This is a genomic window from Paenibacillus cymbidii, from assembly GCF_004764705.1.
Lineage (GTDB): Bacteria > Bacillota > Bacilli > Paenibacillales > NBRC-103111 > Paenibacillus_AN > Paenibacillus_AN cymbidii.
The window spans coordinates 1-57,671 of sequence record NZ_SHLX01000017.1; the positions used below are offsets into that span (position 1 = coordinate 1).

At 58.5% G+C, this 57,671-nt stretch carries 53 protein-coding genes (1 of these 53 running past the window's edge); 37 read left to right on the forward strand and 16 right to left on the reverse strand.

Annotated features, from left to right (window positions below; all coding sequences use genetic code 11):
• The first annotated feature begins 134 nt into the window (after nt 1-134).
• From EXY20_RS22130 to EXY20_RS22195, 14 genes are all read left to right on the forward strand, one after another.
• The gene (locus EXY20_RS22130) at nt 135-1,238 is read left to right on the forward strand and encodes an isocitrate/isopropylmalate dehydrogenase family protein (RefSeq protein ID WP_135554297.1); all 1,104 of its coding nucleotides are present in this window, start codon (nt 135-137) and stop codon (nt 1,236-1,238) included.
• 18 nt (nt 1,239-1,256) lie between these two features.
• Complete coding sequence (locus EXY20_RS22135) at nt 1,257-1,904, forward strand: GntR family transcriptional regulator (protein ID WP_135554298.1); 648 nt, start codon at nt 1,257-1,259, stop codon at nt 1,902-1,904.
• A gap of 54 nt (nt 1,905-1,958) precedes the next feature.
• Nucleotides 1,959-3,014 carry a Gfo/Idh/MocA family protein gene (locus EXY20_RS22140; protein ID WP_135554299.1) on the forward strand — a complete coding sequence of 352 codons (1,056 nt, stop codon included), beginning with the start codon at nt 1,959-1,961 and terminating at the stop codon, nt 3,012-3,014.
• Nucleotides 2,996-4,021: a hypothetical protein gene (locus tag EXY20_RS22145; protein ID WP_135554300.1), complete on the forward strand. Its 1,026-nt coding sequence runs from the start codon at nt 2,996-2,998 to the stop codon at nt 4,019-4,021. Before EXY20_RS22140 ends, EXY20_RS22145 begins: the two co-directional genes overlap by 19 nt.
• Nucleotides 4,022-4,142: 121 nt before the next feature.
• On the forward strand, nt 4,143-5,057 hold the full coding sequence (locus tag EXY20_RS22150) for an ABC transporter permease (RefSeq protein WP_235886143.1): 915 nt from the start codon (nt 4,143-4,145) through the stop codon (nt 5,055-5,057).
• 78 nt (nt 5,058-5,135) lie between these two features.
• Complete coding sequence (locus tag EXY20_RS22155) at nt 5,136-6,014, forward strand: carbohydrate ABC transporter permease (RefSeq protein WP_135554301.1); 879 nt, start codon at nt 5,136-5,138, stop codon at nt 6,012-6,014.
• 55 nt (nt 6,015-6,069) lie between these two features.
• Entirely contained in the window at nt 6,070-7,635 is a 1,566-nt protein-coding gene (locus EXY20_RS22160) for an extracellular solute-binding protein (RefSeq protein WP_167859427.1), read from the forward strand.
• A gap of 112 nt (nt 7,636-7,747) precedes the next feature.
• A complete protein-coding gene (locus EXY20_RS22165) occupies nt 7,748-9,976 on the forward strand; it encodes a right-handed parallel beta-helix repeat-containing protein (RefSeq protein WP_135554303.1) in 2,229 nt (742 codons plus the stop codon).
• 34 nt (nt 9,977-10,010) lie between these two features.
• Nucleotides 10,011-10,640: a histidine phosphatase family protein gene (locus tag EXY20_RS22170; protein ID WP_135554304.1), complete on the forward strand. Its 630-nt coding sequence runs from the start codon at nt 10,011-10,013 to the stop codon at nt 10,638-10,640.
• 264 nt (nt 10,641-10,904) lie between these two features.
• On the forward strand, nt 10,905-13,598 hold the full coding sequence (locus EXY20_RS22175; protein ID WP_135554305.1) for a fibronectin type III domain-containing protein: 2,694 nt from the start codon (nt 10,905-10,907) through the stop codon (nt 13,596-13,598).
• 288 nt (nt 13,599-13,886) lie between these two features.
• The gene (locus tag EXY20_RS22180) at nt 13,887-14,303 is read left to right on the forward strand and encodes a transposase (protein ID WP_135554306.1); all 417 of its coding nucleotides are present in this window, start codon (nt 13,887-13,889) and stop codon (nt 14,301-14,303) included.
• Between the two features lie 229 nt (nt 14,304-14,532).
• Complete coding sequence (locus EXY20_RS22185) at nt 14,533-15,324, forward strand: Cof-type HAD-IIB family hydrolase (RefSeq protein ID WP_135554307.1); 792 nt, start codon at nt 14,533-14,535, stop codon at nt 15,322-15,324.
• A 36-nt stretch (nt 15,325-15,360) separates the two neighbouring features.
• The gene (locus EXY20_RS22190; RefSeq protein WP_135554308.1) at nt 15,361-15,723 is read left to right on the forward strand and encodes an EamA family transporter; all 363 of its coding nucleotides are present in this window, start codon (nt 15,361-15,363) and stop codon (nt 15,721-15,723) included.
• A 4-nt stretch (nt 15,724-15,727) separates the two neighbouring features.
• On the forward strand, nt 15,728-17,014 hold the full coding sequence (locus tag EXY20_RS22195) for an ArnT family glycosyltransferase (RefSeq protein WP_135554309.1): 1,287 nt from the start codon (nt 15,728-15,730) through the stop codon (nt 17,012-17,014).
• Between the two features lie 390 nt (nt 17,015-17,404).
• On the opposite strand, the gene EXY20_RS22200 is transcribed toward EXY20_RS22195, so the two are convergent.
• Entirely contained in the window at nt 17,405-18,364 is a 960-nt protein-coding gene (locus EXY20_RS22200; protein WP_135554310.1) for an alpha/beta fold hydrolase, read from the reverse strand.
• A gap of 208 nt (nt 18,365-18,572) precedes the next feature.
• On the opposite strand from EXY20_RS22200, the gene EXY20_RS22205 reads away from it, so the two are divergent.
• Nucleotides 18,573-19,523, forward strand: a complete 951-nt coding sequence (locus tag EXY20_RS22205; protein WP_135554311.1) for a phosphatase PAP2 family protein — start codon at nt 18,573-18,575, stop codon at nt 19,521-19,523.
• Nucleotides 19,524-19,541: 18 nt separating this feature from the next.
• On the opposite strand, the gene EXY20_RS22210 is transcribed toward EXY20_RS22205, so the two are convergent.
• On the reverse strand, nt 19,542-20,663 hold the full coding sequence (locus tag EXY20_RS22210; protein WP_235886144.1) for a metallophosphoesterase family protein: 1,122 nt from the start codon (nt 20,661-20,663) through the stop codon (nt 19,542-19,544).
• A 176-nt stretch (nt 20,664-20,839) separates the two neighbouring features.
• On the reverse strand, nt 20,840-23,872 hold the full coding sequence (locus EXY20_RS22215) for an efflux RND transporter permease subunit (RefSeq protein WP_135554312.1): 3,033 nt from the start codon (nt 23,870-23,872) through the stop codon (nt 20,840-20,842).
• A gap of 283 nt (nt 23,873-24,155) precedes the next feature.
• On the opposite strand from EXY20_RS22215, the gene EXY20_RS22220 reads away from it, so the two are divergent.
• Nucleotides 24,156-25,346, forward strand: coding sequence for an EAL domain-containing protein (locus tag EXY20_RS22220; RefSeq protein WP_167859428.1), 1,191 nt, complete (start codon nt 24,156-24,158; stop codon nt 25,344-25,346).
• A 105-nt stretch (nt 25,347-25,451) separates the two neighbouring features.
• Here the strand turns inward: EXY20_RS22220 and EXY20_RS22225 are convergent, their stop codons facing one another.
• Nucleotides 25,452-25,919, reverse strand: a complete 468-nt coding sequence (locus EXY20_RS22225) for a double zinc ribbon domain-containing protein (protein ID WP_135554314.1) — start codon at nt 25,917-25,919, stop codon at nt 25,452-25,454.
• A 194-nt stretch (nt 25,920-26,113) separates the two neighbouring features.
• Here EXY20_RS22225 and EXY20_RS22230 point away from each other — a divergent pair, with 194 nt between their 5' ends.
• Nucleotides 26,114-26,314 carry a cold-shock protein gene (locus tag EXY20_RS22230; RefSeq protein ID WP_135554315.1) on the forward strand — a complete coding sequence of 67 codons (201 nt, stop codon included), beginning with the start codon at nt 26,114-26,116 and terminating at the stop codon, nt 26,312-26,314.
• Between the two features lie 41 nt (nt 26,315-26,355).
• Nucleotides 26,356-26,571: a cold-shock protein gene (locus EXY20_RS22235; RefSeq protein ID WP_135554316.1), complete on the forward strand. Its 216-nt coding sequence runs from the start codon at nt 26,356-26,358 to the stop codon at nt 26,569-26,571.
• A 48-nt stretch (nt 26,572-26,619) separates the two neighbouring features.
• Here EXY20_RS22235 and EXY20_RS22240 read toward each other — a convergent pair whose 3' ends face one another.
• From EXY20_RS22240 to EXY20_RS22250, 3 genes are all read right to left on the reverse strand, one after another.
• On the reverse strand, nt 26,620-26,835 hold the full coding sequence (locus tag EXY20_RS22240) for a PspC domain-containing protein (RefSeq protein ID WP_135554317.1): 216 nt from the start codon (nt 26,833-26,835) through the stop codon (nt 26,620-26,622).
• A gap of 145 nt (nt 26,836-26,980) precedes the next feature.
• Complete coding sequence (locus EXY20_RS22245; RefSeq protein ID WP_235886145.1) at nt 26,981-30,112, reverse strand: DEAD/DEAH box helicase; 3,132 nt, start codon at nt 30,110-30,112, stop codon at nt 26,981-26,983.
• Entirely contained in the window at nt 30,109-31,692 is a 1,584-nt protein-coding gene (locus tag EXY20_RS22250; RefSeq protein WP_135554318.1) for an SWIM zinc finger family protein, read from the reverse strand. The genes EXY20_RS22245 and EXY20_RS22250 overlap by 4 nt, the downstream gene beginning before the upstream one ends.
• A 257-nt stretch (nt 31,693-31,949) precedes the next feature.
• On the opposite strand from EXY20_RS22250, the gene EXY20_RS22255 reads away from it, so the two are divergent.
• Together EXY20_RS22255 and EXY20_RS22260 are read left to right on the forward strand one after the other, a co-directional pair.
• On the forward strand, nt 31,950-33,383 hold the full coding sequence (locus tag EXY20_RS22255; RefSeq protein WP_135554319.1) for a hypothetical protein: 1,434 nt from the start codon (nt 31,950-31,952) through the stop codon (nt 33,381-33,383).
• A gap of 4 nt (nt 33,384-33,387) precedes the next feature.
• A complete protein-coding gene (locus tag EXY20_RS22260; protein WP_135554320.1) occupies nt 33,388-34,839 on the forward strand; it encodes a glycosyltransferase family 2 protein in 1,452 nt (483 codons plus the stop codon).
• Nucleotides 34,840-35,250: 411 nt separating this feature from the next.
• Here EXY20_RS22260 and EXY20_RS22265 read toward each other — a convergent pair whose 3' ends face one another.
• From EXY20_RS22265 to hflK, 4 genes are all read right to left on the reverse strand, one after another.
• Nucleotides 35,251-35,757: a GNAT family N-acetyltransferase gene (locus EXY20_RS22265; RefSeq protein ID WP_135554321.1), complete on the reverse strand. Its 507-nt coding sequence runs from the start codon at nt 35,755-35,757 to the stop codon at nt 35,251-35,253.
• Between the two features lie 4 nt (nt 35,758-35,761).
• Entirely contained in the window at nt 35,762-36,355 is a 594-nt protein-coding gene (locus tag EXY20_RS22270) for a Uma2 family endonuclease (RefSeq protein WP_135554322.1), read from the reverse strand.
• Between the two features lie 98 nt (nt 36,356-36,453).
• A complete protein-coding gene (hflC, locus tag EXY20_RS22275) occupies nt 36,454-37,320 on the reverse strand; it encodes a protease modulator HflC (protein WP_135554323.1) in 867 nt (288 codons plus the stop codon).
• Nucleotides 37,317-38,333: an FtsH protease activity modulator HflK gene (gene hflK / locus EXY20_RS22280; RefSeq protein WP_235886146.1), complete on the reverse strand. Its 1,017-nt coding sequence runs from the start codon at nt 38,331-38,333 to the stop codon at nt 37,317-37,319. The genes hflC and hflK overlap by 4 nt, the downstream gene beginning before the upstream one ends.
• 182 nt (nt 38,334-38,515) lie before the next feature.
• On the opposite strand from hflK, the gene EXY20_RS22285 reads away from it, so the two are divergent.
• The 10 genes from EXY20_RS22285 (at nt 38,516) to EXY20_RS22330 (ending at nt 45,642) form a co-directional block, all read left to right on the forward strand.
• On the forward strand, nt 38,516-38,971 hold the full coding sequence (locus EXY20_RS22285) for a hypothetical protein (protein WP_135554324.1): 456 nt from the start codon (nt 38,516-38,518) through the stop codon (nt 38,969-38,971).
• Nucleotides 38,964-39,449: a hypothetical protein gene (locus EXY20_RS22290; RefSeq protein ID WP_135554325.1), complete on the forward strand. Its 486-nt coding sequence runs from the start codon at nt 38,964-38,966 to the stop codon at nt 39,447-39,449. The genes EXY20_RS22285 and EXY20_RS22290 overlap by 8 nt, the downstream gene beginning before the upstream one ends.
• Nucleotides 39,449-40,741: a glutathionylspermidine synthase family protein gene (locus tag EXY20_RS22295; protein WP_135554326.1), complete on the forward strand. Its 1,293-nt coding sequence runs from the start codon at nt 39,449-39,451 to the stop codon at nt 40,739-40,741. The genes EXY20_RS22290 and EXY20_RS22295 overlap by 1 nt, the downstream gene beginning before the upstream one ends.
• A 49-nt stretch (nt 40,742-40,790) precedes the next feature.
• The gene (locus EXY20_RS22300; RefSeq protein WP_135554327.1) at nt 40,791-41,228 is read left to right on the forward strand and encodes a DUF350 domain-containing protein; all 438 of its coding nucleotides are present in this window, start codon (nt 40,791-40,793) and stop codon (nt 41,226-41,228) included.
• A gap of 66 nt (nt 41,229-41,294) precedes the next feature.
• A complete protein-coding gene (locus tag EXY20_RS22305) occupies nt 41,295-42,134 on the forward strand; it encodes a sulfurtransferase (protein ID WP_135554328.1) in 840 nt (279 codons plus the stop codon).
• 244 nt (nt 42,135-42,378) lie between these two features.
• Nucleotides 42,379-42,861, forward strand: coding sequence for a MarR family winged helix-turn-helix transcriptional regulator (locus EXY20_RS22310; protein WP_135554329.1), 483 nt, complete (start codon nt 42,379-42,381; stop codon nt 42,859-42,861).
• Nucleotides 42,862-42,915: 54 nt separating this feature from the next.
• On the forward strand, nt 42,916-43,677 hold the full coding sequence (locus EXY20_RS22315) for an SDR family NAD(P)-dependent oxidoreductase (protein WP_135554330.1): 762 nt from the start codon (nt 42,916-42,918) through the stop codon (nt 43,675-43,677).
• Between the two features lie 158 nt (nt 43,678-43,835).
• Complete coding sequence (locus EXY20_RS22320; RefSeq protein WP_135554331.1) at nt 43,836-44,279, forward strand: RNA polymerase sigma factor; 444 nt, start codon at nt 43,836-43,838, stop codon at nt 44,277-44,279.
• A gap of 441 nt (nt 44,280-44,720) precedes the next feature.
• On the forward strand, nt 44,721-44,882 hold the full coding sequence (locus EXY20_RS22325; protein WP_135554332.1) for a VOC family protein: 162 nt from the start codon (nt 44,721-44,723) through the stop codon (nt 44,880-44,882).
• 307 nt (nt 44,883-45,189) lie between these two features.
• The gene (locus EXY20_RS22330; RefSeq protein WP_135554333.1) at nt 45,190-45,642 is read left to right on the forward strand and encodes a helix-turn-helix domain-containing protein; all 453 of its coding nucleotides are present in this window, start codon (nt 45,190-45,192) and stop codon (nt 45,640-45,642) included.
• A 219-nt stretch (nt 45,643-45,861) separates the two neighbouring features.
• Here the strand turns inward: EXY20_RS22330 and EXY20_RS22335 are convergent, their stop codons facing one another.
• Together EXY20_RS22335 and ant(6) are read right to left on the reverse strand one after the other, a co-directional pair.
• The gene (locus tag EXY20_RS22335; protein ID WP_135554334.1) at nt 45,862-46,581 is read right to left on the reverse strand and encodes a YebC/PmpR family DNA-binding transcriptional regulator; all 720 of its coding nucleotides are present in this window, start codon (nt 46,579-46,581) and stop codon (nt 45,862-45,864) included.
• A 164-nt stretch (nt 46,582-46,745) separates the two neighbouring features.
• Entirely contained in the window at nt 46,746-47,612 is an 867-nt protein-coding gene (gene ant(6) / locus EXY20_RS22340) for an aminoglycoside 6-adenylyltransferase (RefSeq protein WP_135554335.1), read from the reverse strand.
• Between the two features lie 168 nt (nt 47,613-47,780).
• Here ant(6) and EXY20_RS22345 point away from each other — a divergent pair, with 168 nt between their 5' ends.
• The 3 genes from EXY20_RS22345 (at nt 47,781) to EXY20_RS22355 (ending at nt 50,979) form a co-directional block, all read left to right on the forward strand.
• Nucleotides 47,781-48,518 carry a GntR family transcriptional regulator gene (locus EXY20_RS22345; protein WP_167859429.1) on the forward strand — a complete coding sequence of 246 codons (738 nt, stop codon included), beginning with the start codon at nt 47,781-47,783 and terminating at the stop codon, nt 48,516-48,518.
• A gap of 200 nt (nt 48,519-48,718) precedes the next feature.
• The gene (locus tag EXY20_RS22350) at nt 48,719-49,684 is read left to right on the forward strand and encodes a ribokinase (RefSeq protein ID WP_167859430.1); all 966 of its coding nucleotides are present in this window, start codon (nt 48,719-48,721) and stop codon (nt 49,682-49,684) included.
• Nucleotides 49,684-50,979 carry a DUF455 family protein gene (locus EXY20_RS22355; RefSeq protein ID WP_135554338.1) on the forward strand — a complete coding sequence of 432 codons (1,296 nt, stop codon included), beginning with the start codon at nt 49,684-49,686 and terminating at the stop codon, nt 50,977-50,979. Before EXY20_RS22350 ends, EXY20_RS22355 begins: the two co-directional genes overlap by 1 nt.
• Nucleotides 50,980-51,004: 25 nt before the next feature.
• On the opposite strand, the gene EXY20_RS22360 is transcribed toward EXY20_RS22355, so the two are convergent.
• The gene (locus tag EXY20_RS22360; RefSeq protein ID WP_135554339.1) at nt 51,005-51,946 is read right to left on the reverse strand and encodes an NAD(P)-dependent alcohol dehydrogenase; all 942 of its coding nucleotides are present in this window, start codon (nt 51,944-51,946) and stop codon (nt 51,005-51,007) included.
• Entirely contained in the window at nt 51,943-52,590 is a 648-nt protein-coding gene (locus EXY20_RS22365; RefSeq protein WP_167859431.1) for a DUF4386 domain-containing protein, read from the reverse strand. Before EXY20_RS22365 ends, EXY20_RS22360 begins: the two co-directional genes overlap by 4 nt.
• Before the next feature lie 187 nt (nt 52,591-52,777).
• Here EXY20_RS22365 and EXY20_RS39115 point away from each other — a divergent pair, with 187 nt between their 5' ends.
• Nucleotides 52,778-53,392 (forward strand): TetR/AcrR family transcriptional regulator, encoded by a 615-nt coding sequence (locus tag EXY20_RS39115; RefSeq protein WP_167859432.1) that lies wholly within the window; start codon nt 52,778-52,780, stop codon nt 53,390-53,392.
• Nucleotides 53,393-53,411: 19 nt separating this feature from the next.
• On the opposite strand, the gene EXY20_RS22375 is transcribed toward EXY20_RS39115, so the two are convergent.
• Nucleotides 53,412-53,957, reverse strand: coding sequence for a helix-turn-helix domain-containing protein (locus tag EXY20_RS22375; protein ID WP_135554341.1), 546 nt, complete (start codon nt 53,955-53,957; stop codon nt 53,412-53,414).
• A gap of 228 nt (nt 53,958-54,185) precedes the next feature.
• On the opposite strand from EXY20_RS22375, the gene EXY20_RS22380 reads away from it, so the two are divergent.
• The 3 genes in view from EXY20_RS22380 to EXY20_RS22390 are tightly spaced (at most 5 nt apart) and all read left to right on the forward strand, a layout consistent with a single transcriptional unit that may run on beyond the window.
• Nucleotides 54,186-54,965 (forward strand): enoyl-CoA hydratase/isomerase family protein, encoded by a 780-nt coding sequence (locus EXY20_RS22380; RefSeq protein WP_135554342.1) that lies wholly within the window; start codon nt 54,186-54,188, stop codon nt 54,963-54,965.
• A gap of 5 nt (nt 54,966-54,970) precedes the next feature.
• On the forward strand, nt 54,971-56,551 hold the full coding sequence (locus EXY20_RS22385; RefSeq protein WP_135554343.1) for an acyl CoA:acetate/3-ketoacid CoA transferase: 1,581 nt from the start codon (nt 54,971-54,973) through the stop codon (nt 56,549-56,551).
• On the forward strand, nt 56,548-57,671 hold the 5' portion of the coding sequence (locus tag EXY20_RS22390; RefSeq protein WP_135554344.1) for an FAD-dependent oxidoreductase. 181 nt of this gene lie beyond the right edge of the window; the window shows 1,124 of its 1,305 coding nt (coding positions 1-1,124); its start codon is at nt 56,548-56,550; the stop codon falls past the right edge of the window. The genes EXY20_RS22385 and EXY20_RS22390 overlap by 4 nt, the downstream gene beginning before the upstream one ends.

Genomic DNA, 57,671 nt, shown 5'->3' on the forward strand with positions numbered 1-57,671 from the left:
GCTTGGGCTACGTCCGCAAGCCGGGAAACACTTTCGATTCATTTTTCAAAGATCACTGTCTTAAAGAGTCTAAAAAAATATTCAAGAGCAACCACCAATCGGTAGCTGCTCTTAGCATACAAGGAGATTCAACCATGAAAGCTTACCACATCGCCGTGCTGCCGGGAGACGGCATCGGCATTGAAGTGACGGAAACCGCGCTGCGCGTGCTGCAGGAGGCGGGCGAGTTGTACGGTGCCGCGTTCGAACTGGAATCGTTCGACGCGGGTGCGGGACGCTACTTGCGGACCGGCACCGCAATGCCGGAAGACGCGTTCGCCCACTGCAAGGCCGCCGATGCCATTCTGATGGGGGCGATCGGCTTGCCCGAAGTCAGGCACCCGGACGGGCGCGAGGTGAACGGAGACGTCATTTTCCGGCTGCGCTTCGAGCTCGATCTTTACGCGGGCGTCAGGCCGATCAAGCTTTATGAAGGCGTAACCAGCTCGCTGCGGAATACGGAGGCCGGCATCGACTACGTGGTCGTCCGCGAGAACACGGAAGGGCTGTACGCTTCCCGCACCGGCTCGATCAACATCCGCGGCGAAGTCGCGATCGACACGCTTGTGCTTACGCGCACAGGCACGGAGAAAATTACCGACTACGCTTACCGGCTGGCGGCAAAACGAAACGGCCGGCCGGCCGACGGCCGCCGGATCGTCACCTGCGTCGACAAGTCCAACGTGCTTAGCTCTTATGCTTATTTTCGCCACATTTTCGACGAGGTCGGCAGCCGCTATCCGGACATTGCAAAAGATTATGCCTACGTGGATGCCATGACGTTGTATCAGGTGATGAATCCGCAGTATTATGATGTTGTAGTCGCCGAGAACATGTTCGGCGACATATTGTCGGATCTTGCCGCTGCAACGGTCGGCGGACTCGGGCTTGCGCCTTCCGGGGACATCGGGGCGCATCACGCGATGTTCCAGCCTTCTCACGGCACGGCCCCTACGATTGCCGGACGCAATATCGCCAATCCGCTGGCGACGGTGCTTTCCGTCGCGATGATGCTGGAGTGGCTCGCGGACCGGCACCCGCACGACAGCGCGCTGGCCGCGGCCGGCCGCGCGATCGAAAGCGCTGTCGCCGACGTGCTGCGCCAAGGCGACGTGCGCACGCGCGACATCGGCGGGCAATCGGGTACGTCTCAGGTAGGGGACGCTATCGTGGCAGCGATAAGGCAAGCAAGCCGCTAGAGGGGATGGGCGAACGCCGTGCTGCTGCAATCGAAATCTACGCTGGATTACACCGTATACAGCAAGATCAAGGAAATGATTATCGCCAAGCAGTTGAAGCCTGGGGAAGCGATCGTGCAGAACCAGCTGTCGCAGACGCTTGGCGTCAGCCGGACGCCGCTGCGCAAGGCGCTGGGCGAACTGGAGAAGGAAGGCCTGCTGGAAAGCTCGCCGGTCGGCTGGTTCGTCAAGGAATTCACGATGAAAGACATGGTGTCGGTATTCGAGATTCGCGCCGTGCTCGAAGGGCTCGCCTGCCGGCTCGCCGCAGGCAAGCTGGAAGCGCCCGACCTGGCTTACCTGCGCGCCATGTTCCAGCAAGCGTACAAGAGCTTCCAGAACAAGATGGCCGACGCGTACTACAAGGCGGACGTCAAGTTTCACAACACGATCGTCGAAGCCGCCGGCGACCCGGTGCTCGCCCGCACGCTGAACGGCGCGCGAATCATCGCCACCAGCCAGGTGCAAGGGCTGTACCGCGATCCGGAGGAAACGTTCGGCGAGCATATGGCGATCATCGATGCGCTCGAAGCGCAAAACGGCGATTTGGCGGAGACGCTGATGCGCAGCCATATCCAGCAGGCCATTCCGCTGCTGCAGTCGGGCACGTATACCATTTACAAGTAGAAGATTGCCGATCATTCCCTTGAAAATGACCAGTAACCGCTTCGAGGAGGCCCCATGACAACAGCAACGTTAACCGGTCTCCTGATCGGAGCGGGGCACTTCGCCCACATCCAGATGGAGGCCTGGCAAGCGGTCCGCGGCGGCGCGATCGGCGGCATCCTCAGCCGCACGAAGGAAGAAGCCGCGCTGCTCGCGGACCGGTACGGCATCCCGGCTTTCGGCGACTGGGACGACGCCGTCCGGACGCTGCGCCCGGACTTTCTCGACATTTGCACGCCGCCGGATTCGCATCTGTCGTACGCGAAGCGGGGCGCCGACCGCGGCTTGCCGGTGCTGTGCCAGAAGCCGGTCGCCCCGACGCTGGCGGAGAGCCAGGCGCTCGTCGCGTACTGCGCGGCCAAGGGCGTACCGCTGATGATCAACGAGAACTGGCGCTGGCAAGGCTGGTACCGGGAGATTCGCCGGATGATCGATCTTGGCATGCTCGGTATTGTATACCACGTATACTTCGCCATGCGGCCCGGCGACGGCTGGGGAGAGGAGCCTTACCCGGTGCAGCCGTATTTTAAAACGATGCCGCGCTTCCTGATGTTCGAAACCGGCGTGCACTGGCTCGACACGTTTCGTTTCCTGTTCGGCGAGCTGGACAGCGTATATTGCCAGACGCGCAAAATCAATCCCGTCATTGCCGGGGAAGATTTGGCTGTGGTGCATGTCAATTTCGCCAGCGGCGCGGTCGGCATTTACGATGCGAACCGCACGACCTACATGGAGCAGGTTCGTTCCGCCACTTACGGCTGCATGACGGTGGAAGGCACGGAAGGCAAGCTGCGGCTGGATGAAAACGGTGCCATCTTTTACACGCCGCGCGGCGGCACGGAAGCGGCGCACGAGTACCGCATTCCGGACGGCTGGAAGGGCGGCGGCGCCACCTTCGCGCAGCAGCACTTTATCGACGGCTTGCGGGACGGCGTGCCGTTCGAGTCGTCGGGGGAACAATATTTGCAGACGGTTCGCGCCGTATACGCCTGCTACGAATCTGCCGAACGGCAGCAGGTCGTCCGGCTCGGACAAACGACGGAGGGGAAAGCATGCGCAACACCGCAGTAAGCATTCAAGGCGACCGGTTTCTGGTCAACGGCGAACTGACCTACAAGGGGCGCTACTGGAACGGCATCCGCATCGAGGGGCTGCTCATGAACAGCCGGATGGTGCAAGGGGCGTTCGACGATCTGAACCAAGACACCGCCGTTCGCTGGGCGTACCCCGATACGGGCGTCTGGGACGCGGAGCGCAACACGCGGGAATTCATCGAACAGATGCCGATATGGAAGGCGCACGGTTTGGCGGCGTTCACGATCAACCTGCAAGGAGGCAGCCCGGAAGGCTATTCGCTTATGCAGCCGTGGCACAATTCCGCCTTCCGCACGGACGGCAGCCTGCGGGAAGATTATATGAGCCGGTTCGCACGCATCGTCGACCGCGCCGACGAACTGGGTCTGGTCGTCATTCTCGGCTTTCTCTACTTCGGTCAGGACGACCGGCTGAGCGGCGAATACGCCGTGAAGCAAGCGGTGGCGAACGCCACGGCCTGGATCGTGAAGAGCGGTTATACGAACGTGCTCGTGGAAATCGCCAATGAATGCGATTACCCGATGTACACGCACGACATTATCCGCGCGAGCCGCATTCACGAGCTGATCGAGCTGTCGCGCATTGTGGCGCATGCGATCGATCCGCAGTTTCCGCTGCTGATCGGCACCAGCTTCCGCGGCGCCACAGTGCCCACCGACAACGTGATGGCGGTATCGGACTTCCTGCTCATTCACGGCAACTCGGCGCCGGCGGCCTGGATTCCGCAGCAGATCGACATGATCCGCTCCCGGGCGGCTTACCGCGGCCAGCCGATCGTCAATAACGAAGACGATCACTTCGACTTCGACAAGGAAACGTATCACATGCTGCTGGCCGTCCAGCGCGGTGCTTCATGGGGCTATTTCGACCCCGGCGCCAGCGATTACGAGGACGGTTTCCAGAACCCTCCGGTCAACTGGGGACTAAGCACGGAACGGAAACGGCAGTTTTTTGCCAAGCTGAAAGAAATGACGGGCGTGTAACCGCCAGGGCGTGTCTGAAAACCTGCGGCACGCCCTCGCGTTGCGGGACCGAGAGTGCCGGAAGGCACATCTTTCGCACCTTCGTAAGCCAAATTCTATCTAAAAAGCGAGATGATTGCCAATGGGCTCGAACGAATCGGCACTGCGTTATTGGAGCCGTCATCGAGCGTTCTACATCATGCTGATCCCGGGCGTCCTGTATTTTCTGCTGTTCAAGTTCGTCCCGCTGATCGGCAGCGTGATCGCGTTCCAGGACTACGACATTTTCCAAGGGTTTCTGCACAGCCGGTGGGTCGGCCTTCAGTGGTTTCATGAATTTCTGACCTTCCCCCAATTCCGGCGGTTGCTCGTGAATACGGTGCTGATCAGCTTCTATCAGCTGCTGTTCGCTTTTCCGGCTCCCATCATCATTGCGCTTCTGCTCAACGAGCTGCGCCACGCCGTCTTCAAGCGTACCATCCAAACGATCGTTTATGTGCCGCATTTCCTGTCCTGGGTTATTGTCGGCGGGCTTGCCTACATGCTGCTGTCTCCGCGAATCGGGTTAATCAACCAGCTAATCTCCGGACTCGGTTACGATCCGATCATCTTCCTTCAGAACCCCGACTACACAAGATCCATCATCACGATATCCGGCATCTGGAAAGAAATGGGTTGGAACGCAATCGTATTTCTGGCAGCCCTGGCCAGCATCAGTCCATCGCTGTACGAAGCGGCCAAAATGGACGGCGCAGGAAGATGGAGGCAATTTCTGCATATCACACTGCCGGGTTTGCTGCCGGTCATCATGCTGCTGCTGCTGCTCAAGATCGGCCATCTGCTCGACCTTGGCTTTGAGCAAATTTACGTCTTCCTGAATCCGATGACGTATTCGGTTGGCGACGTGATCGATACTTATACCGTACGCCAAGGCATCACGCGGGGCGAATTCAGCTTCACGACCGCGATCGGGCTGTTCAAATCGGTGATCGGCTTTCTGCTGCTGCTTGTGGCCAACCGCACCAGCCGGGCAACTACCGGCGAAGGGCTTTTCTGAGGGGTCCCGCAAAGTATTGGAATCAACATCGAAGCAAAAGCTCCACTGTGTGGGGTCAGAAGAGTGGGGGAAAGAACTATGCCTATCAAACGATCGGCGGGGGAACGAACGTTCGACACGTTCAATATCCTGCTGCTGCTCGTCATCAGCCTGACGGTGATCATACCCTTTTTGTATATTCTAGCCTGCTCGTTCAGTTCGACGAATGCGTTGATCCAGGGGCGCGTCAAGCTGTGGCCGGTCGAATTCAATGTCGACAATTATGTGCTGGTGCTGCAGAACGACGTGTTCTGGCGATCGCTCGGCGTTACCGTCATCGTTGTCGTTTCGGGAACGCTGCTCAATATGGTGCTTACCGTATTGACGGCGTATCCGCTGTCGAGGCCGAAGCTCAAGGGCAAGCGGCTCATTCTGCTCGGGATCGTGTTCACGATGATTTTCCAGGCGCCGATCATTCCGACCTATCTGCTGGTCAAACAGCTCGGCATGCTGAACACGTTGTGGGCGCTGGTGGTTCCGCTCGCTTTAAGCGCTTTCAATTTGCTGATCTGCCTGACCTCCTTCCGGTCATTGCCGGAAGAACTGCTGGAGGCGGCGCGCGTCGACGGCATGAGCGAGTACCGCATTTTGGGCCGGATCGTGATTCCGCTGTCCGTGCCGATCGTGGTGACGCTGATGCTGTTCTACGCCGTCAGCCACTGGAACAATTACTTTTCGTCGCTGCTCTATATCACGAACCGCAGCGCCCGGCCGCTGCAGCTTTACTTGTACAATATCATCGCGCAGTTCAACATGAGCGAAAGCTTCCCGGAAGCGCTCGACGCCACGATGAAGGTATCGCCGCAAGGGCTGCAGATGACGGTCATCATCGTATCGACGCTGCCGATCCTGCTCATTTATCCGTTCATCCAGAGACATTTCATCAAGGGAGCGCTGCTCGGCTCGATCAAAGAATGAGAGGCGATGCCGCAAGGCATTTAATCTATATATGGCAAAGGGAGGTTTCACACGCATGAATCGTCAGCAAGTGAAAAAGTGGGTGGGCGCCGCAGCGGTCGTATCCTTGATCGCCACAACGGCTTGTTCATCCGGCAAAGAGAATCAATCGGCGTCAAGTTCGCCGTCGGCATCGCCGACGCAAGCAGCAGCTTCGGCTTCGGCATCGCCGCAACCGACGACGAGCGCGCCGGCTGAAATCAAGATGTACGTATCCGATTTCGGCAAAGAGACGCCGGCCAAGGACAATCCGTTCGTCAAGTACATGGAAGGCAAAACGAACACGAAGCTGAATCTTACGTTTTTGCCGCACGGCACCGGCTCGCAGTACCTGGACAATCTCAAGCTGAAATTCGCCGCCGGCGATTTTCCGGACGTATACATGAACTTCTCCGGCCCGGAAGCCGATCTGATCAAGAACGACAAGGTACTGCCGCTTAACGATCTCATCGACAAGTATGGCCCGAACCTGAAGAAATATATCCCGAAACAGGCTTGGGACGCCGTAAGCCAGAACGGCAAAATTCTCGCCATCCCGCAGCCGAACACCACTTCGGGCAATGTGCTGTTCATCCGCAAGGATTGGCTCGACAAGCTGAACCTGCAGGTGCCGAAGACGTCGGACGAACTGCTGAACGTCCTGCGCGCTTTCCGCGACGGCGACCCGAACGGCAACGGCAAGAAGGACGAAATCCCGTTCTCGATGCGCGAGAAAATATCGTGGGGCGAAAATATTTTCGGCATGTGGGGAGTAAGCACGCAGTGGCATGAAATGTATCTCAACAACGAAGTCATATTCGCCAACCTGACGCCCAATATGTTGAAAGGCGTTGAATATTTGCGCACGATGTATACCGAGAAGCTGCTCGATACCGAATTCCTGACGAACACCAAAGCGATCTGGGAACAGAAGGTCAAATCCGGACTCGTCGGCGTATTCGATCATGTACCGGATCAAGCCTGGCAGTGGCAGCTTGACGTCACCGCCGGCGCAACCGGCCAGAAGCCGGATATCATTGCGATCCCGACACCGCGCGGCACCGGCTATGACGGCCCGCTCGGCACGAAATGGAACCCGGTCTCCAAGACGTATATCATCTTCAAATCGGCGAAAAATCCGGAAGCGATTGTCAAGTACTTCGACTGGCTCCTGAGCGATGAAGGCCAAATCTTTGCATCGCTTGGCATCGAAGGCACGACGTACAAAAAAGAAGGCGACAAGCTCGTGTTCGACACGACGAAGCTGAAGGATGTTACCTTCCTGACGGATATGTTTGCCATGAACGGCTACAACGACAAGATTGTGCAAGCCAAAAACCCCGATCCTGTTGCCTATGGCAAAATCAAGACAGCGCTTGACATCGTCAGCAAGGAAGGGTTCGTCAACGAAGCGGTCGGGATGCCGCCGATCGCCAACGATTTCAACATGCACACGATGTTTCAGGAAGAAGCGGCGAAGATCATCACCGGCGCCGATCCGGTCGATAAATTCAACGATTTCGTCGCGACGTGGCGCAAGCAGAACGGCGACAAGCTGATCAAGGAAAGAACCGACTGGTATAACCAATATCGGAAGAAGTAAGCGAACGGAGCGGGGCAGGCGCCGCAAGAGCGGGCAACGGTTGTTGCGGCGCCCCGCCATCCCGCCGGACCAATCATGAATCCAATCATCATTCAATGGGAGGGAATTGAGGATGGGTTTCGGGATCAAACGCGTTTCTCTGATCGGCTCGGTACTGCTGGCGGCGGCTGTTATCGTCGCCGGGATCGTGAAGGAGCGGCCGGCGCATGCGGCGGCTTACGCTTTCACCGCAGTGGAAGATGCTTATACGAAAAATGGCAAAGGCGAAGACAAAAAAGAACTGAAGGTGCAGGAAACGCAGCAGGAGCAAATCGGCTACCTGAAATTTACCGTGAGCGGCGTAAACGAAGCGGTCGCTTCCGCGAAGCTGCAGCTCACCGCCACCGGCAAAGGTACGCCGAGGCTGCGCGTTTACGCCGGGCAGTCGAACGCGTGGTCGGAGTCTTCACTCTCCGGAACGAACGCGCCTGCGGCCGGCACGCTGCTCGGTTCCTATGACGCGCCGATCGCCAAAAACGAGACGATTGCCATCGATTTGAACGGTTATGTGACCGGCAACGGCACGTATACGCTCATCGTCAAGGGGGCGAACGGCAAGGAGGACGGCAGCTTCGACTCGTCGGAGAGCAGCTCCGGCAAGCCGCAGCTGGTGCTCGCGTCCGCCGCTACGGACGTTACGCCGCCGGCGGCTGTTGCGGACCTCGCCGCAAGCGGCGCTGCCGCGGGCTCGCTGCAGCTGACCTGGACCGCGCCGGGCGACGACGGCACGATCGGCACGGCCGCCTCTTACGATGTGCGGTACAGCCAATCGCCGATTACTGCAGCGAACTGGGCTTCGGCCACGCCGGCGAGCGGCGAACCGGCACCGGCTGCTGCCGGGACGGTGCAGACGATGACGCTGAGCGGTCTGGATGTCACGCGTACGTACTATGTGGCGCTGAAAACGATTGACGACAGCGGCAATGTGTCGGCTCTCTCCAATGTGGCCGGCGGGTCGACAACCGGAGCCGTCGTTTGCGACCATACGATTCCGATGACCGGCAACATCATCTATTACGGCGTTCCGGGCGTGAATGTAACCGGCATTGTGTATATGGATGTGCAACCCGGCCAAATCGTTTGTCTGCAGTCGGGCACACAGACGAATTTGAGCTTGCGCGATTTCCACGGCACGCCGGAAGCGCCGATTACCGTCATCAACTACGATGGCGTCGTCAATTTGACAAGCACGGATAAAGATTACGGGCTGAAGCTGTCCACTTCGAACAACGTGCGCATAACCGGGTCGGGCGATCCGGACGAAATGTACGGCATCCGCATCAGCGCGAAGAAATCGGGCGCGACTGGCGTTAATGCCAAGGATTACAGCACGGAATATGAGCTCGACCATATCGAAGTGTACGACAACGCTTCGGTAGGTTTTTTGCTCAAAACCGATACGACCTGCGATTTGACGGCGAACCGGGGCCATTTTACCCAGTACAATACAAGCGTTCACGACAATTACGTGCATAACGTCGGCAACGAAGGCTTCTACATCGGCAGTTCGTTCTACAACAACGGCGAGACGAAAACATGCAACAACGTTTCGACCGTGCTGTGGCCGCATCCTATCGAAGGGCTGCAGGTGTACAACAACATCGTCGATAAAACGACATGGGACGGCATTCAAGTAGGCGCCGCCACCAAGGACGTGTCGATTCACGACAATATCGTCACCAATTTCTCGACCCTGAACGTACAGTTCCAAAGCTCGGGCATTTCACTGAACCCGGGCACGACCGGGTTGTTGTACAACAACTACGTCAAGGACGGCTTTGGCCACGGCATCATGAATTTGGGTAGGGGCGACAACGATATTTTCAACAACGTCGTCGTGAATGCCTCCGGCAGCGGCATCTTCAGTGACGACCGCCGCAACGAGGCGGATCCGGTGTTCGATCATGCCGGCGTTCGGATCATGAACAACACGATTGTCAATCCGGGCTCGCACGGCATGTGGATGTGGAACCTGCAAACTTACGGCAACACCTTCTACAACAACATCGTCATTCAACCGAATGCCGGCACGACCATGCCCGATAATACGACTCGCGAATTCGTCAAGCTGCAGAAGGGCGGCATCGACTGGACGGAAGCAAACAATTTCTACAGCACCGGCACGACCGGCATCGGCTTCGTTGACGCGGCATCGGGCGACTACCGGCTGCAAGGCGGCTCGCCGGCGATCGACGCCGGGCGCGACCTGAGCGCCGCCGGCGTGACGTTCGACCTGGCCGGCACGGAGCGTCCGCAAGGCGAAGCGTTCGATATCGGCGCTTACGAATACGTCAGCCCGTAACATTACCGCCTACGCAAGGGAGTCATCCGACAACATGGTAAACCGCGTATATTTGGTTCGACACGGGATGCGGCTGAATTTGGAGCTGCCGGACTGGGCCAAGACGGCTGCTCGCCCGCACGATTCGCCGATTTCCGAAACCGGCGTGAGGCAGGCGATGGAGACGGCGCAGTATTTGCGGGGGCGGGGCATTCGGCATTTGTTTGCCTCGCCGTTCTACCGCACGCTGCAAACGGCCCATGCGATCGCCGAAGCGCTGGATTTGCGGATTAATGTGGAGTACGGCTTGTTCGAGTGGCTCAATCCGGCATGGATCCCCGAGTTCCCGGCGATCATTGCGCCGGATGAGGCGGCGGCCGTTTTCCCGCGCATCAACCCGCACTATTGGTCCTACTCCGGTCCGGGCTTCCCGGAACCGGACGAAAACGTGCACGTCTATAGCCGGGTGAAGCCGGCGATCGACGGCATTGTGGAAGATTACGACGGCGCCATTGCCATTGTCGGCCACGGCGCTTCGATGCACCAGACGGCGCGGTCGCTCGTCGACCCGCCTACCGGCTTCATTCGCAAGATGTGCGCCGTCAATCAGTTGGACCGCCAGCAAGACGGCAGTTGGCGACTGGTTCACAGCACAACGGAGCACCTGAGCTTCAGCGAGGCGTAATCCGCCCCGCATGAACCATTAACAAGCAACCGATCACGCGAACAGGCTCCGCCTCCCGCGCAACCGCAGCTTAGAATCGACACCGGAATAGCATCTGCTCCCCGTGCCTTTCTTGCTTCAGTCGCCGGGGGCGGGGCCTGTTTTGCCGTCGGTGAACATACATTCCCCGGCTTGCCGGGTGCTTGAATAAGGGGGAAAGGAGGAGGGCAGCCGATGAAGTGCGCCCATCAATGGCAATATAACCAATAAAAGGAGGAATTAAGGATGATGAAGAAACACCTTTCCATGGCGATGGCTTTCCTGCTGGCGACCGTCACCCTGTTTGGCGGTCTGTTCGTGGCGAACCGTTCGGCCAGCGCCGCTACGCTGTCCTTTGGCGCAGCGGAAGACTTCTATATGGACGGCGGCGTGAAGCAAGAGGACGGTCTGTTGAAAGTCAGACAACTGAAAGCTTCGGGAGGAAGCGAAGTAGACAGCAATACGATAGTCAGCTATCTCCGGTTCAACGTTACCGGCGTAACCGGGACTGTAACGGCGGCCAATTTGAAATTGTTCGTCGAAAACTCGGGGGATCCGGCTTTCCGCGTTTACGGCGCAACCGGCAGTTCGTTAAGCCCGCTGCCGACCGGCACATTGCTCTATTCGGAAACGAGTCCATACCCCACCTATGGCTACCATACGTGGGCCACGTTCGATCTCAGCAGCCTGATTACCGGAAACGGCAGCTACGTTGTTGTGATCAAAGGGACAAATGGCGTCAGCGACGTTCATTTCCACTCGTCCGATTCGACCACTTCAACCTGGCGGCCAACGCTTGAAGTGACGACGTCGGGAACGGATACGACTCCGCCGGGGACGGTCACCGGCCTCTCAGCAGGTGCAACGACGAGCTCTGCGGTAGCGCTTTCCTGGACCGCGCCCAGCGACAACATTGGCGTTACCGGGTATGAAGTGGTTTATCGCACCGATTCGACCGCGATTACGAGCGGCAACTGGAGCTCGGCCACACTCGCCAGTCCACAGCCAACGGGGACGCCGAAGCCCGCCGGTCAAACGGAATCGTTTACCGTAAGCAATTTGTCGTCGAACACGACATATCGATTCTCGGTTCGCGCGAAGGATGCGGCGGGCAACTTGTCGACCACGGCGGCAACGAATGTCACCGCGACAACCACGGGAACCAACACCGCCCCGTCGCAAATCACCGGATTCACGAAGGGCGCGGTAACGAACACAACGGTGGCCTTCACTTGGACCGCACCAACCAATCCCGGTTTGCCGACCGATCACTATGAAATTCGTTATCGTACCGACGGGAACAACGTGACGGATGCCAATTGGAGCTCTTCCACGGCGGCGAGTCCGCAGCCGAGCGGCACATCGACTTCCTTCACCGTCAGCAATCTGACGGCGAATACAACTTACAAATTTGCGATTCGCGCCTATGATTCGGACGGCTTGTACTCGCCGGCATCCGCCAATCAGACGGCGACGACGACGAATACGACGCCGCCGCCGTCGGGGTGTACGGTGAACATTGCGAACACCGTTTCGCAAGTGTTCGGCGGCTCCGGTACCAACACCAGCACGAAGGTATATTTGAACTTGTCCAAAAATGGCGGCGAAGTTGTTTGTATCGATCCCGGTACGCGCGGCAAGCTGGAATTCAAAGGAATTCAAGGGAAAGCGGGAAGTCCCGTTATCATTAAAAATGGTGCGGGTACGAACGGTAATGGCGTGGTGACGATCAATAACAACGATGCGGGTTATGCTATCCATGTGACGAGTGATGATACAACTGGCGATGCATCCAAGTATTTCCGTTTGACCGGTACCGGCTCCACCGCCAACTACGGCTTCAATATTGCGAATCATTATTTGAATGCAGGTGTAACAGGCTCGGCGCTTGTGATCAGAGGCGGAAGCACGAACTACGAAGTAGATCATATCGAGGTATCCAGCACGAAGGGAACGAACCCTGATCACTCTGGCGACTCGTGGGCAGGATTTTTACTGAAGAGCGACCCCTCGTGCGATATGACTTACAACTACGGTAATTTCACACAATACGACACCCTGCTTCATGACAACTATATTCACGATACAGGCGCCGAGGGAATCTATCTTGGTTTCAATAATTACAACGGGACCATGAAGGATTGTGATAATGACGCAAGCCACGTTGCGGAAACAAGAGTATACCCGCATCCGCTCATCGGCGTTCGCGTGTACAACAATATTACGGAGAATACAGGTTATGACGGCATCCAGATTGCCGGTGCGGTAAGCGATGTCGAAGTATACAACAACAGGATTGTCAACTACGGGGTAAGAGGGACGTCGTCGCAAAACAACGGACTGCAAATCAATTCGGGTACGACAGGACGTTTTTACAACAATCTCATTCAAAATAACTTATCGTCCAGCGTCAATGTCGGATCCGCAATCAGCAATTTGGGTCGCGGGGACGAATACTTCTACAATAATATACTGATTCGGCCGGGTGACGACGGGATCTACAGCAGAGACGACCGTGACAATAAAAATCCGGCCGACACGTACTATGACGATTCGCCGATTCATTTTGCGAACAATACGATTATTTATCCCGGCTTCGACAGCGGCGGTGTCGGCGACGGGATCGATTTCAACAATACCGCGCTGGTCGGCAGCACCTTCCGCAACAATATCGTCGTTCTCCCGACAACGGGGACTCACCAGGGGATACATGACGGTTCGAATATGCTGGCGGACAGCTTCAATGTTGTCACAACCACTATTTCCAGCCTCAACTTCGTCAATGCCGCCGCGGACAACTATCACCTGACATCTTCAAGCACGTCAGCCAAAGACCAGGGGACGAACGTATCCTCGCTCGGCATTACGACAGACTATGACGGGAATTCCCGCCCGTACAACAGCACTTACGATATCGGCGCATTCGAGTACAGACCGTAACATAAGATCGAACGAGGACGACCGGCCAACCCGGTCGTCCTCTGTTCGTCTCGCAAGGAGAGGCCGATGCGGCATCCTGCTCTTTCGTCGCCACGGACGATGATACGAATAGCCAGTGAAATCATGGGTTAATTGGGAGTCGTGCTCCATTTTTTTACGAAATAGGCAATAAAAGAGGCTCAAACCCGGAATAAGTGCTTGACGGGTGAACGGGAGGGGGAAAATGGAAAAACATCCGCAATGCCTGTATTGTTGTAAGTCCCACCAAACAACAAAAGGAATCGACGGATGCAGAACCAGTATATCAATGAATGGCTGAACATACCACAATTGCGTGTAACCCAGATTTTAACGGACGCCTTCGATGAACTTCATTTCGAAGCCGTTCCGGTCGACCATCGCCAAAGCTGCCCGATCTGCCTGTCCGATGCACCTGTCATTCGCAGAGGAACCAATGGGATGCGTACGGTCCGACATCTCCCCGTGTTCGAGAAGAAGTCCTTTTTGCATGTGCCCGCCATACGTTTGTACGGTAAGGCTTGTGAAATGGGATTCGTATGGGCGTACGAATTTGTAGACCCGAAACAACAATACAGCAAGTCGTTTCGTTCCCTTGCTGTCGAGCACGCGCTCGGTTCAACAGCGTCCCATAGCGCCCGCATGCAGCAAGCACTGTTACAAAGACGGGATTCTTCTCGAGTGTAACCGGCACCGCATACTGCTCTGATCGTCAAGCACTGATTTTTAGGTTGAGCCATAAAAGATGGCCTATATCGCAGGCCGAGGCATCTGTTTTCGCACTAAGAGGGATCTTCTCCTAATGGTGTTTTTGTCAACCGATTCAAAAGCGGTTCGCCTGCCGCAAATTGAATCCGGCGGCCAGAACGCTTATAATGAGGCTGGTTCATTATAGCGGTTGGAAGGGACTGGCCTCATGATCAAGTTATTCGTCAGCGATCTGGACGGCACGCTGCTCGACCGGGGGAAGCGGATGACGCCGGAGGATCGGCAAGCGCTGCAGGAAGCGGATCGGCGCGGGGTGCAGCTGTGTATCGCGTCGGGCCGGATGGCCAGCGAAATCAAACGCATTATGGAAGATATTGGGATAAATTGTCATATCATTGCGCAGAACGGCGCGAGCGTATATACGGCTTCGGGAGAGTCCGTCCATGCCCACCGGATGGAACCGGCGCTTGTCCGGGAAGTGCTGGACACGGCGAGCGATCTTGGCGTCATCGTGACGATCGGCACGCATACGCACAATCATGTGCTGCGCATGGACGAACGGACGAAGGAGCTGGAGCGGCGGATGTTCGAGCCGTTCGAGGTGTTGTCGGACGAGTCGGCGCCGTTGCCGGCGGAGCTGGCGGTGACGAAGCTGTCGTATTTTGGCGAGAACGAGGCGCTGAAACGACTGGAAGAACGATTCCGGCAATCGTTCGCCGGCCGGATCGAGTATTGCTTTTCCGATTCGGACTGCATGGATGTCATGCCCCCGAACGTGTCCAAAGGGGTCGGGCTTGCGGCGCTGCTGCAGCGGCTCGGCTTGCCGGCATCGTCGGCGGTCTGCATCGGCGACTCGTTCAACGACGTGCCGATGTTCGCCGAAACGCCGCACAGCTTCGCCATGGCAGGCTGCCAACCGGGCGTTCGCGCCGCTGCCGCGCACGAGGCGTACTCCGTTGCGGAAGCGGTGCGCTGGGCGCTGCGGTTCAACCAGCAATAGGCGGCATTATCGGCGGACACGGAAGGGGGCGGCGTCTTGACGCTTGCAAGAGGACTGCTGATCGGGCTGAACGCGCTGCTGCTCGCATCCGGCCAGCTGATTTGGAAACTGGGGCTGCAGCGGCGCGGCGACGCTTTCGCTTCATTGCGCGGCATTGTGCGGCTGCTCTTGTCGCCGTATGTCTTGATCGGACTCGGCATCTATGGAATCGCCACGGTGTTGTGGCTGTATATATTGTCGCGGGTGCCGCTCAGCATCGCATATCCGCTGCAAAGCGTGGCCTATATCGTGACGTTGCTGGGAGCGTTCCTGTTCTTTCGCGAGCCGCTGTCCGTTGCGAAGATCGGCGGATGTCTGCTTGTCGTCGCCGGCATTTCGCTGATCGGCTGGAAAGGGTGACGCGATGAAGCCGACTTCCGCGCCGAAGCCGGGGGATGCCCGCTATCGCCGCTATACGGCGATTGTTCTGCTGGCGAGCCTGCTGCTGAAGATCGTGCTCGTGCTGGCGCACGGTCAAGCGTACAATTATCATTCGGACGATCAAGGGTACCTGGAATCGGCGCGCATCTGGCTGGAAACCGGCCTCTTCACGTACAACGATCCGACCCGCCCGACGCTGTTCATTACGCCGGCATTGCCCGGGTTTCTCGCACTGCTGATGAAGCTGCTCGGCCCCGGTGTCATGCTGGAGCAGACGGTTCGCGTGCTGCAAGCCGTTATGGTTACGGCGGCGCTCGGCGTGCTGTACGCCATCGGCCGCAGACTGTTCGGCGAGCGCATCGCCTATTGGGCGGTGCTGCTGTGCGCCTGGTATCCGCCGCTCTGGCTGGTGTCGAATTTCATCTTCACGGAAGCGTTGTTTACGCTGGCGCTCCTGCTGCTGGTGTACGCCGCGCTTCGCGCGCAGGAGACGCCCACGCTGCGGTGGGCGCTGCTGTTCGGGCTGATCTGGGCGGCAGCGACCTACATCCGGCCGACCATCGCGCTGTGGCCCGGCGTGTTTTTCGCGCTGCTGCTGATCTGGCGGCGCGTGCCGTGGAGCCGGCTCGTCCGAAGCGGCCTGGTCGCGGCGGTTGTGTTCGTGTTGTGTTTTGCCCCGTGGTGGGTGCGCAACTACCACGTGTCCGGCGGTCATTTTGTGCCGCTGACGCAGGCCGGCGGCAATCCGCTCCTGCTTGGCACGTATCCGTATACGGTGCCGGCGCTGTTCCTCGAGGAGCAGCGCACGTGGCACACGAGCAGCGACCTGCGGGTGAACGACGCGCAAGACACGGAGCGGGCGAAGGAACGCATTCGCTCCGGCTTTCGCGACTCGTTCTGGACGTACGCCAGCTGGTATACGGTCGGCAAGTTTGCGCTGTTCTGGGGCGACGTATTCTACTGGATGCCGATTCCCGGCATTCCGCTTGCCGTTGCCGTGCTCTACCACTACGCGCTGCTGATCCCCGGCTTCATCGGCGCCTGGCGGCTGCGGCGCGACCGCGGCGCGCTGCTGCTGCTGTCGCTGATGGGCTACATGTCGCTGCTGCACATGATTTATCTCGCGCATTCGCGATATTCCGTACCGCTCATCCCGCTGGTCGCGCTGTTCGCCGCTGCGCAGTTCGAGCAGTGGCGGCGGAAACGCGGCGATGACGGCGCGAAAGCGAGCACATCCCCGGCTTTATCAAACCCAAGTCCCGGCTCCTGAAAAATAGCCCATAAAAAATGGCTTATTTGCCCGATTTCACCCGCCTCGTCGGAAATAGCCAGTGAAAACAAGGCTTATTTGTTTCATCAGGCTCCAAAATCCGGCCTTTTCGCCGAAATAGCCAGTGGTTTCACTGGGTATTATGGAGGTGCTGCCCGTTTTTGGCGAAATAAGCAATAAAGCATGGCCTATTTTGCAGATGCTTCATCGGAGCGGCACAAAAGCGAACTGGTTAGTTGGCGGAGGGGAGAATACCGAGCTTTGTGTAGCGTGTCTGCTTGGAGATGGTTCGAATAGGAGTAGAGAAGCTGGGCGCTTTCTGTAAGGAAATGCAACCGCCCTTGTCCCCGTCGAACGGGTGCAAGGGCGGTTGCATTTGCAGGCTGCCGATTATACGCCGAGCATGAATTGCATCACTTTATCCGAGTAGCCCGGCAAGTTTTCGTGGCCGAAATCGGGGAAAATTTCCAGCCGCTTCGCCGACGTAATTTTGTTGTAGGCGGCGAATTGCGTCGAAGGCGGGCAGACGGTGTCCATCAGGCCGACGCCCATCAGCACTTCCGCTTCGATGCGGTTCGCCAAGTACTGAATGTCGATATAGCCGAGACGCGTAAAGATTTCGTCCTCGCGCGCATGCTGCGGATCGAAGTGGCGGAAAAACGCGCGCAGTTCCTCGTAGGCATCCTTCGCCAAATCCATTTCCCAGACGCGGCGATAATCGGAAAGGAACGGGAACGTCGCCGCCGCCCGTTTGATGCGGGGCTCGAGCGCCGCGCAAGCGAGCGTCAGGGCGCCGCCTTGCGAGCCGCCCATCGCTACGACGCGATCGGCGTCAACTTCCGGCAGCCCCATGGCGATGCCGGCTAACTGCGCCGTATCGAGAAAAATATGGCGGAACAACAAATTGTCCGGCGCATCGTCCAGACCGCGAATGATATGGCCGCGATGCGTATTGCCTTTGACGCCGCCGGTATCCTCCGACTTGCCGCCTTGGCCGCGGCAGTCCATCGACAGCACCGAGAAGCCGAGCGACACGTAGTTCAGCTTGTCGTGCCAGTCGCCGGAAGACCCCGTATAGCCGTGGAATTGCACGACGGCCGGATGCGGCTCTTGCACGTTTTTGGGGCGCAAATATTTGGCGTGAACCCGGGCTCCGCGCACACCGGTGAAATACAGGTCGAAGCAATCGGCGTTCGGTACCTGGAACGGGCTTGGCACCAATTCCACCTGCGCGTCCGTTTCGCGCATTTCCTTCAGCGCGCGTTCCCAGAACTCGTCGAAATCGCCGGGGCGGGGATTGATCCCTTGGTACGTCTTCAGCTTCTCGAGCGGCATATCTACTGCAGGCACTATGATTCCATCCTTTCGTGGGCAGCAAAATGGGTGTAGTCAAGTACCATCATATCCCCGTATCGCAACGATTGTAAAGCCATTTTCGGGAAGCGGCCGCTTCGTCCGATCGCCGTTCCGGTGCGGCTCTTTTCCGGCTATGCCTGCCGGGTTGGCATGCTTTATAATGGAGGGATGCGCCTGAGGGCCGGGAAGGAAGGGATGCCGGGTGACCGGATGGATTCGCCGTTCGATATTGCCGCTGCTGCTCCTGATAGGGGCGGCGCTTGTTTACGCGATTACGCTGGTGGAGCATTGGGGCTGGGGCTGGCTAGTCGTGCTTGCCGCGGCGCTGCTCGGCAATCGCAAGGATGCCGGGAGCGGGTCGTGGCTGCGCTTCCTGCCGGGCGGGCTGCTGACGCTGGCCGCGTTCTACTTGATCTACCGCTATGCGGGGCCGCTCTGGGAGCGAGTGGCGGCAGCGGAAACGAAGCATGTGCGCCATTTGTTCCAATGGGACGAAGCGTTTGATGCCATCCCGCTCAACGATGCGGCGTTTCTCCGCGTATGGCAGCCGAAGTGGTTGACGCGCTATTTTCAGGCTGTCTATAACGCGGGGTTTACGCTGTCGTATTGGATGTGCGTGTTTCGCGCGTTCTTCACGAAAGATGTAACGAAACTGGGTCGTTACTCGCTGGCCGGTTATTTGCTCCAGGTGCCGCTGGTACTGCCGTTCTACCAAACGATTCTCGTGCGGGAAGTATGGTTCGTACAGGGGACGCCGGACTTGCTGGAACGGGGGCTAAGCCCGGCGGCGGAGGCGTCGACGGTGCTGAACTGTTTCCCGAGCATGCATACTTCGATCGCGTTCGCCGCGCTGCTGCTGTCGATGCGGGAGGGGAGCCGGCTGTACCGCTGGGTGACCGGCATCTTCTGCGTATCGATTATCCTCGCGACGATGTATTTGAAGGTGCACTGGGTAATCGACGTGTTGGCCGGCATGTTGTTCGCCTACGGCTGCGTGAAGCTGGCCGATTGGCTTGTCGGCTCGAAGGTGTACAACGCGTTCGCGCGGCGGTTCGACAGGCTCGGGGAACGGTTGGAGTCGTTTGCCGCAGGCGGCCGGTCACGGGCGGAACAATCCGGCGACCGCGAGAAGCCGCGCGGCGTGTCGATGTAAGCGGGGTTAAATGGTCGGTCAAGCTTTCAGCGGCACCGTCCAGTTCGAGCCTTCGATCCACTCGCGGGTCGTGAACTCGCGGCCGCGTACGACGATCTGCCGTTCATACACTTGAATGAACATGCCTTGCGCGAATTGCCGCGAAGCGCCTTGGCTGGCCGAACCGTCCGGATTCGGCAGCGAGCCTGCGCCGCGCGTCCGGCCTACCGAGGCGTTGTTGAACCAATGGAAATTTTCGTGCATGACGTAATGGTTCTCGCCGATGAAATTGCGGTGCGTATGGCCGGAGAAAACGAACACATTCGGATACGGCCGCACGATGTCGCGGAACGCGTTGGCGCGGATGAGCTGGTGCGTGCGCCCGTCCGAACCGACGGCCGGCAGCGGCTGGTGAATGAACACAAGCGCCGGGGAGCCGTCTTTATGCGGGGCAATGGTTTTTTTGAACCATTCGAGCTGCTCGTCGGTGTACCAGGCGCCTTCGCCGACGTCGGCACGCTCCTGGACGTACGACTCCTGGGAGAGCATCATCAGATGAACGCCGTTGATCGTGACGTCCGCGTACGCTTTATCCTTGTAACCGATAAATTTGTTGAATCGCGCGCGCGCCATCGCATCCGTTTTGCCGTTCGGCATCGTATCGGTCGAGAACGCGCCGTCCTTGTTGATCCAGATGTCGTAAAAATCGTGGTTGCCCATATTGCCGTACATCGGCGGCAGCTTGTAGCCGTTCAACGTTTTCCGCAGCAGGCTGTATTCGTTGTCCGTGCCAAAATCGGTCAGATCGCCGCCCAGCACGATCGCTTCGATCTTCGGATCGAACTCGCTGACGTCGGCCAGCGCCAGCTTCAGCTTCTCTACCGTGCTCGGTTCATATAAGGAAACGTGCAGATCGCTCAGCAGAAAAAAGCTCAGCAGCAAATTGCCGCTGCCTTGCGGCGTCGGACTTGGCGCCTTGGACGGCGTAGGGCTGGGCGTTGCCGGCGTCGGCGAGGGCGAAGGCGTAGCGGAAGCGCTTGCGGTTGGCGCGGGACCTTGCGCTCCCCGGTCCGGCTGGCCGAAGCGCAGAAACGACCATGTTCCCGCGGTCGCCACCGCCATCATCGAAAGCAGCCATTTTAAAAATGAACGTCTATCCATCGCGACTCCCCGTTTCAAGGTGATGCCTCTATTATACAGGAAAAACGAAGCCGCGATAAAACCGGCTTGCGGCTTGCGCATCCTATTTTGTTCTTCACGCCATTTGCGCAAAAGCAATCACGACAAGAGTAACGTCAACCGGAGAGAAACGGTTCGCGCTGCGGGCGCCAACGCCGCTACTCCGTCGCCGGGGCCTGTGCCGGAATGCCGGGCTGCGCTTTCTGCCGGCGTCCGAACGCCAGGCTGTACAGCACCGGCACGATAATCAGCGTCAGGAATGTCGACGTCGCCAGGCCGCCGATGACGACAACCGCCAGCGCACGCGAGACGAGGCCGGCTTCCGTTGACACCGCCAGCGGAATGAGCGCGCCGATCGTGGCGACGGCGGTCATCAGAATCGGGCGCACCCGCGTTGCGCCGGCTTCCATCAGCGCGTCATGCGTATCGAGCCCGCGGCTGCGGTTCGTGCGGACGCGCTCGAGCAGCACGATCGCGTTGGTGACGACGATGCCGTTCAGCATCAGCACGCCGATCATCGCCGGCATCCCGATCGGCTCGCGCACGGCGAGCAGGCCGAGCAGCGCGCCAACCAGCGAGAACGGGATGGCTACGAGAATAATCAGCGGCGTCTTCCAGTCGGCGAAGGCGATCAGCATGACCAGATAAACGAGGAACACGCTGATGAGAAGCGCTATCCCCATATTGACGAATCCTTCGTTCATTTCTTTGGCCGAACCTTGCGTCGTCCAGGTGACGCCGCTCGGCAGTGTCAGCTTGCGCAGCGCGCTCACTGCGGCGGCATTCACTTTGCCCGTATTCGTATCGGTAATCGTACCGGTGACTTCCAAATATTCGTTGCCGTTCAGCCGCGAGATGCCGAGCATGCTCTTCACTTCGCTCACCGTGCCCAGGTCGCCGAGCGTATACGTGCGCCCGAGCGGACCGTTCACGCGCTGCTGCTTCAACGCGTCAAGGTTCGCCGGAAGCTCGCCCTTCAGCGACAGGACGATGTCGGCGGGTTGGTTGTCGACCCGCAAACGGGCGACCGTGGAGCCGCTCAGCAAGTCGCGCAGGCCGGAAGCGACCGCCGCCGCGTTCAAGCCGGCTTCCGCCAGCTTGCGGTTATCGAAGCGGATCGCGACTTCCGGCTTCTCGCCTTCCGCCGAGCTGCGCACGTTGGCGAGTCCGGGGAGGGGCTTCAGCGCTTCGACCATTTGCGTGGCCGCCGTGCGGATGTCTGCCGCATTGGGTCCGTTAACGATAATGTCGACGCGGCTGCTGCCGATGACGCCGCCCACACCGGCGACCGTAATGTCGGCATCCGGGATGGTCGATACGGCCGTCTGTATGCGTTTCGCGACCGCGTAAGGGTCTTTCTCCGCATTGTCCACGGTAAAAGCGATCCCGGCCCGTTCCGAACCGACGGAAGATTGGACGAGCGTGACGGCCCGTTCCTTGGCGATGGCGGCCTCGATCGAGCGGGCGACCGTCTCCGTCTTGTCGAGCGAGGTGCCGATCGGCATCTTCACGCCAATGTTGTACCGCTGCACCTTCTCGGACGGCAGAAAATTAAAGCCGAGCCGCGGGGCGATCAGCACGACGCTGAGGGCCAGCAAGGCTGCGGCGGCAAGCAGCGTCGTCCAGCGCCGGGCGAGCGCCCGGCCGAGCATGCGCCGGTAAACGCGCTGCAGCGCGTTCTCGCGCGATTCGCGATGGCGAAGCCGCAGGAGCGACAGCCGCGACAGCAGCGGCACGACCGAAACGGCAACAAGCAAGGAGAACAGCAGCGAGATGACGATCGTCCAGGCCAGCGGCACAAAAAACTTGCCGACGATGCCCGGCACGAAAGCGAGCGGCAGGAAGACGGCGACGGTCGTGATCGTCGACGAGGTGATCGCCGCCGACACTTCGCGCGTCGCTTCTTCGACCAGCGCATCGTTGCGCTCGCGGGCGTACCGGATGCGGCGAAAAATATTTTCAATCACAACGATCGAGTCGTCCACAACCCGCCCGATCGCTACCGCGATGCCGGAAAGCGTCATCATATTCAGCGTATAGCCGAGTTGGCCGATGACGATAAGCGAGGCGAACATCGACAGCGGGATGGAAATGACCGCGATGACGGTGGCGCGCAGGTTGCGCAGAAACAGCAGCGTGACCGCAACGGCCATAAGCGCCCCGAGCGTCACTTCGCGGAGCATGCTGTTCACCGACTGCTTGATCGGCACGGAACGATCGAGCAGCACGGTCGTTTTCATCCCGTCCGGCAGCTTCGCATGCGCCACGATCGCCTTGATGTCGGACGCGATGCGCACGGCGTCCTCGCCGCCGCGCGGGGAAACCGACAAAATAACGGCCGGCTCGCCGTTGATGCGCGAATACGACGTTTGCCGGGCTTCGTACGTCACATCGGCGACATCGCCGATCGTTGCGGTACGGGCGGCCGCTCCGGCTCCGGCGGAGGAGGAACCGGAACCGGGAACCGTCAGGCGAATGTTCTTGATGTCGTCAACCGATTGCAGCGATTGGTCGATGCGGATCGGCAACGTGCGGTCGGCTGATTTCCAATCGCCAACCGTCAGCGCCGCGTTGCTTCCGGCGAGTGCCGCCTTCAGCTGATCGAGCGCGACGCCGGCCGCGAGCAGCGCGTCGGGCCGCGCCTGCACGTATACCTTCTTGTCGAACACGCCGCCGACATCGACTTGCTCGACGCCCCGGACGGAGCGGAAGGCGGGCAGCAGCGTTTGCTGCGCCAACTGCCGGGCCGCCTCCGACGAACCGCCGCTCAGCGCGACGACATACACGTCGGCGTCGAGCTTCTCCTTGTAGAAAGACGGTTCGCGCGCGCCGTCCGGCATCCGGACGCGGGCAATGGCGTCGCGCGTCAGCCGTTCCGCCTCCGCCATGTCCTGCGTCATGCCGAATTGCAGCGTGGCGCTAAGCGCATTGGGCGCTGCGGTTATGTATACATTGACGACGCCGTCCAGATTGCCGAGCGCCTGCTCCAGCGGCAGGCCGATATCGGCGGAAACTTGCTGCGGCGACGAGTTGGGGTAAGCTATACTGACATGCAAATAGGGGATGTCCACATCCGGGTATTGCTCCATCTTCATGCCGGATGCGGAGTAAATGCCGCCCCCCACAAGCAGCGCCATCATCAGAAAAATGGCCACAGTATGCTTCATACTGAAGCGAATAACGGGTTTCATGCTCGATTGTTCCCTCCCGGCGGAATGGCCGCCTGCCGACTTGTCGCTTCATTGTACCATGCGGTTCCGAACGTGTGGGAGGGGCTGGAGAATGAAGGCGCGTTTCGCCCGGAGAACGATAGTTCGACCCGACTCGGGGGAGGACGGCTTCATTTTCCGAACGTTTGATATTGCCGTGGGGGCTAATGTAAGCTAAAATATCGTGTATACGACACGATACGACATCATGCGTAAGGAAACATAACTTGGACGGATGCGATTCCGCGAGGCAGGTGAGCGGCTCATGATAGCCAGAGACAGCATAATTCCGCGGGAAGACGAGATCGCGCCTTTTTTCCAGCCGATCGTATCGATCCAGACGCAACGCATCATGGGCTATGAAGTGCTGGGGCGCAAGCTCGGGCAGGGCGGCGTGTCCAGCCTCGGCCCCTTCTTCAAAAATCCGGCCATCCCCGACGACGTTCATATCGCCATCGACCGCGTCTTGCGCGAGCGGGCTTTCGCCAAGCTGGCACAATCGGACATCGATTGTCAGCTATTCGTCAATTTGAAGCCGGCCTGGATTTATCGCGTCTATCACGAAACCGGCCGGCTGCCGACGCTGCAGCTGCTGGAGAAGTACGGCATTGCGCCGCATCGTCTTGTAGTGGAAGTGACGGAGGAGGATTTCTCCGGCAATTTGCACGAATTGAAGGAAGTGCTCGAAATTTACCGCGGCCAAGGCTGCACGATCGCCATCGACGACGTGGGCAGCGGCTTCAGCAGCCTGGACCGGATCGCGATGATTCAGCCGAAGATCATGAAGATCGACTTGAATATTCTGAAGAAGAGCGCGCATCATGACGGGTATCGGGCGCTGATGCGGTCGTTTTCGGTCGTGGCGGAGCAGATGGGGGCGTCGCTGCTGGTGGAGGGCGTCGAGACGCGGAAGGAACTGCAGATGGCGCTTCACGCCGGGGCGAGGTACGTCCAGGGCTTTTTGTTGTCTCCGGCGGTGCCGGAATTTTTGGGCGAGCGGCATTTTGCCGATTTGCTGCAGCAGGAGATCGCCGACTTCCGCGACGGCGAGATGGCCAAGCACCGCCGGCTGCTGTCGGTCGAGATGAGCTTGAACCGGCTCGTCAGCCGTTCGGTCGACATCGGGCGCGCCGACGATGCGGACGACACGATCGAAGCGTTCCTGCCTTCGGTCATGGACAACGGCATTAGGCTATACATATGCAGGGAGGACGGCACGCAGTTGTCGTCCAATTTCTACCGCGGGGAGAACGGGGTTTGGGCCAAAGACAGCCTGTTCCGCGGCGCGAACTGGGTGTGGCGCCCGTATTTCATCCCGAATATTCTGACGATGAAGAACCAGCGCATCGGCATGTTGTCGCAGGCGTACACCGACCTGGACACGTCCAGCCTCATCCAGACGTATTCGTGCCCGATCGGGGACGGGCTGTACCTGTTCATCGACATGTCCATCTGAAGACGGCGCGTTTTCGGAGCGAAATGCCTATATGCAGTTCGCCCCGAAAAAGCTTGCCCGCGATACCCGAACCGAGCCCTGCCTTGTCGGTCCGGCGATATCGGCTTACTGGGCGACCGGCTGGCCGCATGAGGTGCAGAATTTGCTGTCCGGCTCCAGTTCCGCCTGGCACGACGCGCAGGCGGGAGCGTCTTCGGCTGCCGCTGCGGCCGGCGCGGCTTCGAACTTATGCCCGCAGCCCGGGCAAAATTTGGTGTCCAGCGCCACCGTTTGCTTGCAAGAGGGGCAGTCCTTCTGATTTTTGGTCTCCTTGATCTTGAGCTCCAATTCGGCGATGTTTGCTTCCTGCGCCGCGATCTGCCTGCTGAGTGCGGTCAGATCCAACTCCAGCGTGCCGACCCGGTCGGCCTGGTAGGCGGCGTACACGACGTCCCCGATCTGATGCTTCAGCTTGTCAATCTCCTTTTTGGCCCCGGATATTTGGCTGTTCAGCTTCTGTACCTCCATAGCCTGCTGTGCTTTGTCCGCCGCTTTCGAGGCGCCTTCCTTCATTTTTTGAAAAAAACCGCTCATGGTTCATTCCTCCTCCAATTCGTATGCGTCGGATCTCGATGCATTCGATTTCATTGTATAATGTTTTTGCCCCAACATGCACGAGGCAGGAATATTTTTTCATGTCGCTGCTTATCCTATATGAGAACTGCCTTATTTGTCCAAGCGGCGAATGGCGGGCAGGGTAAACCCACGATGGAGGTAGAAGCAGTACCATGCAAACAGGAACGGTGAAATGGTTCAACGCGGAGAAGGGGTTTGGCTTTATCGAGGTGGAGGGCGGCAGCGATGTGTTCGTGCATTTCAGCGCCATCCAGGGGGAAGGCTTTAAAACATTGGACGAAGGCCAGCGCGTCGAGTTCGAAGTCGTGCAAGGCAACAGGGGGCCGCAGGCGGAGCACGTCGTCAAGCTGTAGAACGCGACATTCGCCAAACGTCAGGAGTCAGGGAGGCCGCCATGCATTATCGCAAAAAGCCGGAAGAGGAAATTCCCCAGGAAGACACCGCCGTATGGTTATGTACGCAGGAGGGCTGCAGCGGCTGGATGCGGGATAATTTTGCTTTCGATCAGTCGCCTGTCTGTTGGCAATGCAACTCGCCGATGGTAAGCAGCGTCAAGCTGCTGCCGCTCCTTGTCAATACGAACGATTATAAATCGCGTCAAAAAGTGTAGCAGCAAAAAGCCCGCCCGTCGCAGCTTGACGGAGCGGGCTTTTTGCTTTTAGTATCTGCCGACGTATTCGATCGTGCCGTATGGCGCTTTCGGTACCACGAGGCACGCCAGGAAGTAAACGAAGGCGACGCTGCCGAAGCTGACGCAGGCGGCAAAAACGACGAGCAGTCGCACGATCGTTGCGTCGATGCCGAGCGATTCGGCGATGCCGCCGCACAGGCCGGTCAATTTGCTGTCCGTTCTCGAGCGATACAATTTGTTCATGAGGTCCATCTCCTTGGTTGCGCCGCGGCGCTTGTGATAGTTCTATTGTAAGCGCCGCGCGCCGCCGGCAAAACGGACCCGGGACGGTCGGCCGGGCTGGGCTTTGGTCCAGTGGCGGTTCCATCGCAAGACGGGAACGTCGAAACTATCCCTCGATCCACTCCCGCCGCAGCGCGAACAAGTCGCGCAGCTCGCCCGTGGACAGCTCGGTGATCCAGTTTTCGCCGCCGCCGACAATTTGCTGTGTCAGGCCCATCTTGCTTTCGATCATTTCGTCGATCCGCTCCTCCAGCGTGCCGAGCGTCACGAACTTGTGCACCTGCACGTGCCGGGTCTGGCCGATGCGGAACGCCCGGTCGGTCGCTTGCTGCTCGACGGCGGGATTCCACCAGCGGTCGAAGTGGAACACGTGGTTCGCCGCGGTCAGGTTGAGGCCGGTGCCGCCCGCCTTCAGCGACAGCAGGAAAATGCCGGCGCTCTCCTCCGGGGGGGTGGAGGCGTCCTGGAACCGCTCGATCATGGCGTCGCGCGCCGCCTTCGGCACGCCGCCGTGCAGGAACAGCACCGTCTCTTCCAGCTCCTTCTGCAGAATCGACTGCAGCATATGCCCCGTTTCGACGAATTGGGTGAAGATGAGGCAACGATCGCCTTCCTGGCGCAGCTCGCGGGTCATGTCGAGCAGGCGCTCGATCTTGTTCGAGCGGCCTTTCCAGGCGATCGCCAGCTCGGGCCGCCGCTTGTCGCTTCCGGCGCCGGCGCCCCGCGTCGCGGTTTGCGCCGCAGGCTCCTTGTACAGCAGCGCCGGATGGTTGCACAGCTGCTTCAGCTTGGTGAGCGCCGTCAGGATCAGCCCTCTGCGCTCCATCGCCGTCAGCTTCTCCAGCCGCGAGAACATGTCCTGGATGTAATTTTCGTAGAGCGAAGCCTGCTCGGCCGAAAGCGAAACGAATGTCTTCGACTCGTTCTTCTCCGGCAGGTCGAGCTGGATCGACGGGTCGCTCTTCAGCCGGCGCATCAGGAACGGCCGGATGAGCCGCTGCACCTGGGCGATGGCGGCGGTGTCTTTCGTCTTTTCGATCGGCTGCACGAACCGGTGCGAGAAGGCGCGAAGCGAACCAAGATAGCCCGGGTTGAGAAAATCGAAAATCGACCACAGCTCGGTCAGCCGGTTCTCCATCGGCGTTCCGGTAAGCGCGATGCGGTGGTCGCCGCTCAGCTTGCGGATGCTGCTGGCCTGCTTGGTATAGGCGTTTTTGATGTTCTGCGCCTCGTCGAGGCAGATCGAATGCCATTCGACGCGGCCGAGCTCTTCCTCGTCGAGGTGAGACAGCGTATACGAAGTCAGCACGAGATCGGCTTGCGCCGCGGCGGCTTCGAACGCCTCGCCCTTGCGGCGGTTGCTGCCGTAGTGCAAATGCACGCGCAGCGACGGCGAGAACCGCTCCAGCTCCTTCTGCCAGTTGCCGAGCACGGATGTCGGGCAGACGAGCAGCGAAGGCCCGGTGTCCGGTTCGCGTTCCTTGACGGCCAGCAGGTAGGTGATCCACTGGATCGTTTTGCCGAGGCCCATGTCGTCGGCCAGGCAGGCGCCGAGTCCGAAGCGGCGCAGGAACAGCAGCCACGAGATGCCGTCCAGCTGGTAAGGGCGCAGGTGGCCGCGAAACCCTGTCGGCGTTTCGATGCGCGGGATGTCCGCCTGCTGCCGGAGCTGGTCGACCAGATGCCGCAGATGGTCGTTCAGCTCGATTTCGTACTGCAGTTCCTGCAGCAAGGTCGATTCATCCGGCGCTTCCGGCAGCGCGCCCGCCCCCGAGCCGCTCAAATGAATGGCAAGCACGTCGCGCAGCGTCATGCCGCGCTTCTTCTTGACCTGCTTCATCGCTTGTTCGATCTGGGCCAACTGGCGCGGGTCGAGCTGGATCCAGCGGCCGCGGAAGTGAACGAGCTTGCGCTTCTGCTCCAGCAGCTTGCGGAATTCTTCCTCGCTCAGCTCGAGGTCGTCGATCGCGAGCTTCCAATCGAATTGCATGATCTGCGTCAGCCCGAACATCGTCTGCGGGGTTCCGCCCGCGGCCGTCGATTTAAGCTTGGCGCGCAGGCGCGGCTTGACGCTGCGCAGCCGCTCCCACCAGGCCGGCAGGAAGACGGCGCAGCCCGCTTCCGCAAGCCGCACGCTGCCGTGCGCGAGAAACTCCCACGCTTCGTCGTGGGAGAGGTACTCGCGCAGGCGCGGCGGCGCTTGCGGGGCTTCCGCCGGCGCGGCGCCGGCCACGGCTTCCTCGCGCAGCCAAGGCAAGATGTGCAGCCATCGCTGCACATCTTTGCCCACGCGCGCGAGGTGGGGTTCCCAGCCGGCGGGCAGCTCGGCGCCGGCTTCGGGTTCGCCCTGCGCGCTGCAGGCGAGCAGCGCGTCGTCGTTGCGGCGGTCCTGCAGCAGCAGCTGCAAGCGCCATTCGCGCCCTTCCTCCGGCTCGATCAGCTGCAGGCAGGTGCGGAACGGGCTGGGGTCGCGGAGCCAGCCGATATGCACGAGCCAGTCGTCCTCGTCGAGCCACGGCCGTCCGGTCGCCGCCGGCACGCCTGGTCCCGTTGCGCCGCCGGCACCGGCTGCGCCATCGCCCGCGGTCGCCGGCTCTGTTGCCCGCTCGTCCGGCGGGGCGGCGGCTTCGCCGCTCAGCCCGAACCGCGGCAGCGTCGATTCCAGCTTGCGCAGCGCCTCGGCAAACTCCGGCCGCTCGCGCACCCATTCGGAGATGAGCATGTCCGTCCACTCGTGTACGAGCGGCGTCGCCGCTTCGTGCAGTTCCTCCGGCAGCTGCGGTTTCCAGGCGATGCGCCCTTTGAGCCATTGCTCGTAATCCGGCATGCAGCGTCCCGCGAGCAGCGTTTCGCGGATGGCCGGCGCGAGACGCTTCAGGGCGGCCAGTTCGCGGCTCCATTCGAACGGCGCATGCCGCAGCTGCGGCGTTTCGCAGAAATAGTCGAGCGCCAGCGCCGCCGGCAGCAAGGCTCCTTCCTTGTTCATCCATTCGGTCGTTTCGATGAACGTGCCGTAGAAGGAAGGCTCATGCCAGGCGAACAACTGGTGCTTCAGCTCCAGAGCGTCGGTGGACATGCCCCGGCCGCGCGTGCCCCACAGAAACAGCTCGCCCGACCTTGCCCACATGGCGTGGACGATCAATTTGTCCGCGCTTGCCGTTGCGGCCTGGCCGTGCATCGTCTGCCCCGTGTCCGGCGCAGGGACCGCTTTGCCGCTTTCGTCCGTTCCGATGCTCATGACAGCCATTTTCCTTTCTCCAGCTCTTCCTGAAATGCCCGCAAGCGCGCGAATTTGGCGGCCAGCCGGTGGATATAATCGTCCCAGCGACCGGGCTGCTTCAGCTTCTTGTAAAGCGCATGCAGCTTCTTGAGCTGGCGGACGGCCATTTTGTAGGAGGCGCGGTTCTTTTCCAGGATCGTCCGTTCGATCGATTGGTGATACAGCGGCAGCAGCAGCTCGCCGTCTGCCGCTTCCACCGCCTTCAGATGGCCGCCGAACAGATGCAGCGGACTGATCCGGTTCGACAGCTGCAGGTCGATCCATATTCGGTAGCGTTCCGTGCGGATCAGAAAATCCGCGTATTGCGCGTAGCTGCGCGGCAGCAGCGACATCATGACGCGCATCCATTCTTCCCCGGCGTTCGTCCGGTCGGCCGCTTCCGTCCAATAGGCGCACAGCCGCTGAAAATCGTCCTGACGCGCTTTCGCCATCGCCGGCAGCAGCCAGCGCAGCCATTCGAGCAGGCGCGGCCATTCGGCCTGGCGGTGAAGCTCCTCCAGCACCGGATAGAAGTCTGCCGGTTTCCTCCCGTGGAGCGTCTCCAGCCGTTTGAACGCCGCCGCGTCGTCGCCGGCCATCACATCGAAATGGCTGCGCGCAATCCGCAGCACGTCCTCCTTCCGCGGCGTCAGGCCGGACTGCTCCAGCAGCTTCGACACGCGGAGCTTCTCTTTCGCTTCCCGTCCGCTGCGGCGGAACAGCGACCACCACAGCATGCGGTAAATGCCGGACCATTCGACCGGATCGGTTTTGCCCTGGAGCGCGATATCGCCAACGTAGTCGATCGTGCTCTCCCACTGCGGCCGATACTCGCGTTCGGCGCGCCCGGCGTCGATGGCGGCGGCAATTTCCTGCAGCTTGCCGTAGCCCTTGCGCGCCACCGCGCGGCAGCCGTTCTCGTAGTGGTAAGACAAATAAGAGGACTTGTTGTCCTCGTAAAATTGCTCCACCTTGCGCAGCATGAACAGGATGGCGTGCAGCTCGTAGAGCCGCCTGACCGTTTCCGGAAAGCCGGCCGCGGCTTGCAGCAGTTCCGTCTCCGCCGTTTCCTGGAACGACTCGACCGAGTGCTGGTGCCCAAGCGAATAGCCGTAGAACTTCTGGTCAAAATAGCGCTGCCAATCGCGCGGATCGCCGTTCGGCTCGGGCTGGGACGACGCTTTCGGCGCCGACGCCTTCTCGAGCAGGCGCGCGCCGCGCCGGCGCGTGGCCATCGCTTGCTTCATCTGCATCAGCAGCAGCTCGGGTCGTCCGTGCGCGGCATATGCGGTGAAGAACACCGCCGCCATATGTTTGCACCAGTCTCCTTGCGGGCACGTGCAGGTGCTGCGTTCGAACCGGTCGAGATCGAGCTCGACCCGGTATGTTTTCGTACCGCGCACCGAGGCGTGAAGAGTCGCTCCCGTCACGTCGAGGCCGACGACGAGTCCTTTATGGTAATATTCCCAGCCGCGATCCAGCGTTGCCGGATCGAACAGCGATTCGATCGCTTCCATCAGAAAACTGAGCCGGTTCTTGGCGAGTTTGATTTTCAGCATGGCGCGAATTGTTCACGACCTTCCGCAAGCTATCTCTTTATTGTAACAGATCTTGCGCTTGTTTCGAAATCGTTTTTACGCTTGCGCGAACGCGTAAACCCGCGTGGCGAGACGTTTCGCGCCGTTCGAGCGGGTTCGACATTATTATGGAAAATGTAACAACGGCCACATCTTTTTCAAAAGGAAGCATGGTATAATGAAGGGTGCGAACCTGGGATTTTGCAGGATGGATCGGAATGAGAGGGTCGTCTTGCAAAATGAACGGCCTATTTGAAGGAGTGAATGCAATGAAACCAAACCAAACCGGCCAGCCGAAACAGTCATCGCGGAGCCGCAAACTGGTGAAAACGGGAGGCGTGCTGGCCGCCGCCATGGCTTTGTCGCCGCTGGCACTCGCTGCGCAGGCGGACACGGCGTATGCCGACACGTTTTCGCTGAATAACGTACTTAAGGGTCAATCGCAGACATTTCCATTGGCGAGCTATTTCTCCGGTGCGACCAATCTGTCGGTTACGCAGTCGAATGTGGTTGCCAATGCCACCTACAGCCTGTTAGGCAATGATTTTACGTTTAATGCTGGAATGGGGTCGTTGTCTTCTTACTATGCCTCCAACGTCAGCACGTTCGACATCACCAACGGCTTCGAAACGCATACGTTTTCCGTACGGACGACAGCGGCTCCGACTGTCGTGCATGCCATACCGGATAAGAAGGTGCATGCCGGCTCGCATTTAGAGTTTAGTATCACCAGCGTATTTGGCGATGAGGACAACAATCTGAGCTACAGTTCGTTCAATGTTACATCGAGCGGAGGCTCCTCCGGGACGTCCGTTCGAGTCGAATGCGGCTATTTGAAGCTTGACGCTGGCATGTCGGCCGGAACGGTAACGGTGACGCTAAGCGCGAAGGACAATGACAACAATTCCGTGACGGATCAGTTTCAAGTGAACGTTGCCGGGCCGGCGCCTACGATCGAAATGACGAATTCCAAAGTGGTTGGGATGGACGAGCTGTTCCTGAAGCCGGATGGTTTGTCGCCGGAGCAGGCGGAGGACTATCAATATTATTATGAATCAGCTGATGTTGACGATAACTATTTGGGATATGATGACGGCTATTGTAGCTACGAATGCAGCATCAAAGAAATAGAGCTTTTTTCCAATACTACCGGCACCACAACGATTACCATCGAAGCAAGAGATTCCGACGGTTGGACGACGTACACTACGTTCCCCGTCCATATTTCACCGTGGGTGGAATTCGAATATGACCCCGACCTACCTTACTTTTACATCAGCAATGGAGGAGAGCATCTCGGTATTTATGCCAGCGAAGTCGGAACCGTGTACCTCGTTCCTTCCGGGGTAGCGATTGCTTCGGCCAACGCATTGGACGACAGAATTTATCCTTCCGCAGAAGCGCTGGAAGGTCCTTTGTACAGTTTCGGTCCATCCGCTCTCGCCTCGCTGGCTCCCGGATTGTATTCCGCTTATTTGGTAGCCGACAACGGAACGGGGCCGGTAATTAAATCGTCGACGCGGCAGCCGATCTACATTACTCCCGATTATGCCTACAACATAGGCTCGGTGCTCACGTATGCCAAACAGTTCGCAACGAATCCGGAAAGCATGGATGTACTGGGTATGCTGTGGCATCTAAGCCCGTTTGGCTGGTTCGAGTTAGGTGAATAAGGAAATGACATGCATGGACGCCCGCAATCTTGCTGCCGATGCGCTTCGAGAATCGCGTTTCCTGGAGGCGGAACGGCTGGCGATCGGACTGATCCGCGAGAACGCGTACGATGCCCAGGCGTGGGTGTATTTGGGGGAGGCGCTGCTGCGACAGGGCAACGGGTTAATGGCGCGCGGCGTGTTTCGCAGGGCGCACCTGCTCGATCCTGAAGCTGGCTGGGTGCCTGCCGTCAACGCCGAGCTGGCGAAGGCGAAGGGCGGGCATCTTCGTGCCGATATCGTTTCGCTGTTGGAAGTGAAGAAGGTGACAGTAGCCGCCGCATTACTGGTCCGCAACGAAATTCGCTGCATCGACCGCTGCATGAAATCGCTGCAAGGCGCCGTGGACGAAATCATCGTCGTCGACTGCGAGTCGACCGATGGTACGGCCGAGTACGTGCGTGCGTTCCCGAATGCCAAAGTGGTATCGTTTGCGTGGCGGGATGATTTTGCGGCAGCACGCAATGCCGGATTGCCCCTGATCGCAAGCGACTGGGTCATTTGGGTCGATGCGGACGAGACGCTTCTGCCGGAGGACATTGCGAACGTTCGCGAGGTGGCCGGCATTTTCGACGAGTCGCCTGTGCCAACCATTGTGCTATGTGGCATTCTTGAGCAGATGGGGGACAAGCAGGCGGTCAATTATGCCAAAGGCCGGATGTTTTCCATGAAGCGCGGCCTGCGGTATTGGGGACGCGTGCACGAGCAGATCGGTTCGGAGCAAGGGGCATACGAGACGACACTTGCCGGCAAAATGGCGTTGATTCGCTTCTACCACGACGGGTATTCGCCTGCCGTCATGCAGGACAAGCAGAAGCTGGAGCGCAATTTGCGCTTGCTGGCTATGATGCGGGAAGAAGATCCGGGCAACCCTGCATGGTGGCTGTACAGCGGCCGGGAAACGCTGGGCACGGGGGACGCAGACCAGGCACTGGCTTACTTGCAACACGCTGATGAGCTGGCGGTAGTGCATTCGAAATTTTCGCGGCGGCTGGAAATTTTGATGCTGCTCGTATCGATTTATGAGTCGCGGGAAGATTGGGATGCTGCGGAAGCTTGTTGTCTGGAAGCTCAGGCGCTCGAACCGGGCTTCCCCGATACGATGTACCATCTGGCCTGCATCCAGATCCGCAAGGCGCAGAACTTGTACCGCGCGGCTGAGCGGAACTTGCAGCTGTCGAAGCAGGCGGGCGCGTCGTACCGCGGCGTCGTGTCGGCCGACATCAACATCCCGCTATGGCGCGCCGATGCGGCGCTTGGCGATATGGCGAGGCATTTCGGCCGGCCTGCGGACGCAAGGGCGCTGTACGAGCAAATTGCGAAACGGATGCCCGGGGATACTACAGGCGGCGCGCTCGTCCGAAAGCGGCTGGAGAAAATGGAGGCGCCGGCGACGAAGCGGGAGACGGAAGCTTGAACAAGTTTGTTTAATCCATGGGGCCCAGGTAACCATCCGAAAACAGAGGCGAACAACCAAAATAGCCCATGAAAAATGGCCTATTTGCCCCCTATCGCCCGGCTCGACGAAAATAGCCAGTGAAAACACTGGTTATTTGCCCGTGATAGCCTTCAAATAGGCATTTCAAGCGAAATAGCCAGTGAAATCACTGGCTATTTCGCTTGAACGGCCCGTTTCTGGCGAAATAAGCAAGAAAACATGGCCTATTTTGCAAGGGGGAGTTGGCAGATGAGGGAATGGCGCGCATGAAACAACGTGTCTGCTCCATGATAGGCGATCCTCTCTCACAGGCCAGCCTTCCCTAGCATCGGCCCGGCTCCGCTGGAGGCTAGGCAGACCGCTTCCCTCCGTTCCGCTTGCACCGCCGGTTCAAGGCTCATAAACCATGCAGTAAACCTCATTGACGCCGGTTGGCGTTTGCACGACATAACGATCCGTCACGACGAAGCCCGCCCGTTCATACACGCGGCGGGCGCGTTCGTTCCAGACGGCGACTTCGAGATCGATGTCATGGTCCGGCTGTCGCCGCTTCGCTTCGTCCGCGATGGCGCGCACGAACGCTTCGCCCCAGCCGCGTCCGCGCAACGCGGGATGGAGACCCAGCCCGATGCGGGTCACGCCGATCAGCGGGAAAAACTGGGCGAAACCTGCGAGCTCCGGTGCCTCCAGTCCCGCGGCGGCATCGTCTGCGGCAAGGACGGCGGCGAACTGCTCGTCGCGGATCGCCGGATCGGCGAATTGTTCGCGGCGTTCGAGCATCGTTTCCCACGAAGGGAAATTATAGACGTCATACGGCGGCTCGTACCGCCAGGAACAGATGGCGCTGCCGTGCGCTTCGGTTAACGGGCACAAGGTAAAAGAAGGCAAGCCGTTCATCCTTTCACCGCAAATAAGTCAGCCCATCGCACACGCGGAAGCTGACACATGGCAGGCGCGAGGAGCGCACGACTTCTTCTTTTTCATAAAATTGCTCCAGCACGTAAGGTTCGCCTTCCTGGATGAGCACATATTGCTCCAATGTTTTGTACATCGGGTCGACGATCCAATATTCCGGCACGCCAAAACGGGCGTAGCTGCGCAGTTTGCCGACACGGTCCCGCTTGACGGTGGAAGGCGACACGATCTCGACGACCAGATCGGGCGGGCCGACGATATTGCGCACCTCGATGATGTGTTGGCGCGAACGGTGGATCATAAGGATATCCGGTTGCCGTGTTTCCTTCTGGGAGATAACGACATCGACAGGTGCGTGCAGGATGACATATTCGTTTTCACAACTGTTCGTCAGTGTGTTCTCCAACTGTTTGCTCACCAATTGATGCTCGATCAGCGGCGATGTCATCAGTTCCAGCTTACCGTCAACCAGTTCGTAGCGATTGCCGTCATCCGGCATGTTGTAGTAATCCTCGACAGTCCAGCCCGACTCCTTGATCAGCGGAAGCGGCTTCTTTTTGTCCGGTTTATCGTATTCCATATGAGAACCTCCCCACATTCCCTGCTTTTCCACCCAGTATAGCACAAAAACAAACGCCCCCTGCCCATTCGCAGCCAGGGAGCGTGATACGGAAAAAGTTACTTCGAGCCAACCAGCAGTTTCGCGTAAGGGGAGTCGATCGGCAGCATGATCACCGGTTCTCCCTGGAAGCTGGTCAGGTAGCTCTCCAGCGTGCGATACATATTGTAAAACTCCGGATCCTTGCCGTAAGCTTCGTTATAAATACGGGCGGCTTCCTGCTCGCCGGTGGCGACAATTTTTTTCGCGTCGGATTCGGCTTGAGCTTTCAGCTCCTGAGCGTCGCGGTCGGCTTTGGCCGTAATTTTGCGCGATTCCTCGTCGCCTTCGGACAAATAGCTGGCCGCAATCGACTGGCGGTCGGAAATCATCCGGTTGTACACGCTCTGTTTGTTTTCTTCCGGCAAGTCGGTGCGCTTGATGCGCACGTCGACGATCCGGATGCCGAAGTTGCTGTCCGCCATGGCGGTCGCCACCTCTTTGGCCACTTCCTCGTTCAGGTTGCCGCGCGCGGTATTTTCGCTGATGATTTCGGCGTAGTCGGTTTCCGACAGCTTGCGTCGCACCACGTTGTAGACGGCGGCGTCGATGCGGCTTTCTCCGTAGGCGACGGTTTTCAGCGTGCGGAGGAATTTCTCGGGATCTTCGATCCGCCACACGGTGTAATTGTCGACGAGTATCGGTTTCTTGTCCTTGGTCAAAATCGGCGTCGGCGCGCTGTCGTACAGTTTCTGGTATTTGGGCAGGGCGGCGACTTTTTCGACGAACGGGATTTTCGGATGCAGCCCCGGCGACTGGTGAATGCGGGTAAACTCCCCGAACCGGGTGACGACCCGGTACTCCCCTTCCCTGGAGATGAAGAACGAATTGGCGGCGACAATGACGGCTACGATCGCAAGTCCGGTATAGAGCGGCCATTTTTTCACGGCGTTGTTCCTCCTTTCGGCGCGCCTGCGGCCTGCGAGCTGCGCATCAAATCGGTGAGCGGCAAATATTTCACCGTATCGCCGGAGCTGTCGCTAATGAAAATTTTCGCTTTCGGGAACACCTTTTCAATCGTTTCCAGCACCAGCCGGCTTTGCGTGACGCTCGGGTTGTTGCGGTACTCCGCGTAAATTGCGTTGAATTTTGCCACGTCGCCTTCGGCGCCGAGAATGCGGGATTTTTTGACCGCTTCGGCATTTTCGATCAGCGCCTGCGCTTCGCCGCGGGCTTTCGGGATCCGGTCGTTCTCGTACTTGCGGGCGTTGTTGATCTTCGTGTTCTTCTCCTCGCGGGCGTTGGTGACGTCCTTGAACGCTTGCTGCACTTCGCCTTCCGGCGGTTCGATGTCCTGGAACTTGATGTCCTGGATGAAGATGCCCGTTTCGTACTTCCGGTTCAGCTCGTCGAGCTTCTCCTTGACCTTGAGCTGCACCTCCGTTTTGCCGTCGGTGATCGCGGTGTCGAGCTTGGTGGCGCCGATCACGGAGCGGATGGCGGCGATGGCGGCGTTCTGCAGGAACACTTCCGGCTTGTCGATGTTGTACAAATACTGACCGACGTTGTCGACCCGCCATTCGACGACGGCGTCGGCGGAGACGATGTTTTCGTCGCCGGTGATCATCAGCGCTTCTTCCGGTACGGAGCGGATTTTGCCGTTTTCTTCCTCGCGGTAGCCGATGTGGATGCGCTGGGTCATGAGCGCCGGCACTTTGACGATCTGCTGGATCGGGTACGGAAATTTGACGTGGAGCCCGGCTGTTTGTTCGCCGGTCAGCTTGCCGAACGTAAGAACGGCGGCCCGCTCCTGCTCCTGCACGGTATAAAACATCGTCGATCCATAAAGGATGACCACAACCGCCGCGGCGCCGATCACTATTTTTTTCAGCAGTCCCTTGGGCAACTGCGGCGCGCCTGGCGGCCGGTCCGGCACCGCACGAATGTCTGATTCTGACACGAGAGCATTCCTCCCATTCGTTTGTATTGCCACTACATACGATGCAAACGGCAAGGCGTTTCGGCAATGGGCGTCCGGGCAGGAGCTGCGCCAGCCTGCGGCGAATTTGTAAAGGGAAGGAAACGTATCGGCGGCAACCGCGTATAACGGTGCAGACTCGATCGCTCAGGGAGGTGCGGCCATTGGCCCGATTGGAATACCGGCTGCTGGACGAAGAAGCGGAATATCCCGTCTTGTACGAATACGACCGCGTTGACAAGAAAGAAATCGCGCTGCGGTTCGCTTGCGAATATTTTGTCAAGGACAAACGCGTGTACGCGCTCGCTTCTTGTGCGACGGAGCCGGATGTGTATGTGATTTACGTGACGGAAGCAGACGATGAAAAAGCGGGCGTCGAAGCGAGAGGAACGTCCCACTGGAACGGGGTGCGGCTGGAAATTCGCCAGTTCGGCGAGGAATGGATGGAATATCCCTTGCTTCATACGCGGGATTATGCCGATCTTTATGACGTCCTGCTGTACTTGCAAAGCGATTATGTGACGATTGGCGACAAGGAATGGGTACGCTCGTCGACGGAAGTGGACGAAGACCGCAAGCTTTACGTGCTGTATGTGAAGGAGGACGAAGAAATTGAATGAGGACGGCCGGGAGAAGGACGTTCCGCGCGCGGCGGCGCCGGTGGAAACGGCGGCGGGCAGCGGCAAGACGAAGCTGCTGGTGACGATGTTTCTGTCCGCGGCGCTGGCGGTCGGCTCGGCCGGGTGCGCAACCGGCAAGAGCGTCGGCTCGAACGGCGAGCGCTGCTACGACAACAACAAGGACGGCTATTGCGACGATGACGGCAGTTATGTCGGCGGCTACTACGGCTCGAGCGGCGGCAATTATATGTACTACCGCGGCTCGCGTCCGGCCGGGGGCGGCAGCACAAACGGCGTCGCTAGCAGCGGCGGAGTGAGCCAGGCGAATCCGCCGGGGAGCAGCTCCGGCGGCGTAAGCAAGCCGTCGACGAGCGAGTCGAGCGGGTCGTTCAACAGCAAGTCGGGCGTCAGCTCGAACGGCGTGTCGTCGGGCTCCAAAGGCGGCATCGGCAGCTCGAGCGGGTCGAGCAGCAGCTGATGGCCGGCGACAAGCAAGGCGCGAACGCCGGGGGCGCCGTAGATGCCGGTTATGCCGCCCATCGGGAGCGCATTTACGGGCCGCTGCGGGCGGAAGGCGAGTTTACGTGGGACTTTATGTACGGCGAGGAGTATGCGCTCGCTTCGATCTACGAAGCGCCGGAGGAGCTGCTGCGCGAGCTGGCGGAAGCGACCGAACGGCTCGGCGGCGTTTTTCGCCGGGCGGTCGATGTGCTGCAAGGCAGCGCCGGCGACGAGCTGCTGCTGGCGCTTGGGGTGCCGGAAGCGGCGCTCGGCGCGGTGCGCCTGCGGGTGCCGGGGCTGGAGATGTGGCCGACGGTTGTCGGCCGGTTCGATTTTGCCGCGACGGCGGAGGGCGTGAAGATGCTCGAGTTCAACAGCGACACGCCGACGGGCATTGTCGAGGCGTACCTGGTGAACGGCCGCGTCTGCGCCGCTTGCGGACGACGCGACCCGAACGCCGGCATGGCCGCGCATATTGCGGCTGCCTTCGGGACGGCGGCTCGCGCCTATGCGGCGGCAGGCGGCCCGATCGGCAGCGTGCGGTTCAGCGCGCTCGGCTGGCACGACGAGGACGCGCAGACCGCGCGGTATCTGATGCGGCAATCCGGGCTCGCCGGGGCGTCGTTCGTCGCGCTGGAAGATTTGCGCGTGTACGAGGAGCGTTTGCATGAGCTGAAGGACGGCGTACATACGCCGATTGACCTGCTGTACCGGCTGCACGCGATCGAGAAGCTGGCCGAAGACAAGGACGAGGATGGCTACCCGACCGGCGCGCATGTGCTGGAACTGATCGCCCAATGCAGGGTTGCGATCATCAACCCGCCGTCGGCGTTTCTCGCCCAGTCGAAGGCGCTGCAGGCGGTGATCTGGGGGATGCACGAGGCGGGAGATTTCTTCACGGCAGAGGAGCATGAAGCGATTCGACGCTATATGCTCCCGACGTATTTGGAGAATCGGTTCGAAGGGCGCGTGCCTTATGTGACGAAGCCGATTCTCGGCCGCGAAGGCGGCGGGGTGACGCTGTATCGCGCAGATGGGCAGGAGCTGGCGCGGGATGCCGAGGAATTTTACTGGGAGCAGCCAATGGTGTATCAGCAGTTGGTCGAGCTGCCGCCGGTGCGGGTGGAGAAGTTGACCGGGCCGTACGAAGGGCGGCTGCTGTGGGGCTCGTTCCTGATGGGCGGGCGTGCTTCGGCCGTCGTCGCGCGTGTCGGCGGGCCGATTACCGGCAACCTGTCGTGTTATTTGCCGGTAGCGGTGCGGGAGTAGCTTGTTTTGACAAGGTTCATATGTGGTTGTAGAGGAGAGATCCGGCGCGATGAGCGAGCAATGGACGCATATTGGCGATTTTCTGATTTATTTGGGCGTGACGGTGCCGTTGCTGCTGTTCGGGCTGTTCGTCTTTATGGTGACGACGCCGTACAACGAGTACCGAATGATTCGCGAAGGCTCGGATGTGAACGATCCGCGCAAGCAGGCGATCGCCAAATCGGCGGCCCACGACCTCGGCGGCAAAATCATCGGCCTCGCGTTGGTGCTCGCCTCCGCGATTTATCATTCGGTCGGCATCATGGATTTGATCGTGTGGGGCGTGATCGGCGCGATTTTCCAAGTAATCGTGTTCTACTTGTTCGAGCTGGCGACGCCGTTCAGCGTCGTCAAGGAAATCCGCGGCGGCAACGTCGGCGTGGCCTTGTTCGCTTCGCGGCTGAGCATGGCGACCGGCCTGCTGATGGCGGCGCTGATCAGCTACTGAGCCGTTTCGGTACCTTTTTGGACAAGGGCCGTGGTATAATGGGGAAAAAAGGCAGGAGATGATCGCATGGAAACGATCGTCAGCATGGAGTGGGTTCGGCAGCGGTTGGGGAATGCGGACGTTGTGGTCGTCGATTGCCGGTTTATCCTCGGGAATCCGGATGCGGGACGGGAAGCTTACGCGGCCGGTCATTTGCCCGGCGCGGTTTATATCGACCTGGAGCAGGATATGTCCGGGCCGGTGACGGAGCATGGCGGGCGCCATCCGCTGCCGGATCTCGGCACGTTTACGCTGAAGCTGTGGAAGGCGGGCGTGGCGGATACGTCAACCGTGATCGCCTATGACGATCAGGGCGGGGCGATGGCGTCGCGCTTCTGGTGGATGATGCATTTTCTCGGGCATGACCAGACGGTCGTGATGGACGGCGGCTTCACGAAGTGGAACGAAGCGGGCTTGCCCGTTACGGACGTCGTGCCGCAGCCGGCGCAGCGGTCGTTTAAGCCGCATGTGCGCAGCCGGCTGCTCGTCAGCATGGACGAAGTGAAGGAGCGGCTCGGCCGGCCGGGCACGGTGCTGATCGACTCGCGGGAAGCGCCGCGTTACCGGGGCGAGGCGGAGCCGATCGATCGCGTGGCGGGGCACATTCCGGGCGCGGTCAACGCGTTCTGGAAGGATCGCCTTGGCGCGGACGGCTTGTGGCAGCCGGCCGCGGCGCAGCGCGAGCAGTTGGCGCCGCTGGTGGACGGCGCGGACGAAATCATCGTCTACTGCGGCTCCGGCGTCACGGCTTGCCCGAACGTGCTGGCGCTGAAGATGGCCGGCTACGACGATGTGAAGCTGTATGGCGGCAGCTGGAGCGATTGGATTTCGTATGAGGGGAACCCGGTGGCGACGGGGGAAGAGTAAGAGCTTAGAGGCCGTTTCGGACGCGGGTTTGGGGGCTGTGGCAGGTTGCCGGAAGGCGGGCTGTTGCGGCCCTTTTTGGCGTCTTGTTCCGGTTCAGCAGGTGGATCAGTTGCAGGAGACCCGAGCGACAACAATTAGTTGACCATCCGCTTTCACTGCCATATACTTAGGTTACCAATTTAATTGTTAGCCGAATAATTCGGAAAGCTATGTGTTTTCGGAAATAATGGAAGGAGTGAAGGAATTGTCGAATGAACAGAAGGAAATTGCAAGGCAGTTAATGGAAGCGTACTTTCAATCGCAAGTCAGCGGAAACATGATGCAGAATCGCGCGGTGTACAATCAGAAGCCGGGCGAGATCATGGTTCTCTATTTCATCAGCATGAATGTCAAGGATGACGGTCCGGGATTGATGGTTTCGGAAATAAGCGGAAAACTTAATGTTACTTCGCCAACGATAACGCAGCATATCAACAGTCTGGAGGCACAGGAGCTTGTCGAGCGTCATGCCGATTCTGCCGATCGGCGAGTAGTCAGAATCCGGCTTACGGATAAAGGTAAAACATATATACAACGTATTAATGAGGCCCGACTTACGATGTTTGTTGATCTCGTCAATCATCTTGGAGAGGATGAAAGCCGGCTCTTTGCCGAGATGATGAGAAAAGCCTCGGATTATATGCGCAAGCAACAGGAATTTTACATCCGGAGTTTCTTTGTGGAGTAGCTCAATTGAAGGAATCGAAACAAAGCAATGGATTATAATTCAGGAGGAACGAATATGAAATACACAGTAATTACGGGGGCCAGCTCGGGAATCGGGTATGCGGCGGCTCTTGCTTTTGCGGCCCGTGGGAAAAACTTGATCCTGGCCGCTCGCAGGACGGAAGAATTGGAACAATTACAATCTAAGGTGGCTGATCTTAACCCGGACCTGGATGTTGTCATTCGAACGGTTGACTTGTCCGTTACCGCTAATGTTTACGCATTTTACGAGAGTCTTGAGGCTTATCCGATCGAAACCTGGATCAATAATGCGGGCTCCGGAAGCTTTGCTTCCGTTGGGGAACAAAATTTAAATAAAGTTACGACGATGCTTCACTTGAATATCGACGCTTTAACCGTTCTGACTTCTCTTTATGTTCGTGATTATGCTGATGTTGAAGGGACGCAAATCATCAATGTTTCTTCGGGAGGAGGATACCAGATGGTCGGCAATTCCGTAGCCTACTGCGCGACAAAGTTCTATGCAAGTGCCTTTACGGAAGGTGTTGCGCAAGAATTGAAAGAAAGAGGAGCCGCATTGCGAGCAAAAGTCTTGGCTCCTGCCGCAACTGCGACTGAATTCATTAAACGCGCTTTGGATTTGGAAGTGTTTCATTACGAGGGAGTAGTTCCCAAATTTCATACTGCAAAAGAAATGGCGGGATTTATGCTGGAGCTTTATGATAGCGAAAAAGTTGTTGGCATCGTGAATGGAAATACGTATGACTTCGAATTAAAAGATCCGATTTATCCCTATGTGGGGAGGGCAAGAAGCTAGATAGAATGAATCATTGAATTTCCAAAATCAGAGGGTTCCTCGTTCAACAAGCTGCAGAATTACCAAACTCATCCCGTCTTCTGCTCGAACAGACAAGGAACGCAGGCCAAAGCTGGAGAAGTACAACATATCCAGAATGATAGCCGGGGAGCTGCAATATGGGAGATCGCGTCGAGTCGTTGGATGAAATTCTTCAAAAATACCAAAATGAACTCACTCGATATTGCAAATTAATCGCAGGTTCGAGCTGGGATGCTGAAGATCTGTTTCAAATTACACTGACGAAGATTTATCAATCGATTCGAAAGAAAAATGGTTTGACTGTTTCCAAAGCTTATTTATTTCGCGTTGCGACAAATGCCTGGATCGATATTTGCAGAAAACAAAAAATACCGTGGGAACAGTTGGACGATCGTTATCAAGCGAATATGGTACCCAATCCCGCGGCGGTCCGGGAATCAATGGAAGAACTGGTCGATAAGCTGACCCCGCAACAGGCATGCATCGTACTGTTGATTGATATTTTTCTGTTTACTCCCATGGAAGCCGCGGAAATGGTGCGTTTGACCGAAAAAGCCGTGCATCGGCTCCAATCCATTTAAAAAAACTGATCGATCTGTTTATTTCTGCCTTTCACTCGTTTGATGCCGATCTCATTTGTCGAGCATACTTATCGCTCCAAAATGCGGGTTATACGGTCGTTGCGGTTACGGATCAAGATGTGCTTTACTTTCGTTGTCAAGATCCGGAAGGGAATGTGCTCCATATTTATGCAGACACGGTGCTTGGATCGAATGCGCAAAAATAAACATGATGCCGGCTGATCCGGCCCGATTTGAAAGAGAATCGATCATCAATTTCACCGCGCCTGATATACAGGGGGCTCATCAAACTCTCAAGCTCCACGGTGCACCGGTAGAAGAAATCCAGACTTGCCGGGATGGTATGGTCGCCTTTGTCACCGTTCGAACAACGGGATGAAATATCGGAGGTATTGTTAAGATTCGTACCCATGCTCCACTAATAAGGAGGAATTGAGCAAGATGACCAACAACCAATGCCCCGATCTCTCCCATATCGGAATTGTCATGCGGCATGTCGAAAACATGGATGCCATTCGAAACTTTTATACACAGGTATTGGGGATGCGGGTAATGTGGCAGGATCCCAAAACGGGTTCAACGGGTTTGCAAGCAGGAGTTTAATTTCGAATCGCCCGATGTCTATGCTGCCCATCGAATGATGAACAATAGCGGTATTGCAGCAGGCGAGATTCGATGCTTTGATGATGGTTCGGCGTTATTTCATTTTCAGGACCCGGATGGTTATACGCTTATGATCTGGGGATGCAATCAGGTGAAATTGGAGTAGCGAAGGGAATATTCGATACACGGCAAGGGATCGTGACGGCAACCGGAGGTTGCGGGGACTCTGCAACTACAGCGGTCTTTACTTTTCGCACGGGGTCAACTAATAATGACGTATACATTCCTGAGAGGTTGTTGCTTAGCTATGATTTTTGGAGAGAAGTTAAAGACGGAAAGGAAGAAGAAGGAGTGGTCGCAAGAGGATTTGGCGGCGAAGCTGTTTGTCAGTCGACAGTCTGTTTCGAAATGGGAGAATGGCCAGAACTATCCGAGCATTGAAGTCATCATTAACATTAGCGACCTCTTTGGCGTAACGATTGATGAATTGTTGAGAAGCGATGAGGAGCTGACCAAAAAAGTGATAAGCGATAGTAAGAAGCTGGCCTATCCAAGACTAAAAGTACTATTCGATGTTTTGTTTCTGGTCGGTGTTGCTTTGCTTGTGATAAAACTGGGCGTCCTCCTGTTGAACAAAGTAACTCCATGGGATATTGCCTTGTTCGGCGGGAAGTTTCTGTGGAATTTTGGATCGTTAATTCTGATGGTCGGCGCAGGAATCGGTTCCGGTATCCTCAAGGAAAAATATAAACAAGACTAATCGACCAACAATAATAAGCCATGTTTTATTGGCTATTCCGTCAAAAATGGAGGGCAGAAACGAAATAGCCAGTGAAATCGCTGGCTATTTCGCGGTAAAGCCCGATTATGGGGCCATTTCGTCAGAATAGCCAGTGATTTCACTGGATATTTGTGGCGAGTGGAGCGAAAACAGGCGAATAAGCCATTTTTTATGGGCTATTTCGGACTGCGCTGCCGATCAATCTTCGAACTCGACGTTGTGGTACACTTGCTGCACATCTTCGAGGTCTTCCAGGACGTCGATCAGCTTCTCGAATTGGGGCTGCGCATCGGCCGGCAGCGTAACGTAAGTCTGCGGCAGCATGACGATTTCCGCTGTCGTAAATTCGGTAATACCCGCGTCGCGGAACACTTCCTGCACGAGATGGAACTGATCCGGCTCCGCATAGACGATCACTTCCTCGTCTTCCTCGACGATGTCGCGTATGCCGGCATCCGCCGCGAGCAGCAGCTCCATTACTTCGTCGGTCGACTTGCCTTCGATGCCGAACACGGCGGTCGAGTCGAACATATAGGCGACCGAACCGTTAACCCCCATGTTGCCGCCGTTCTTGTTGAACGCGGAACGAACGTCGGAGGCGGTGCGGTTGACGTTGTTGGTCAGCGCGTCGATGATAACCATCGAGCCGTTCGGCCCGAAGCCTTCGTAACGAAGCTCGACGTAGGTTTCGTCGCCGCTTCCTTTCGCTTTCTCCAGCGCGCGATCGATGATCGCTTTTGGCACGTTGTACGTTTTGGCCCGTTCGAGAACTACCTTCAAAGCCCGGTTCGATTCCGGATCAGGCTCTCCCTTTTTGGCCGCTACGTAGATCTCAACGCCGAATTTGGCGTAGACGCGGCTTGTGTTGGCGTCTTTCGAAGCTTTCTTTTCCTTGATATTGTTCCATTTGCGTCCCATGACACGATTCCTTTCCCTTGTGCAGATTCCTGTCGAACAGGCTCTCCTTATACTCTAACCAAGATTCGGGCAGAAGAAAAGGGCACACCGGGTCTGGTGCGGATAAACTCATGATTTAGCGGGAAATCGGATTTATGAGCCGGCGCCGCGGCGAAGCGATAATCCTACGGCTCCGCCCGCGGCATTTGCGCATAAATCGATTCGGTATACCGGGTGATCGCTTCATCGTATGCCGGGTACCGGTAGCCGAGATTGGCCGCCACCGCTTTCGCGTATTTTCGAAACAGCGCAAAACAAGCGAACAAAGACTGCCACATCGCCGGATAGCCGTTCATGCCGTAGGTGGACAATAACGTCGCCCAATCCTCCGCTGGAAGGTAGCGGTCGATGAATTTGTAGTTTTTGCCTACGCTGAAGGTGTATCCGCGTTCCGATCCGATGTGCCACGCCATCATGCGGAGCAGGTTGGGCCGGGCAATGTCGTGCAGATGGTCTGCCGCGAACAGGATTTCTTGTCTCGCCAATCCTTTGGCGACGTACGTGGACACCATCCAAAATTCATTGCAGCAATCGTCGAAGGCTCCCGCAGTCGGCTGCTGAATCCAGTACTGCCGGTCGCTCGCGCGCACCTCATGACGGACGAGGCCGTCTTTATCCAGCAGAAGCTCCGCCAACCCGTCGCTTTTGTCCCAGTACACCTCGACTTCATTTATTGGAATCAGCGTCAGGTCCAATTTGCGGCCGTCTTCGAAGAGCATGAGATAGGAGAACCAATTGCCCAGCTCGGGCGGGAACAGCTCCATCGCTTCCGGTTTCTGCACCATCAGGCGTTTGCCGAAACGATCCAGCCACCGATCATTCGCTTTGAAAGCTTCCAGATCCGTCACAAAATAAGCGATATCGAAATCCTGAAAGGAATCCGGGACGATGTTGGCGTTCGTGCGCGATCCTTCCAGCGTAACCAGCCGGATGCGTTCGTCTTCCCTGGCAAAATCAATTACGAGTTTCATCATTTCCTGTTCGGTTCGCAACGGTTGTGTCCTCCATATAGCCACTGGCCTGTTTGGTCCATTATACGAAAAGAAGCCGGGAAACGTCTCGCATGGAGTCGTTTCCCGTTTTCATTCCGCCGTGCGATTGACAAATGAAAGCCGGATTTCAATAATGGATAGCAAAGGTTCATGGAGAGGAATATCGCGATGACACTCGGTTTGGACAAAAACAACCCGTCTCCGCTCTACGTTCAGGCGCGCGATTGGATCAAAAGCCGGATTGCGGCCGGAGAGTGGCAGGAAAACGGCAAGCTGCCGAACGAAGACGAGCTGGCCGTCACGCTGGGCATAAGCCGCGGCACGCTGAAACAGGCGATCCGGAAGCTGATCGAGGAAGCGGTGCTCGTGCAAATCCAGGGCAAAGGCACGTTCGTGGTCGGCAAGCCGCTCGAACAGCCGCTTGCCGAGCGGCTCGTTTCGGTTGCCGAGGCGCTTGAGGAAGATCACAGGCGCTTCACCACGCGGCTGCTGCGAATCGAAACGACCGAAGCGGGCGAATACGCCGGCTTGCTGAATCTCGAGCCGAACGCGCCCGTTTATGCGCTGCAACGGCTGCGGTATGTGGACAATACGCCCGCCGTGTATATGGAGAACTATTTGCCGGTGGCGTTGTTCCCCGATCTGGACAAGCAAAATTTCGCGGAGACGACGTTATTTCGGATCATCGAAGCTCACTATGGCCGCAAGATCGATTGGGGCAAACGTTCGTTTGAGGCCAAAGCGACAGGGGCCGCGATCGCGGACAAGCTCGGCGTCAAAAAAGGCACTCCCGTTACGTTTCTCGAGCAAACGACGTATACGGCCGGGAACGAGCCGCTGGAATATTCGCAAGTCTGGATTCGCAACGACTGCATCAAACTTACGTCCATTTTGAAACGGTATTGACGATAGAAGATGGCCGGTTGACCCTACATGGACACCCCCAAAAGCTGCGAACGATCGACGGCAACGTCAGCGTTCCGGCTTCTTTTTTTTGCCTGCCGATGCGTTTGATTGACGGGGACGACCCTAGTGAACTATACTGGGATTACTATATATACGTATATGTACGTATATTTGAAATAAGCAGACGGGAGGACCGTTCGATGAAACCGAAGATTGTCGTTACCGGCAGCTACAATGTCGGTCTTGTGATGAAGACCGGCAAGCTTCCCGTTTGGGGGGAGACGGGGCTGGCCGAAGGCTTCAGCGAAGGGCCGGGAGGCAAAGGGTCCAATCAGGCGGTGGCCGTGGCCAGGCTTGGCGGCCGCTCCTGTTTTGTCGGGTGCGTGGGCAGGGATCGTTATGGCGATCAGGCGCTGGAAATGCTCACCGCGGAACGAGTGGACATTGCCGCCGTGAAGCGGACGGAGCTGGCAAAGACGGGCGCGGGGTTCGTGATTTTGAATCGCAGCGGCGACAATTGCATTCTGGTCGACCCGGGTGCGAATCGCTGCATGACGCCCGACGATATCGACGCGATTGCTTCCGTCTACGAAGGGGCGGCTTTTGCGCTGTTTCAACTGGAAATGGACAAGGCCACCGTGCTCCATGCGATGAAGACGGCCGCGGCCAAAGGGGCGCGCGTCATTCTGAACCCGGCGCCTGCGCTTCCGGATATCGAAGCGTTGCTCCGGCACGCAACGATCGTGACGCCGAACGAATCCGAGTTGAAAACGATATCCGGCATCGACGCTTCCGTTTCGATCGAGCCCCAGTACATTGTCGAATTGGCGCAAGCGCTGCTGGACCATGGACCCGATGCGGTCGTGGTGACACGCGGGGAAGATGGTGCAACAATCGTTCGGCGGCACGAGGTCATCCACATTCGGCCCCCCAAGGTCGAACCCGTCGACACGACGGGAGCCGGCGATTCGTTCAGCGCCGCGCTGGCCGTCGCTCTCGGGGAAGGACAAACGCTGGAGGAGGCCGCCCGTTTTGCGTGTTTCGTCGGCGCCTACACCGTAACCGGCAGGGAAGTCATCCCGGCGCTGCCGACAAGGGAGCAGGTCGAAGCGTTTATACAAGCGAAGGCGGGAGAATATCAAAACGGAGAAGGGCGGCAACGATAATGTCGACACAGTATTTGCCCGGGGCGCACAAGCGGGGCAGTTTTTTGCGGTACGATACGGCGGTGATGCTCAAGCGATTTTATTTGGTCGAAAGGCAGCTGGTCATCAGTCAGGCGGGATGGATTCCCGGGCTGCCGTCTTTCGAAGCCAAGACGCTGTCGCCCCACATGTTGTGGCAGGACGCGCAGAATGCGAACTCGCTCCGGGAGCGGGTGTTTGAGCTGCGTTTCCCCAATCGCATGCTGGAGGTCGGCGACGATCAGGTGCTGATCGATCTCGTGCGGCATTCTTGCGCCGCGCCTAACGGTTATGCGTTTCTGACCGCCATGGCGACCGTGTGGAAACCGGCCTTGTTGGCGGCTTATCGGGAGTACCTGGATCTGGCTGACGAGATCGGCGACGGGCCTACGTATCGCTTCCTCCAATTGGCCGCTCGGGAGAAGGAGGAGCAGATTGGCCTGCTGAAGCAATTGATCCCCACCTGCGAAGAAGCGGATGAAGCAGGGAAACGTTTGGCGGAAGCGTGGCTGGCGGATTTGGCAATGAAGTTCCAGGAAGCGGGCGGCCTTTCGTTGGACCGGCCGGTCCCCGTTCAACTGGCGGCGGACGCAGCATTCTCTCCTGCCGAGGTGCCTCGAAGGGGCGGGGCGTTTCAGCACGTAAGATTTTATTGGCCCGACATCGTCGATGATGCGTTTCCGTACGGGGAGGGGCTGCAGCTGCAGATGAGGAGCGCCGTCAGCCATTTTAACGAGGTGTGGGCCGTGGAGAATGCCGGGTTTCTGATTCATGCCTTGGCCGAACAACTGGAGTGGGAGTTCATTGTCGATGCGTCCCGCTGGATTTACGACGAGAGCCGGCACTGCCGAATGGGCTACGACCGCTTGAAATCGTGGGGCTTCGAGGACCACGAGCTACCGCTGGGCACTTATATTTACGACAGCTGCCGGGGGCAGGACCTGTTGTACCGGCTGGGCATGCTCTTTCATTTCGAATCGAAGAACATCGGCAAAAAAATCGAACGGATCAAAAGCTTCGGCCAAATGAACGACCGGCTTAGCCAGCACGACATGGATTTCGACTGGGCGGACGAAACGATCCATACTAGCTATGGAACGAAGTGGCTGGCGAAGCTGCTCGAGCATCGGAAGCAGGAAACGAGCACGAGCGATTTTTTCGACATCAAGCGCGTGTGCGAGCAGTTGGTCGACAAGCAGGTGCAAACCGCGACGGAAGCGGAAATTGTTGCCATCAAGCGGATCGCGGGCCATATGCTGAGCAAGGTAAGCGGGTAACGCGTCCGCGGGGCGGGGAACGCCGCTATCCGGCGTGGTCGACAGACACGGCGACCCCGCCTCTTTTGCCCCCGTGCTCGACATATTCGTGCGCCTCCACGATCCGTTCCAGCGGGAAGGTGCGGTCGACAACGGGTTTGACATGTCCCGCCTCGATGATGGTTTTGAGCTTCGCCAGACGCTCCGCTTTCAACTCCAATTTGCCATCGTCGATGGAGATGCACTTGCCGCCCGGCTGAAGCGCTTGGCGGCATCGTTCTTTCAGAGGGGATTGTTTGGCTTTGCCCGCCGTATCGAGCATCAGGTCATACCGGCCGATGAGGGCGTCGGGATCGTCCCGGGTGTAGTCGATCACACGATCGGCTCCCAACGAGTGGACGAAAGCCAGGTTCCGCGTGCTGCAAATTCCGGTCACTTCGGCGCCGTAATGGCGGGCCAACTGAACGGCCATCGTCCCGGACGTTCCCGAAGCCCCGTATACAAGCACGCGTTGCCCGCGCTGAAGCCGGCCTTCCTCGATGCGCTGCAGCGCAAGCAGTCCACCGTACGCGGCGCTGGTCGCTTCTTCGTAGCTGATATTCGTTGGCATCAGCGACAGGCAGCCGTTCATGGAGTCGGTTTCTTTCATGCATTTGTACTGAGCATAGGCACCAAGCCCGAACCCGGTCACCCCGTATACCCGATCCCCCGCCTGAAACCGGCGGATGCTTGCGCCTACGGATTCGACCTCTCCCGCCAGCACCATACCGATGACGGATTTCCGCGGTTTGGTGATGCCGAGAACCAGCCGCATCGGCAGCAGGAACCGGAGCGGCAGCCGGGAGCCGCGAATATAGGTGTCGCTCGCGGTTACCGCGGTGGCGCGGATTTTGATGCACACTTCATCGTGCCGGGGAGAAGGTTTGGTCACTTCCTGCAGTTGAAGCACGTCCGGCGGGCCGTATTTGGGGCATACTACCGCTTTCATAGGGTCAAATCCTTTCGATTCGCGATGTGGAATCCCCGCACCAGAAGGAAGGCGCCGGCAAAAAATTCGAAGGGGACGTACGGGATGGCAAGCGCGAGCAATACGGGAGGCACAGAAGCAGCGAACGCCGCCCATACCGAACCGACGAGCACGAACGGAACGGCAACCAGCCCCCACAACGATAACCATGCGGGAACGATGCCGGATCGATACAGCAAGTAGTAGAAGAACGTCGCCCCGAGGCCGAACGGCATCATATGAACGCGGTATGTAAAATCTTTGGCCGCCAGCGCCAGGTTGGCCAACGTTTCAAGGGAGGGGTCCCCGGAGGCGATGTATTCCCGGCTGATGTGCAGGAGGGCGAAGACGGCGATTTTGCTGACGACAAGGATGCCGGCCTCAAGGATGTAGAAGCCGAGCGCGACCAGCGCCAGCGGCTTGTTCCGCTGCCCGACTGCCGCATACAGAACGGCTGCCAATGCAATAATGCCAAGCGCCGTCACGATATCGCCGGCAATGCCCGCTTGCACGAAAGCCGCATGGCCCGCGAAACGGCGCATCGTTCCGGCAATATCGCCCTGTACCACAAAGGGATTCAGGAACAGGGCTCCGCTGACCAGCGAAGTAATGGCTTGCAGCAGCAAAGCCGCTCCCAAAGCGCGCGACATCGGGGTTCTGATGGCAACCGTCCTCCTGACTGGCGGGGCAAAAGGATTGTCTTTTGCCCGTTCGTTAATTATACTCTACAGTGTAAATAGCTAATTCGTCAACATTTAATTACACTGTACCGTATAGTTTAGTTAACGACATTCGGAGAGGGTTGAACGGGATATGGATAGCCAGCCAACAGCCAAAAAAAGAGACACCAGCCGAAAGCGGGAAACGATCCTGAACGGGGCGATCCGGGTGTTTACCGAAACGGGGTACGACAATGCCAGCATGGACCGGATCGCCGCGATCGCCGGCGTATCCAAGCGTACGGTGTACAACCATTTCGCGAGCAAAGAAAATTTGTTCCAGGAGGTCGTTGCCGGGTTTCTCGCCGAGCAGCACGTGCTGAAGCAAATCGACTACGATCCGGCGCAATCGTTGGAGGCGCAGTTGACCGCTTTTGCCCGGGCCGAGCTGTTCCTGATCAATAGTCCTTCCCGGCTCGGTTTGTCGCGGGTGCTGACTTCCGTCTTCATCCGGGACATCGAATATGCGAGAACGACAAGGGCGAAGTACGCCTCCCCCCACGAGCCGTTCGTCAAATGGCTGCTCGCCGCGCACGCGGACAACAAGCTGCAGATCGACAACCCCGCCCTCGCCGCTATGGTGTTTTACGCCATGATCGAAGGCGCGCTCACGTGGCCCGCCCTGTTCCAGCAAACGATCATCACGGATCGCGTCAAACCGCTGATGGATGAGCTGCTTGCCACTTTCATCAGCCGCTATCGCAAATGATCCCCCGCACTTTCGCGTTCTAAAAAGTAGGCGGCGACGTTACGGCGAGCAGCGTGGTTTCCCCTTTCCACGCGTTCCGGTAGCTGTGGGGGACGGTGGCATCGTAGTAGATGCAGTCGCCCTGCTCCAGCAGGTGGCGTTCGTTGCCGAGCGTAAACTCAAGCCGGCCGGACATGACCATCAGAAACTCATCGCCTTCGCTATGGCCGACGCCGACAACGCCGGACGACGCGCTTTCCTCCAGCACGCCCCAGATCGGGCCCATCCGGTGGCCGCTCCCTTGGCTTAACGCATACCACGTCAGCCGCGAGCCCTCCGAATGAACCAGCGCTTTCCGCTCGTTTCGGCGGACGACGACACGCTTCTCTTCCTCTCCGAATAAATCGGTAAAATTCACCTTGAGCGCATTGGCGATCCGTTTCAGCACGCTGATGGAAGGGTTGCCCTTGTCCCGTTCGATCTCGCTGAGGAAAGAGACGGACACGGAAGCGGCCGCCGCCACTTCCTGCAGTTTCAACTGCTGTTTGAGCCGGATGCCGCGAATGCGTTCTCCCATGGCTTGCATCGGAATGACCTCCTTCACCTCTCATTTCGCCAGCAGCGAAATTTATCTCAAGTATAGGGGCTAAGCCCGTGCTGCGCAAGGGTTTGCGCAAGGCGCCATTTCGCCATAAAAGTGTTGTTTTCCGCGGTTTCCGGCACCATAATTTGGTGAAGGACGCCATTTCGCCGATTTCGTTTCCACCGAAATTTCGGGGCGTCCCAGCGAAATGACAGGGAGGCGGAACGCCGCATGACGGACACGATAGCCATATCGCAGCACGAGGCAGTCGGATGGATCGAAATTGATCGGGAGCAGAAGGCGAATGCGCTGAATCTGGACAGTTTGAAGGCGCTGGACCAGGCCATTGAAGTGTACAGAAACGACGAATCCGTACGCTGTATCGTGATTACCGGCAAGGGAGGCAAGGCGTTCTGCGCCGGCGCCGATATCGCCTATTATGTCGACATCGAGCCGCTGCAGGCGCTCGCTTTCATGCAGTACGCCCAAACCGTGCTGGCCAAATTGGAGGAGTTGCCGAAGCCGGTCATCGCCGCCGTCAACGGGTATGCGCTCGGCGGCGGCATGGAGCTGAGCCTGGCGTGCGATATCCGCATCGCTTCGGAGAACGCCATCTTCGGTTTGCCGGAGGTGAACCTCGGCTTGTTCCCGGGCTGGGGCGGCACGCAGCGTTTGCCGCGCGCGGTCGGGCTATCGGTCGCGAAGACGATGATCCTGACCGGCTCGCGAATCTCCGCGTCCAAAGCGGAGCAGATCGGGCTTGTCGCCGGCGTCGTTCCGCCGTCGGAGCTTCGCGCGCATGCGGCCGGCATCGCCCGCCAGTTGGCGGACAAATCGCCAACCTCGCTGATGCTGGCCAAACAAGCGATCAACCGCGCGTACGACACCGATCTTCGCACCGGTCAGCAGCTGGAAGCGGTCCAATTGGCGCTTGTTTATTCCGGCCGGGATGCGCAGGAAGGCATAAACGCTTTTATGGAAAACAGAAAACCACAGTATACGGGAGCGTGAGCGGGATGAATAAAAAACCGGTCGTAACCGCGGATGAGGCGGTTGCGGTCATCCAATCGGGATGGACGGTCAGCCTGGAAGGCGGGTCGGGCGGTCTGAGCGAGCCGGAGCAGCTGTTCGTGGCGCTGGAGAAACGGTTTCTCGCAACGGGCTCGCCGCGCAGTCTGACGTTCGTTCACTCGAACGGGATGGGCAACGGCAAGGACAAATCGATCGCCCACATCGCGCATGAAGGGCTGGTCAAACGAATCATCGGCGGCCATTACGGCATGACGCCGCTTGTCGGCGAATTCGCGGCCAACGACAAGTGCGAGGCCTACAACTTCCCGCAAGGCGTCATTGCGCAGTTGTACCGGGAAATTGCCGGCCGGCGCCCGGGGCTTGTGACGCATGTCGGGCTGCATACGTTCGTCGATCCGCGGCTTGAAGGCGGCAAGCTGAACCGCGTGACGACGGAGGAGCTGGTGGAGCTGACGGAACGCGGCGGCAAGCCGTATTTGTTTTATCCGTCCCTGCATCTTGATGCGGTGTTCCTGCGGGGTACGACCGCCGACGAATACGGCAACATTTCCTGCGAGGAGGAAGCGGCGTATTTGAACGGGCTTGCGGCGGCGCAGGCGGTCAAAGCGTGCGGCGGCATCGTCATCGCGCAAGTGAAGCGAATCGCCAAAGCGGGGACGCTCGACAGCCGAACGGTGAAAATTCCCGGCATTTTCGTCGACTATCTGGTGGTGGACGGCGGTCAGACGCAAACGTACGCGCACGCGTACGATCCCTCCCTGAACGGATCGCTCAAGGCGCCGGAGCCGAAGCTTGGCGAGCTGCCGCTGGACGAGCGCAAAATCGTTTGCCGCAGGGCGGCGATGGAGCTGCGCCGGGGCGCTGTGGTCAATCTCGGCTACGGGATGTCGGCGGACGTCGCCACGGTTGCGGCGGAGGAAGGCATCGGCGAGTCGTTGACGTTTGCCGTCGAGCAAGGCGCGATCGGCGGCGTGCCGATCTCCGGCATCCTGTTCGGCACCGCGATCAATCCGCAGGCAGTGCTGGATGCGCCGGCGCAGTTCGATTTTTTTGACAGCGGCAGGCTCGATATCAGCTTCCTCGGCATGGCGCAGATGAACGCCGCGGGAGACGTCAACGTCAGCAAGTTCGGACCGCGCATCGTCGGCTGCGGCGGCTTCATCAATATTACGCAAAATTCGAAAAAAGTCGTCTTTTGCTTCAGTTTTACGGCAGGCGGGCTGAAGATCGGAACGGAACAGGGCAGGCTGCGCATCGAGCAGGAAGGCAAACACAAGAAGTTTGTGCCGCAGATCGACCAGGTGACGTTTGCGGCCAGGATGGCGCTGCAGAGCGGGCAGGAAATATTGTATGTCACGGAACGGGCCGTATTCGACTTGACGCCGGACGGCATTCGGCTGATCGAAATTGCGCCCGGCGTCGATCTGGAGAAGGACGTGCTGGGGCAAATGGATGTCGTTCCGCTTGTTTCGCCATCGCTGAAGCTGATGGACGCGGCGATATTCAGGGACGAGCCGCTCGGTCTTGCCGAACGGCTGGTCGGCATCGAGGACGATGCGCGATGAACAATTACGATGAGTCGGCGCGCCGGGTGCCCGTTTCGTACGAGGTGGACGTGGTTGTAGCGGGAGGGGGAGCAACGGGGGTTGCGGCGGCGATCGGCGCAGCGCGCGCGGGGCTGCGGGTCATGCTAATCGAAAATTATGGGTTTTGCGGCGGCATGGCGACCGCCGGCATGTCCGGCACGATATGCGGCTTGTTCACATCGGCGAAGTCCGGCAAGATCCGGCAGCTGGTGTATGGGTTCGCCGACGAGTTTTATCGCGGCCTGCAGCGGCGGGGCGGCGTGTCGGACCCGTTCCCGTTCGGCGACACGGCGCTGGTCGTCCATGACCCTCAGGTATGGAAGGAGGTTGCGGACGATATGCTGGCGGAAGCCGGCGTTATGATCCTGTACCATTCGCGCGTCGTTGGCGTCGTCCGGGAAGGGCGGACCGTGCAAGGCGTTCTCGTGGAAAACAAAAACGGCCGGCACGCCATCATGGCCAAACGCGTTGTCGACGCCACCGGCGACGGCGACGTGTGCATGTGGGCGGGAGCGCCGTTTTCATTCGGCAAAAACGGGGCGGTGCAGTATGCCACGATGGTGTTCCGCATGAACCATGTCGATGTGGCAAAGGCGCTCGGCCACGACAGGCATCGGCTGGAGGCCTGGATCGACGAGGCGGAGCGGGCCGGCTATGATTTGCCGCGCAAACATATTTATTTGCTGCCTTCTCCCCGGCCGGGGGAAGTGATGTGCAATGTGACCCGGATTACCAAACCGAACGGAGAGCCGATCGACGCGACCAAGGCGGAGGATCTGACGATCGGGGAGCAGCGCGGGCGCAAGCAGGTGCGGGAGTACGAGCGGTTTCTGCGCCGCTATGTGCCCGGGTTCGAGTCGGCGATGCTGAACGACGTTGCGCCGCAGCTCGGCATCCGCCAAAGCCGCACGATCGCGGGGGAGGCCACGCTGACGAACGACGACGTGTTTCAGGCGCGGAAGAGCGCGCATGCGGTCGCCAGCAGCGCGTGGTGCATCGAAGCGCACGGCCGGGACGGGATCTTCATGTTCTACCTCGACAACGATTATTACGACATTCCCTACGAAACGTTGATCCCGCGGCAGGTGGAAAATGTAAT

Coding starts and splice junctions, on each gene's coding strand:
- EXY20_RS22130 (WP_135554297.1), top strand. CDS start 135: ATGAAAGCTTACCACATCGCCGTGCTGCCGGGAGACGGCATCGGCATT.
- EXY20_RS22140 (WP_135554299.1), top strand. CDS start 1,959: ATGACAACAGCAACGTTAACCGGTCTCCTGATCGGAGCGGGGCACTTC.
- EXY20_RS22145 (WP_135554300.1), top strand. CDS start 2,996: ATGCGCAACACCGCAGTAAGCATTCAAGGCGACCGGTTTCTGGTCAAC.
- EXY20_RS22150 (WP_235886143.1), top strand. CDS start 4,143: ATGGGCTCGAACGAATCGGCACTGCGTTATTGGAGCCGTCATCGAGCG.
- EXY20_RS22155 (WP_135554301.1), top strand. CDS start 5,136: ATGCCTATCAAACGATCGGCGGGGGAACGAACGTTCGACACGTTCAAT.
- EXY20_RS22160 (WP_167859427.1), top strand. CDS start 6,070: ATGAATCGTCAGCAAGTGAAAAAGTGGGTGGGCGCCGCAGCGGTCGTA.
- EXY20_RS22165 (WP_135554303.1), top strand. CDS start 7,748: ATGGGTTTCGGGATCAAACGCGTTTCTCTGATCGGCTCGGTACTGCTG.
- EXY20_RS22170 (WP_135554304.1), top strand. CDS start 10,011: ATGGTAAACCGCGTATATTTGGTTCGACACGGGATGCGGCTGAATTTG.
- EXY20_RS22175 (WP_135554305.1), top strand. CDS start 10,905: ATGATGAAGAAACACCTTTCCATGGCGATGGCTTTCCTGCTGGCGACC.
- EXY20_RS22180 (WP_135554306.1), top strand. CDS start 13,887: ATGCAGAACCAGTATATCAATGAATGGCTGAACATACCACAATTGCGT.
- EXY20_RS22185 (WP_135554307.1), top strand. CDS start 14,533: ATGATCAAGTTATTCGTCAGCGATCTGGACGGCACGCTGCTCGACCGG.
- EXY20_RS22195 (WP_135554309.1), top strand. CDS start 15,728: ATGAAGCCGACTTCCGCGCCGAAGCCGGGGGATGCCCGCTATCGCCGC.
- EXY20_RS22210 (WP_235886144.1), bottom strand. CDS start 20,663: ATGGATAGACGTTCATTTTTAAAATGGCTGCTTTCGATGATGGCGGTG.
- EXY20_RS22215 (WP_135554312.1), bottom strand. CDS start 23,872: ATGAAACCCGTTATTCGCTTCAGTATGAAGCATACTGTGGCCATTTTT.
- EXY20_RS22220 (WP_167859428.1), top strand. CDS start 24,156: ATGATAGCCAGAGACAGCATAATTCCGCGGGAAGACGAGATCGCGCCT.
- EXY20_RS22225 (WP_135554314.1), bottom strand. CDS start 25,919: ATGAGCGGTTTTTTTCAAAAAATGAAGGAAGGCGCCTCGAAAGCGGCG.
- EXY20_RS22230 (WP_135554315.1), top strand. CDS start 26,114: ATGCAAACAGGAACGGTGAAATGGTTCAACGCGGAGAAGGGGTTTGGC.
- EXY20_RS22235 (WP_135554316.1), top strand. CDS start 26,356: ATGCATTATCGCAAAAAGCCGGAAGAGGAAATTCCCCAGGAAGACACC.
- EXY20_RS22240 (WP_135554317.1), bottom strand. CDS start 26,835: ATGAACAAATTGTATCGCTCGAGAACGGACAGCAAATTGACCGGCCTG.
- EXY20_RS22245 (WP_235886145.1), bottom strand. CDS start 30,112: ATGAGCATCGGAACGGACGAAAGCGGCAAAGCGGTCCCTGCGCCGGAC.
- EXY20_RS22250 (WP_135554318.1), bottom strand. CDS start 31,692: ATGCTGAAAATCAAACTCGCCAAGAACCGGCTCAGTTTTCTGATGGAA.
- EXY20_RS22255 (WP_135554319.1), top strand. CDS start 31,950: ATGAACGGCCTATTTGAAGGAGTGAATGCAATGAAACCAAACCAAACC.
- EXY20_RS22260 (WP_135554320.1), top strand. CDS start 33,388: ATGACATGCATGGACGCCCGCAATCTTGCTGCCGATGCGCTTCGAGAA.
- EXY20_RS22265 (WP_135554321.1), bottom strand. CDS start 35,757: ATGAACGGCTTGCCTTCTTTTACCTTGTGCCCGTTAACCGAAGCGCAC.
- EXY20_RS22270 (WP_135554322.1), bottom strand. CDS start 36,355: ATGGAATACGATAAACCGGACAAAAAGAAGCCGCTTCCGCTGATCAAG.
- EXY20_RS22295 (WP_135554326.1), top strand. CDS start 39,449: ATGGCCGGCGACAAGCAAGGCGCGAACGCCGGGGGCGCCGTAGATGCC.
- EXY20_RS22300 (WP_135554327.1), top strand. CDS start 40,791: ATGAGCGAGCAATGGACGCATATTGGCGATTTTCTGATTTATTTGGGC.
- EXY20_RS22305 (WP_135554328.1), top strand. CDS start 41,295: ATGGAAACGATCGTCAGCATGGAGTGGGTTCGGCAGCGGTTGGGGAAT.
- EXY20_RS22315 (WP_135554330.1), top strand. CDS start 42,916: ATGAAATACACAGTAATTACGGGGGCCAGCTCGGGAATCGGGTATGCG.
- EXY20_RS22320 (WP_135554331.1), top strand. CDS start 43,836: ATGGGAGATCGCGTCGAGTCGTTGGATGAAATTCTTCAAAAATACCAA.
- EXY20_RS22325 (WP_135554332.1), top strand. CDS start 44,721: ATGACCAACAACCAATGCCCCGATCTCTCCCATATCGGAATTGTCATG.
- EXY20_RS22330 (WP_135554333.1), top strand. CDS start 45,190: ATGATTTTTGGAGAGAAGTTAAAGACGGAAAGGAAGAAGAAGGAGTGG.
- EXY20_RS22335 (WP_135554334.1), bottom strand. CDS start 46,581: ATGGGACGCAAATGGAACAATATCAAGGAAAAGAAAGCTTCGAAAGAC.
- EXY20_RS22345 (WP_167859429.1), top strand. CDS start 47,781: ATGACACTCGGTTTGGACAAAAACAACCCGTCTCCGCTCTACGTTCAG.
- EXY20_RS22350 (WP_167859430.1), top strand. CDS start 48,719: ATGAAACCGAAGATTGTCGTTACCGGCAGCTACAATGTCGGTCTTGTG.
- EXY20_RS22355 (WP_135554338.1), top strand. CDS start 49,684: ATGTCGACACAGTATTTGCCCGGGGCGCACAAGCGGGGCAGTTTTTTG.
- EXY20_RS22360 (WP_135554339.1), bottom strand. CDS start 51,946: ATGAAAGCGGTAGTATGCCCCAAATACGGCCCGCCGGACGTGCTTCAA.
- EXY20_RS39115 (WP_167859432.1), top strand. CDS start 52,778: ATGGATAGCCAGCCAACAGCCAAAAAAAGAGACACCAGCCGAAAGCGG.
- EXY20_RS22375 (WP_135554341.1), bottom strand. CDS start 53,957: ATGCAAGCCATGGGAGAACGCATTCGCGGCATCCGGCTCAAACAGCAG.
- EXY20_RS22380 (WP_135554342.1), top strand. CDS start 54,186: ATGACGGACACGATAGCCATATCGCAGCACGAGGCAGTCGGATGGATC.
- EXY20_RS22385 (WP_135554343.1), top strand. CDS start 54,971: ATGAATAAAAAACCGGTCGTAACCGCGGATGAGGCGGTTGCGGTCATC.